Origin of the sequence: Gilliamella sp. B14448G11 (genome assembly GCF_016101765.1) — a bacterium.
Taxonomy (GTDB): Bacteria; Pseudomonadota; Gammaproteobacteria; order Enterobacterales; family Orbaceae; genus Gilliamella; species Gilliamella apicola_N.
In genome coordinates this window covers 57,672-115,342 of sequence record NZ_JACFPX010000006.1, presented here as the reverse complement: position 1 = coordinate 115,342, position 57,671 = coordinate 57,672, and the positions used below count along the sequence as shown (strand labels likewise).

Genomic DNA, 57,671 nt, shown 5'->3' with positions numbered 1-57,671 from the left:
AATCAAATAGATAATAATACCCAGCATCGACATTCCCACACGCAATCACGCCCGAAAAATCATCAAGCTAGAAATGGGTTTGAATATTTTTTTAAAGGTTGGTCGTTAGCTTTTAGTCCAGGTATTAAGAAATTTGTTTTTTTACCTCTACTTGCCAATATTGTATTAATGTCGGCGCTGTTTTATTGGTTTTTTACCGTTCTTAGTGGCATGGTCGATTGGGGATTGTCTTATGTACCAAGCTGGTTACAGTGGTTAGGATACATCATTGTATTTATTGTAATCCTAACGCTTGTGATTTTATTTTGTTATTTTTTCAGTACGGTGACTAACTTTATTGCTGCTCCTTTTAATGGAATATTAGCAGAACAAGTTGAAGCGCAATTAACAGGTATGCCTGCACCCGATACAACATGGATGAGCTTAATTAAAGATTTACCGCGAATATTAAATCGTGAGCTGCAAAAATTAGGCCATTATCTATTATGGGCTATTCCTATTTTACTTACCTATTTTATCCCCGTCATTGGACAAACGGTTACGCCAGTGGTATGGTTTTTATTTACCGCTTGGCAAATCAGCATTCAATATGCGGACTATCCATTTGATAACCACAAAATTAAGTTCCACCGTATGCGTGAACTTTTAAAGCAAAACAAAGTCGACAATCTGATGTTTGGTGGTTTAGTTAGCTTTTTTACTATGGTACCGCTGCTGAATTTGATTGTGATGCCTATTGCTGTCTGTGGCGCAACGGCAATGTGGGTAGATCGTTACCGTCATCAAGCTGTATTTGAAAGTACCAACCAAGATTTTCGGTAACGCTTAGTTTATTTGTTTGATTGATTTGATGATGGCCAATCGTCGTCATCATCATCGCTGTAAGGTATGGGTTTTATACCGTTCTTTTTTTCCAGATAATTTTTATAACTTAGCCGATTCAGTGCTTTAATGCCGTTGATAAAAATTCCAATTAAGATAATTAAAATAATCCACCAATAATCTTTAAGCCATGCCATATTATCTCCTTTTAGATAAGTGAAACGGGCTTAATTATGCCAGTAATAAAGTCTCTAAAATACGTCTATAGATTGCGGTTAAATTAATAATATCTTGGCAGTGGGCATTTTCGTTGACTTTATGGATAGTTTTGTTAACCACACCAAGCTCAATGACTTGGCAACCCATTTTAGCAATAAAACGCCCATCTGATGTCCCGCCACTGGTCGAGAGGCGGGTATCTGTTCCCGTAATATCCTTAATGGCATTGGCAGCAGCATTGGTTAGCTCGCCTTGTGGGGTTAAAAAAGGATGACCTGAAAGACGCCAATTCAAGGTATATTTTAGATTATGCTTTTGAAGAATTTGTTCAACACGTTCTTTAATTTGTGTGTCGGTAAGTTCACTGCTATAGCGAAAATTGAATTGAACACTCAGATCACCAGGTATTACATTTTCTGCCCCTGTTCCGCCGTTGATATTTGCGACTTGCATGGTGGTTTGTGGAAAATAGTCATTGCCATTATCCCAAATTGTGCTGACCAATTCATTTAAAGCAGGAGCAAAGCGATGCACTGGGTTATCTGCTAGATGAGGATAAGCAACATGACCTTGCACACCATGCACGACTAAATTTGCAGTTAATGATCCACGGCGTCCATTTTTAATTTGATCACCAAGTAAGGTATCGCTTGAAGGTTCGCCAACAATACAATAATCAGTGCGTTCATGGCGTTTGATTAATAAATCGACTACTTTAACGGTGCCATCGCTTGCGTCAGCTTCTTCATCAGACGTTAATAAAAAAGCCACACAGCCATGATGATCAGGATTGCTTTTAATAAAATCTTCTGCTGCACATACCATAGCCGCGACGCCACTTTTCATGTCCGCTGCACCTCGACCGTACAGTACACCATTTTCATCAATGGTAGGCGTAAAAGGCGGATAAAGCCATTTAGTTTCATCACCTGCGGGCACTACGTCGGTATGACCTGCAAACATCAGTGTTTTACTTTTACGATCACCATGAAAAGCCCACAAATTTTTGGTTTGTCCAATATTGATTTCTTCAATGGTAAATCCAATTTTTTTTAAACGTTCGATAATTATGTTTTGACAGTTTTTATCGTCAGGACTTATCGATTTTTCAGCAATAAGCGCAGTAGTCAGCGCAATAACAGGTTCATTCATCATAGTTTTGTTCTTATTTTGATTGCGATATAAATTGTGAATAACTTTCGTCAGAAAATCCTAACAAAGCACGCTTACCATCGATCAGTAAAGGACGTTTTAAAATGGATGGATTGTCTAACATAATTTTTTTGGCGGATTGTGCATTATTGATTTGGGCACGAACCTGCTCATCTAATTTGCGCCATGTTGTACCGCGCGTATTAAGTAAACTTTGCCAATCTACTAATTGTAAAAAAGTGTCGAGCAGGTCAGCCGATAATCCATCGGTTTTATAATTATGAAACTGATATTGAACTTGATGATCATCAAGCCAAGTAAACGCTTTTTTCATTGTGTTGCAGTTTTTAATACCATAGATGATATACATAATTGGGGGGATCCATTTCTTTAATATATTAAAAGATTATAACAGCTATAAGTTATTATCAGCAATTAGGATGATTAATGAGAGTATCCGTTCTGATTTTGTTTTATTATACTTAATAAGATTAACGGGTGATAATTTCACCAACCTTAAAAAAGAGGTTAAAATAGTTTTTTCTGAAGATAGTCTGCATTTTTGTTCAAAAATAATTGAAAATTTTCTAATTACCCCCATTATTTGACCATTCTTTCCATTTTTTACATGAAAATTTGTTTTTTTCTACATTAATGTGTATTAATATTGCGAATCGTTCGCATTTTAATTTGTGCGATAAAAAATAAATAAGCTAAATAAACGTAGGAAGTATGATGTCATCTTTAACTCTTAACCACTTGCCGATAGGGCGTGAGGCGGTTATTTCTAGATTTTTACCTAAATCGTTACCTTATCGTCGTAAATTACTGGCTATGGGCATTACACCGGGTTGTAAAGTCGAGGTAGTACGGACTGCGCCACTTGGTGACCCCATTGAGATTAATATGCGTGGATTTTTATTATGCTTACGCCGCCAAGAAGCTTCTTTTATCGAAGTGTTAGAGGTCGGAGCATGAAGATCGCACTAATTGGTAATCCAAATTGTGGCAAAACAACATTATTCAATTTGTTGACCGGTGCCAAACAAAGAGTGGGAAATTGGCCTGGCGTTACTGTCGAGCGTAAAACAGGTCTGTTTGCCTATAATCAGAAACAATACGATATTGTCGATTTACCGGGAACCTATTCAATTGAATCCGATCCATTATGCGTTTCGCAAGATGAGTTAATTGCAAGGCAGTTTGTTTTGAGTGAAGATGATTGCATGATAGTCAATATTATTGATGCGACAAATTTGCAACGCAGTTTATATTTGACCTGTCAATTAGTTGATTTGCAATTGCCTATGATCGTTGTGCTTAATATGATGGATGCGGTTAAAGCAATGGGTGAACAGATTAATGTTGCAAAGTTATCGAAATTGCTGGGTTGTCCAGTGGTGGCGATATCATCAAGTAAAAAAATAGGATTGCAAGCACTGTATCAGCAAATTGAAGCGATGACAGTATCTTCCCAAGTAGCTAATCCTTCAATCAATTTGTTGGGGGATGAACAGCAAGCTATTATTGATAGGTATATTAATGAATTACCTGAAGATAGTGAACTACGTCGATTTAATTCATGGCAGTTGCAAGATGTGTTATTAGATGATTCACACTACAATTTGACCCAACTTGAGAGTGAAAAGCTAACAGCTTGTCGTCTGTCACTTTCCGCATGGTGCGATAACGAAATTGACGTAGCGCTAGCATCTGCGCGCTATGATACAATTGATGCGATTTGTAAAACGGTCATTGACAAGCCTCGTGAATTAAATGTTCGCTTTTCAGATATGCTTGACAAAATTACTTTAGGACGCATTACAGGTATTCCATTGTTTTTGTTAACAATGTATATCATGTTCATGTTGTCGATTAATTTTGGAACAGTATTTGTTGATTTTTTTGATGGATTATGTGGCACGTTGTTTGTGGATGGTACAGCACATGTACTGCAAACCATACAGGCTCCTAACTGGCTTATCGCCATTTTGGCCAATGGTATCGGACGCGGTATTCAAACTGTTTCAACTTTTATACCTGTAATTGGGGCAATGTTTTTCTGTATGTCATTTTTAGAAGATTCGGGTTATTTGGCAAGGGCAGCAGTTGTTGTCGATCGTGGTATGCGCTGTATCGGTTTGCCGGGTAAGGCATTTGTACCTATGTTAGTCGGTTTTGGTTGTGGCGTACCAGCTATTATGGGAACGCGTACATTAGAAAGCACGCGCGATCGCATTATGTCAATCTGTATGATTCCATTTATGTCATGCGGAGCAAGATTGCCAGTATATGCGTTGTTTGCGGTTATCTTCGCACCTAGACATGCTTCATTTATCGTTTTTAGTTTGTATATGTTAGGTGTCGCAGTGGCAATTATCACAGGATTTGTGCTTAAATTTACTTTATTAAAAGGTTCGATTACGCCGTTTATTATGGAAATGCCCGTATATCGAATTCCTACTTTAAGCAGTTTGCTCAGTTTAACTTGGCAACGTTTGAAAAATTTCATTTTCAAAGCAGGAAAAGCCATTATAATCATGGTGACTGTTTTGAGTTTGCTTAACTCATGGGGACGGGATGGAACGTTTGGACATGAAGATTCACAAGATTCCATGCTATCTGCAGTTAGCCAAAAGATTACACCAGCATTTGCCCCAATGGGTATTAATCAACAGAATTGGCCTGCTACCGTTGGTATTTTTACGGGTATTTTCGCCAAAGAATCGGTTATTGCCACCTTAAATTCGCTTTATTCTATGGATGAAATGGATACCACACAACAGGCTGAATCATTTAATTTGTCGCAAGGGATTTTTGATGCACTTAAAACGATTCCTAAAAATCTAGTTGATTTGTCTGATGCTGTTTTAGATCCTTTAGGGTTATCTACTGTTAATGATGATATTGACTCATTACAATCCGAGTTAGCTGTGGATTCGTCAGCAGTATCTCAAATAAAAAATTCCTTTATGACGCCATCGGTCGCCATAGCTTATTTGATTTTTATATTACTTTATACTCCTTGTGCTGCGGCTTTAGGGGCGGTATATCGTGAAGCGGGTATAAGATGGATGATATTTGTTGGCATTTGGACTTTTATCATTGGTTGGTTATCTGCAACAATTTACTATCAAACAACTTTGATTGGACATTCACAATCGGCAGTTTGGTGGCTTTTGGGATGTGGGGCATTTATGCTAATTATGATTATCACTTTGCGGATATTAGGGCGATATTCCATTTTTAATCAAACAGCTGTCAGTTCATCTAACTCTAAAAATTCATCCTGCTGTTATTAAATAGCAGATCCTTAAAACATCTTATTTATTAACCATTCAATCATAAATTAAGGAGAAGATGCAGGACATAACCCTGCATCTTTTATTATTATGCTAGTAACTTCAATTCGAGATTATGTGCAATTAAAAAATCGTGCCGAGTTGCAAGACATTGCCCGACATTTTCGTATACCTAACAGTGCCACAGCACAAATGTTGGATTTTTGGATTAAAAAAGGAAGCATTCAGCGAATTATCATGGGGGATAATCAAACCGCATGCACACCTAATCAATGCAAAACGTGTGCAGGTTGTAATGTCACTCAGCAAATAGTTTATGTTTGGTTAAATAAATAAATCATATCTTTTTAAAATGATTCTGTTCAAATGTCTTTACAATCAACCTTTGATTAAATAATGTAAAAATTTTTACTATAGATACTGTGTTTAGGTAGTGATTTTTGTAATTAATAGTATAAGTTATTGCTATATTTTCTTAAAAAATATTTTATTTTCGAGACTTTCATCACATAATTGAATTAATTTATATTTAAAAATCATCAAATGATATTAATATGAACCTATGTTCATTTTTTGAATTAAATTGAGGTAAAATAATATGAAACCAATAGCCATTGGTGTTGATGATGCCGCTTTTGAATTTAGAAATAACATAGTTGATTATTTGACTAAATAAAGGATTGAAATTGTTGATTATAGTAGTGACAAATAAATAAAAAACGCTTTTTTGTTCTGATATTGTAAACGACGTAGTCTGTTCTATCAAAGCAAGTATGCAGAACAAGGTATCTTGATTTGTGGGACAGGTATCGGTGTTGCCATTGCTGCCAATAAAATAAGTTACCTAGTATTCGTGCAGCTTAATGTCATGATATATTTTCGGCTGATCGTGCCAGAAAGAGTAATAATGCTCAAATTATGACAATGGGTGCTAGAGTAATTGGCGTTGAGCTAAAAAATTTGTGCAATCATGGTCAAATTCTGAATTTGAAGGTGGTGGATTGACGACTAAAGTTGAGCGTATCAACCATTATGATCAGCTCTATAGTAAATAATCATTATTTGTTAGAATTTTTGGGTTAAGCAGATTAAATTTGCGAACAATGAGAACTTTTCAAACTTTAATTTTACCTCATATTTGTTTGTTTTTTAATCTATTATATATGCGAAATAGCAATAGGGTACTGTCGTTTTATTTTTGAATAAATGCTATTATATTTTTATTAAACTAAAAGCTGTAGAGGATAAAGAAGTATGAGTCAATTAGATGAATTTAAAAAATTAACTGTCGTTGTTGCCGATACTGGAGACATCGATTCAATTAAACAATTTTCTCCTGAAGATGCTACAACTAACCCATCCCTTGTACTAAAAGCTGCTCAACTTCCTCAATATCGATATCTAATTGATTCTGCTGTAGAAACCGCTAAAAAATTGGGTGGTAGTAAAGAACAACAATTAGTTAATGCATGTGATCAAGTTGCTGTTAATATTGGTGCTGAAATTTTAAAATTTGTTCCTGGTCGTATCTCGACAGAAGTGGATGCCCGTTTATCATTTGATACACAAGGTTGTATAGACAAAGCACGTCGTATCATTGAACTTTACCATGCAAAAGGTATTGATAAATCACGTATCTTAATTAAAATCGCTTCTACGTGGGAAGGGATTAAAGCAGCAGAAATTCTTGAAAAAGAGGGGATTAACTGTAATTTGACATTACTTTTCTCATTTGCACAAGCAAGAGCATGTGCTGAAGTAAATGCCTTTTTAATTTCTCCGTTTGTTGGCCGTATCTATGATTGGTATCAAGCTAAAAAACCAATCGATCCTTATGTTGCAGACGAAGATCCTGGTGTAGTTTCGGTTCGTAATATCTTCAATTATTACAAACAACATGGTTATAAAACGATTGTGATGGGCGCAAGTTTCCGTAAAGTTGACCAAATTTTAGCACTAGCGGGTTGTGACCGTCTAACCATTGCACCGAGTTTGCTTGCTGAAATGCAACAATCAACAGCCCCTGTAACACAAAAAATTAATCCAAATCAACAGGTAGTCGATCGCCCAGCACCGATGACTGAGGCTGAATTTAGATGGCAACACAATAGTGATGCCATGGCAGTTGAAAAACTTGCTGAAGGTATCCGTGCTTTTGCTGTTGACCAAGGCAAATTAGAAGATATGATTAGTGCATTACTTTAAGCATATAGAATACAAAGGGGGAGCTAGCTCCCCATTTTTACATTATTTAATTCGATTTGATTAACAAATTTGGCAGGCGACAGCATTTGTTGCTAAGAATAGTAACTTGCTAGATTAGGAATTTTTAATTAAAAATATTTTGGAGATTACAACATGAATGCAACGACTTTATCTCACCGCGAACTAGCGAATGCGATAAGAGCATTAAGTATGGACGGTGTGCAAAAAGCTAAATCTGGTCATCCAGGTGCACCTATGGGTATGGCCGATATGGCGGAAGTGCTTTGGCGTGGATTTTTAAAACATAATCCTACTAACCCTAATTGGGCGGATCGCGATCGTTTTGTATTATCAAATGGCCATGCATCTATGTTGATTTATAGCTTGCTGCATTTAACTGGCTACAATGTCACGATTGATGATCTTAAAAACTTTCGTCAATTGCATTCAAAAACCGCAGGTCACCCTGAATATGGTTATGTTCCGGGGGTTGAAACAACAACAGGCCCATTAGGACAAGGTATTGCTAATGCGGTAGGTATGGCTATTGCTGAAAGAACATTAGCTGCGCAATTTAATAAATCAGGCCATACCATTGTTGACCATCATACTTATGTATTTATGGGTGATGGTTGTATGATGGAAGGTATTTCACACGAAGTATGTTCATTAGCAGGTACTCTTAAATTAGGCAAACTTATTGCATTTTATGATGAAAATGGTATTTCAATTGATGGTGAAATTGATGGTTGGTTTACTGATGATACGGCAAAACGCTTTGAAGCTTATGGTTGGCATGTAATTCGTGGCATTGATGGTCATGATGCTAAAGCTTTAAAAGAAGCCATTGAACAAGCACAAGCAGTAACCGATAAACCGTCATTGTTAATGTGTAAAACAATTATTGGTTTTGGTTCACCAAATAAAGCGGGTAGCCACGAAAGTCATGGTGCACCTTTAGGTGATGCTGAAATCGAAGCAACACGTAAAGAACTTGGTTGGAATTATCCTGCTTTTGAAATTCCAAAAGAATATTACGATGCTTGGGATGCAAAAGCCAAAGGTAAACAAGTTGAAGATGAGTGGAATGCACGTTTTGACGCATATGCTAAAGCTTATCCTGATTTAGCTCAGGAGTTCAAACGTCGAGTTAGTGGCGATCTACCTGCTAATTGGCAACAAGTAGCAAAAGATTTTGTGAATAAACTGCAAGCAAATCCAGCAACAATTGCAACACGTAAAGCATCACAAAATGCGATTGAAGCGTTTGCTCCTACTTTAACTGAATTTTTGGGTGGCTCTGCCGACTTAGCACCAAGTAATTTAACCATGTGGTCAGGTTCAAAAGAGATTTTAGCCAACCCAAATGGAAATTATATCCACTATGGTGTACGTGAATTTGGTATGTCAGCGATCATGAATGGTATTGCATTACATGGTGGCTTTATTCCTTATGGCGCAACTTTCCTAATGTTCATGGAATACGCACGTAATGCTATCCGTATGGCTGCGTTAATGAAAATTCGTTCATTATTCGTTTATACTCATGATTCTATTGGTTTAGGTGAAGATGGACCAACACACCAACCTGTTGAACAAATGGCAAGTTTACGTGTTACTCCAAATGTCAGTACTTGGCGCCCATGTGACCAAGTTGAATCAGCTATCGCTTGGCAATATGCGATAGAACGCAAAGATGGTCCAACAGCGCTAATCTTCTCAAGACAAAATCTTAAACAACAAGAACGTAGTGCTGAGCAATTAGCTAATGTTTATCGTGGTGGTTATATTCTTAATGATTGTACTGGCACACCAGAACTAATTATCATTGCTACTGGATCGGAAGTTGAACTTGCTGTTGAGGCATATCATAAACTTACCGAAGCTGGTAAAAAAGTAAGAGTTGTCTCAATGCCATCGACAGATGCATTTGATAAACAAGATGCAACTTATAAAGAATCTGTATTACCATCTTCAGTGACGGCTCGCTTAGCGATCGAAGCAGGTATCAGCGATTATTGGTATAAATATGTTGGTCTTAACGGTAAAGTTGTTGGTATGACAACATTCGGTGAATCAGGCCCAGCCGATCAACTATTTAAAGAATTTGGTTTTACTATTGATAATGTCTTAAATCAGGCGAAAAGTTTATTGAAATAAATTATAGTCTGATTAACAGAATAAAACTTCGCTAATAACTTTAGCGAAGTTTTTTTATGCTTATTTTATGTTCTTTAGAAAATTCAATCCTATTCCTGAAAATCCATTTATATATTAACTAGAAGTTGAACCAGATGTTTTTCCAAAATTAAATATTAGAGATAACATTTGTTTTGATTTAGATTGATTGGTTATTTATTGTTTTTTCATGATTTTGTTATTTTCAATTAAATTTAAAAACCATAACTAGTAATTTAGTGATGGTATGATGTTCTTAGTCAAAAAATTAAATCTTTTAATATGGATTAGGATCTTTTTTCAAATCATTAAATGGAACTAACTTATTATTCGAAGCTTTAATTTGAATATCTTTTTGTTCAGATATATCAATTAAATCCATTTTAATGCAATTAATTGATAAAATGCATGATTATATTAATAATTTGATTTTAATCAACTTATATTTATTTTAAATGAACATAAATATATTTGATTATTTGTTATGCTATGCATTAGAATTATTGCACTAAGCAGTTAAAAATCATCAATGTGCAAAAAGAGGTTAAGCTGTAAGTAATACCGTTTAAATAACAAACAAACCATATAGCTAGAAACAATGTACCTTAATAATTTATAGTACCAATAAAATGCCTTAAATATTTTTAGGTATGAATTTTGTAACATATATAAAGAATAACTCATATGGACCAACTGTCGTATGGGATTGTGAGCGTGTTAAATAACAGATATTCATGAAGAAAAACAATGAAATTCCAGTTTCGTGTAATTTACTATCATGGGTTAATGTTCCCACTTTTGATGGAATAGTAGGGCGTCCATAATGATTAAAGGATTAACATATTTTGTATAATTGAAACAAAAACTATATTAATCCTTTTCATGTTATATATTATCTTGAAGATTTATTTAAAATTACTTCTTTGGGTTGTTTTTGAATGTAGATCATTCTAGCAATAAGTAAAAATGCAGCAACCGCCAATCCTAATATAATTCCAATCCAAAAACCTGCAGCACCTATTGGCTGCATAATTAAATCAGTTAATCCTAAAATGTATCCAACTGGTAGACCAACGCCCCAATAAGAGATAAGCGTGATGTAAAAAATACTTTTCGTATCTTTGTAACCACGTAATACGTTACTTGCTACAACTTGAAGATAATCAGAGGCTTGATAGATAGCGAGTAAAATGATCAGTTGCAAGCAAATAGTAATAACATCTACTTCTTCTGTGAATATATGAATAATTGGCGTTCTAAAAATAACCAGAACTAATGCCACTATCACGGCAATCATTAACGATATCGCCAAACTAATATAAGCTGTTTGTTTTGCTAATGATGTTTTTTTATTACCGAGTAAAAAACCTACACGGATACTTGATGCTACACCTAACGATAATGGTATTGCAAACGTTAAACTACTGATAGTAAAGATAATTTGATGTGCAGCAACAGTGACTTGACCAAGTGGAGCAATCAGTAAAGCTATCACAGCAAACAAGCTCATTTCGAAAAAATAGGCTAGTGCCAGAGGCATACCTAGGACAACGATATTTTTGATTACACTAAAATCAACCCATTTGGTCAATTGTGTTTCACGAATATCACGTTGACTTGCAGTAGTTAAGGTATAAAAGCGGATTAATCCAAACATTAGCCAAAAAATGATGGCAGCAGTAATACCACAACCAACACCACCAAATGCAGGTAATCCTAACTTGCCATAAATTAAAACATAGTTAATTGGAATATTAGCAAGTAACGCTATAAATATGATTACCATAGCTGGTTTAGTATTGGATAACCCCTCACATTGATTGCGATAAACTAAAAACAGCAAGAATGCAGGTACTCCCCACATGATTGCTCGTAAAAATTTTACGGCCACGTCCATCATTTCGGGATCAATAGGGTGATCTACGGAACTTCTTAGACCGATTATTTGGTCTGAATGATATAAAATCAACATTATCAACACAGATAAAAATAGGGCGATCACTACACCTTGACGTGTGTGATTCGCAACTTGGTCTCGTTTAGCTGCACCATTTAAGTTGGCAATGATGGGGGTTAAAACGGTTAATAGTCCTTGACCAAACAAAACTGTTGGTAACCAAATTGATACGGCGATTGCAACACCAGATAATGCCGTTTTACTGTAGTGTCCTGCCATAATGGTGTCAACAAAAGTGATGGCTGTTTGTGATACTTGTGCAATAAGTACTGGTACAGCCAATTTACCAAGATTTTTTATTTCATGTTTATAATGTTGTTTCATGATTTATTACCGTTTAACCGTTCCCCATAAGTCATATTCATCAGAATGCTCAATAATGACTTGAACAATATCCCCGACGTTGACATCTTTTTCTTCATTTAAATATACAACACCATCAATTTCAGGCGCATCAGCCATACTACGACCTATTGCACCATCTTCATCAACTTCATCAATAATAACCGCTAAGGTTTTCCCTATTTTAGCTTGTAATTTTTGCATTGATATCTTTTGCTGCAACTGCATAAACCTATCAAATCGTTGTTGTTTGATTTCGTCTGGAACTTGGTTAGCTAATTCATTCGCTGCTGCACCTTCAACAGGGCTATAAGGAAAGCAACCAACGCGATCTAATTGCGCTTTTTCTAAAAAGTCGAGTAATAATTCAAAATCTTGTTCAGTTTCGCCGGGATAACCAACAATAAACGTTGAACGCAGAGTGATTTCCGGGCAAATTTCACGCCAATGATGAATTCGTTCAAGTGTTTTTTCAATTGTCCCAGGACGTTTCATTGATTTTAAAACCGTTGGGCTGGCATGCTGTAATGGGACATCTAAATAAGGTAAGATTTTTCCTTCCGCCATCAATGGAATTAAATCATCAACACTCGGATATGGGTACATATAATGTAATCTCACCCAAATACCAAGACTAGATAATTGTTCACAGAGTGTTTGGATATTGGTTTTTAAAGGCATACCATTCCAAAAGTTGGTGCGGTTTTTGATGTCAATACCATAAGCTGAAGTATCTTGAGCAATGACTAAAAGTTCTTTTACTCCACTGTCAACTAATCGTTTTGCTTCATCAAGTACATTACCAATAGGACGACTGACCATCTCACCACGTAAAGAAGGGATGATGCAAAATGTACAGCTATGATTACAACCTTCTGAAATCTTTAAGTATGCATAATGTTTAGGTGTTAACTTTACCCCTTGCTCGGGTACTAAGCTGGTAAATGGGTTATATGCAGGTTTTGGAGCATATTTATTTACATGACTTAGCACCGCTTCGTAACTATGGGGGCCAGAAATTTCAAGTACTTTTGGGTGTACACTTCGGATCTGATCTTCTTTAGCGCCAAGACAACCGGTAACAATCACTTTACCATTTTCATCAAGTGCTTCACCAATGGCTTCAAGCGATTCTTGTACCGCACTGTCAATAAATCCACAAGTGTTAACAATTACCAAATCAGCATTTTCATAAGTAGGTACCACTTGATAACCTTGGGTACGCAGTTCAGTTAATATTCGCTCTGAGTCAACCAAATTTTTAGGACAACCGAGGCTCACAAATCCAATTGTTGGGGATGATATATTCATAGTATTTTTAATAATTTTAAAATTTATAGAGGTATTTATCGAGAATTTAAAAGTTTGTCAATTTAGATTTAGACAATAGGCGAGCATTCTAACATATTTAAATTGATGCTAATAAAAATTTTTAGGTTGTTATGATTTATATAAAATAAAATTATAAAAGCCCTATATCTAACATGACTGTTGATTATAGAAGGTAAATTATAATTTATCTTTAATAGGAACTGATGGATCAGTCTCGTTAATTGTTGTTTAGGTATATAATCTACGTCAAATAAATTCGATACACTATTTTATAACGGTTTATAATATTGTAATTAGAGAGCACTATAAACTTGTTCTTTTTGAACTACATTTATTAAATGTGTCATCTTAAAAATTTAAAAGTAGCATATTGGAATCGTATTTTTAAGATTTTAAAAAAGAACTACTTAAAAGTTGAAGTATTGATAAGAGCAAAAGGATTATTCCTAAATAATAAATTTATTCATGTTAAATAGATAGATTATTTTCATACATTAATTATTGGTTCAATAATAAAATCTAAATTTTTGGCATGCCATCATTTAAGTATCAAATAATCCATCATTATACAGCAATTTTTGGTACTGTTTTCAGTAAACCCAAAGTTGAGCAGCATGGATAGCTTTACAATGTATTTTAAAACTCTAGAATACTAAGAACAGTGATAAAAACAATTAAGATACCTATATAATAAAAAAACCCTTACTAACAGCATAAGGGCAAATAGGAAGTTAAACAATTAACAATAACAATATTATTTTAGACCATTAATTACTTCATCAATTTGACGATCTAAACTTTCTGCACCACCACCAGATAAGTACCAAAGATCTGGTGTTAGATAAACCACTTGAGTATTGCTTGCAGCTAATATTTTTGCATCAAAAAAGTCTTCTTTCATAGCCGTTTGACCAATTGCTTTACTACGATCAACGACATAAATAATGTCAGGTTTAACATCACTGACGTAATTATTGTCAATAAAAGTTGGTTTTGGTCTTTCACCATTATTTATTGGTTGAATAAAAAATGGAACGGCACGTTTTACTTTTAAAACATCATGGATTAACGCTGCACTTGAACTTGCATTAATTAAAATCATTTTACCATCATTATGGATTGCAACAATTGCTTTTTTAGGACTCGATTGAGCAACAGATTGGGCATTATTTATTTTTACATCAAGGGTTTGAATTAATGTACTTGCGGTTTTTTCAGTGCCAGTGATATCTGCTAATAGATTGATATGCTTCTTAGTTGATTCAAGGTAGTTTTTTGCATCAACGCTTAAATTAATTACAGGTGCAATTTTAGATAGCTCTTGAGTTCTACTGGCTTGACGACCATCAATAATAATCAGTTGTGGTTTAGCTTGTTTGATTGCATCTATACTCGGTTCTTTCATATTACCGGTGTCAGCAATGTTTGCATTTTTATACTGCTCAAGATAAGAAGGTAGAACAGAAAGAGGCGCCCCTATAACAATTGAACCTTTACCTAAAGCATCTAAAGTATCTAGTGCACCATAGTTCATCACGACAACTTTACTTGGTGATTTAGGTACTACAACTGATTGATTATTGTCTGTAGTTACCGTCATTGAAGATTGACAACCTGCTAATCCTAAGACAAGTGCAGCTAATGTGCTTAATAGTAATTTTTTTTTGATTTTCATATAGGTTCCTTTGTTTACAACGCAAATGATAACTATTATTGTTTAAAGTGTATAAATTGTCTAGTAATAAATAATTTTTAGAAAAGATATTGATAACTATTCTCATATGGTATATTGTACGTCCGGATTGAGGTTGAAAATATCAATATAAATAATAGGGTTATACAAATGAATACTAAGTTTAAATTGGCAACACATGTCATTAACACTAGTCTTTTATTATCATTGTCTAGCATAGCTATGGCTGCAAGCGATAAAGACACTGATACCATGGTGGTGACAGCATCAGGATTTTCACAACAAATTAAAGAAGCTCCGGCAACAATTTCAGTGATCACACCAGAAGAAATTAGCAAAAAATCTTATCGTGATGTAACTGACGCACTCAAAGATATACCTGGTGTTACTATAACTGGTGGTGGAGATTCGACCGATATTAGTATTCGTGGTATGGATGCCAAATACACTTTATTATTAATTGATGGTAAAAAAGTCAGCACCCGTGAAACCAGACCTAATAGTGATAATTCAGGTTTTGAGCAAGGGTGGTTACCACCGTTAACGGTTATCGAACGAATTGAGGTTGTCCGTGGACCTATGTCTTCTTTATATGGTTCAGATGCCATGGGTGGGGTCGTTAATATTATCACTAAAAAAGTGTCTAACGAATGGCACGGAGGTTTACGTATTGAGTCAGTTATTCCTTACCGTTCGGATGAAAAAAATACCTATATTGGTAGTTTTTCCACAATGGGACCCATTATTGATGATATTTTAGGAATTCAATTATATGGTCAATATACCAAACGTCATGAAGATGAATTCTTAAATGGTCATTCCGCACAAAAATTACGTAGCCTAAATGGTAAAATATCGCTTAATGCAACTGAAACCCAAACATTTGATCTCGACTTTGGGCGATCTTTACAAAATAGTAATGCTACAGGAGGAAAAACAAGACCAGTTAATCGTGGCGATTTCAACCGAGATAACCGTCGCAATTCTTTTGCCTTGACTCATAATGGTTTGTTTGGTGATGTATCGACGACATCTTTTATTGCTCATGAAAGCAATAATAATCCAGAAAGAAAAATGAAAATTCGCAATACTAATGTTGACTCTCGTGTGACCATTCCTTTCTCAATTAATATGTTAACCGCTGGTGGAGAATATACTTATCAAGAACTTCATGATGGTGGTAATCAGTTAAATACAAACTTAACAAAAATTGATCGTTGGAGTTATGCGTTGTTTGCAGATAACGAGATGAGAATCGTTGATAATTGGAGTATTACTGCTGGCGTACGTTATAATAGAGATGAAAATTATGGACATAACTGGAATCCAAAAATTTATAGTGTTTGGAATATTGATGATAACTTTACTTTAAAAGGTGGCTATTCAACTGGATTTGCAACACCACAACTACGCCAAGTTGTCTCTGACTGGGGACAAGTTACAGGTGGATCAGGAACAGGTAATAGAGGGATGATAATGGGAAATCCAAATTTAAAACCTGAAAAAACGAATTCATTTGAAATTGGTGTTGGTTATACCAATGAATATGGTGTTGATGCATCTGTAACAGCTTTTTATACCAAATATAAAGATAAAATCCAATCTTATTATATTTGCCGAGGTGAAGCTGGATCTAGAAATTGCCAGATCAATGGATATCGTGAAAAATTTGATTTTGTTCAGGGGCGTGAGAATGTGGATAAAGCAGATCTTAAAGGCTTAGAGCTATCATTCAAAACGCCATTATTTACTGACTTCTTGTTAAGTTCTAACTACTCTTGGAATAAATCAGAACAAAAAACAGGAAATAATAAGGGGAGACCTTTAAACCGTACACCAAAGCAAAAATTCAATACTCAACTTGATTGGTATGTTGCTCAAGACTGGGATTTATGGACTAAAGTTGCTTATTATGGTGTTGAAAGTACAACAGATCGTAGTGGTAAGAAAATTGAATATCCAGGCTATACTTTCTGGGATGTGGGGGCATCTTTCCAAATAAATAAAAATGCTAAGATTTATGGTGGGGTTTATAACTTATTTGACAAAGATGTTTCAAACGCTGACTTTGGTAAAACTTTAGAAGGTCGACGTTACTTTGTGGGTACCGAGATTAACTTCTAAATAAATTGAACTAATAAATATTTTTCTGTGAAAAAAGATGGCTGTTTTAACAGCCATCTTTTATTTATAGTAATCTAACTATTTACACCCTAAATATAAAAGTCACTTGTTGAACCTGCCATAACGTAACCTAGTGCAATATCACATAGCATTTTTTTGCTATTTCAAAAATCACAATTCTATATTTCATTGCTTACAATTTTTTTAATCATATGAAAAATATAAACTTATCGGTAGAATCCCGTAGAATCTAATTTTAATTTCCATCAATTTTAATTAATCAAATAAAAACATAGTGTTATAGATTGTGATTTTAATGAAAAATAACCTAAAAAATCGGTAGAAATTTGACGGTCAATATTTTAAATATAAAACAGTATGTTATAATTGGGGCGTTCCCTGTATACACAGGGATAAACCGTGCATTAGGATCTCGCTCAGTTGCTTTTTGAACGCGTTCCCTGTATACACAGGGATAAACCGCAGCCGTAAAAATCCACAACTGGGTAAAATCAGCGTTCCCTGTATACACAGGGATAAACCGTGACGCGGAGATTAATTTTTGCACTTGCCAAAGCGTTCCCTGTATACACAGGGATAAACCGTTCGAGTCGATCGCCTTTCCAAAATTTATTCAGCGTTCCCTGTATACACAGGGATAAACCGTTTGCAGCGGTAAAAACTACCTGATCGAATCAGAGTTCCCTGTATGCACAGGGATAAAATACAAAACTACTACAAACCGCTCGCATGGAGGTTTCTCATTGCCAAAGTCTATTAAATAACATACCATTGCAAAAAAACATAAAGAATAAGGAAATGGTATGGAAAAGATTATTTATTGTTTGTTGTTATTCCCATTTTTTGTATTTGCTGATGATTTCTATAATTGTAAATATGCAATGGGTATTGAAACAGAAGAAAATCTAAACTATTTGGCGAATGGAACTGTTCGGGTAACCAATGATAGATTTGTTGCTCAAGATTTAACACACAAGGAGCATAAATCGCCTAAATTTACAGAGTTTACAGAATTTGCAGATAATTTATCTATTGCAGAGGACTCAGAGAAAGTATATGTTCTTGCAAATGATAGAACAAAGTATGTGATTACGACTAAAATAAGTAATCTTGTTTTTAAATGGGGTAATTGTACTCTTGATTTATCTATTGACTTCGAGAATGAAAAATTTGGTAACAAACCAGTAAATTTTTTTCCTAAGATAAAATCGTATTTTCGGGACGTATTGAAAGATCCTGATTCTGCAAAATATTCTAACATTTCTAAACCTCAGAAAGATTTCATAATTGAATATGGGGAGGTTGTCACCGGATATTCGGTCTGCCTCTATGTCAATGCTAAAAATTCATTTGGCAGTTACACAGGAAAAAAATTATATTGGGCTTTCTTAAAAGACAATAAATTATTAAGAGTAAATGATGCGCAAGATTCAATAGTAATAACCCGATGGCATAATATTAGTTGTAGCTATTAAAAATATTGTTTTTTAGCATAAAGTATCAAATCAATTCAACCCTTTAATGAGGGTTTTTTATTGCCAAAATCTATTAAATAAAATAATATTGTAAATAAATGTAAAGATTAAGAAAATGGTGTGAAGAAAATTTTGTTTTGCTTGTTGTTTGTCCCCTTTTTTGTTTTTTGCGGCTCAGTAAAAACCGGTAACTGGATAGTTGATATCAATGAAGACCCTATTACTGATGAAAAAATAGTCAGAATCTTCACGATTGATAAAACAAAATAGAATAATGAAACTGCTACGTTTTTATTTACTTGTAATTCAGTTAGCCTCTTATCATTTGATATAAATGATTTACCAAAAATAAACGAGAGAGGAAATTCAACAAAAGTCGTATTAAGAGTGGACAAAAAAACTCCATTTGAAATGGATTGGACTAAAAAAGAGATAGGATATGAATTTTCTGATATTAATGAAATTAATAATTTGATAAAAAAAGGGAAAAAGTTAGTGGTTAGAGCCGAATATTCAAAAACTAAAGATTTTGAGTTCTCTCTAGCTGGCTTTGCAAAAGCATTTAAAAAATTGCAAAAAAATTGTTCTACTAACTAATCAATGTTCCCTGTTCGCGCAGGGATAAACTGAATTTGACGTAATACGTAGTGGTTTATCTCCTATGTTTCCTATACACAGGGATAAACCGCGCAAGTTTCAATGGGCATTCCGCCCACTACGATGTTCCCTGTGCACACAGGGATAAATCAGCAGGGCGTCAATATTACATAGCATTTTTTGCTATTCAAAAAAATCACAATTCTACATTTTATTGTTTTCTATTTTTTTAATTGTATGAAAAATATAAATTTATCGGTAGAATCCCGTAGAATCTAATTTTAACTTACATTAATTTTAATTAATCAAATAAAAACATAGTGTTATAGAATGTGATTTTAATGAAAAATATCCAAAAAAATCGGTAGAAATTTGACGGTCAATATTTTAATTATAAAACAGTATGTTATAATTGGAGTGTTCCCTGTATACACAGGGATAAACCGATCACCCCCTATTTTTGACCAACAACGTCGATGTGTTCCCTGTATACACAGGGATAAACCGTTGAATTACGGAAATACGGCGAGATAAAAATTGTGTTCCCTGTATACACAGGGATAAACCGACAGCGCAGGAATAACACGCGGTCTAGCAAGCGTGTTCCCTGTATACACAGGGATAAACCTGATAACGGATTGACAATTTCGGCTGGGTGGGTGTGTTCCCTGTATACACAGGGATAAACCGTAATGAAAATTTAACGACATTCAAATAATGGAAAATGAAGCGTTAAGAATTAGGCATAAATCAAAGTGATCAATTAATTATATTGTGTATAATTTAATTACTTTATTTATTTCAGTTGTAACTATTTGGAACTTCAGTGTTAAAAGATGAAAAGAGATTGGGAATTAATTAGAAAAATAATGCTAGCTATAGAAGACTCTCCATGTGATATGAAAATATCGTCATTTTCGATTAAAGGCTATGATCCTGAGATTGTTGGTTATCATATAAAACTACTTAATGATGCACGTTTAGTTGAAGCCATTAATTCAAGTAGTGATCGAATGATGTATGAATATTATGCTCAAGACTTAACGTTAGCAGGACATGAATTTTTAGATAATATTAGAAGTGATACAAATTGGAACAAAATAAAGAATCTTATTAAAGGTAAAGGTGGTGAGTTAACCTTTGAAACCATAAAAGCGGCAGCTTCTTATATGATTGTAAATTTGTTTTCGTAAATGTTCCCTGTACACAGGGATAAACCGTATACTAAATTATTTATAATAGGATTTTATAAAGCTCTCATTTGAGGGCTTTTTGTTTTAGGATACTTATCCGATTTATTATAAGTTTCGTTGAATTTGCTCTCCTGTTATTCATCCTTTTTGTTGCTAATTCAGTTTAAAATTTTAACAACGCTAATACCCAGTTGGTCCATATTTACTCATCAGACCTTGAACTAACCACGTTTTATTACGGTTATGAATTCCTATTTGATGGTAAAAAGGGTAATGTAGATTTTATTAGGTGCGGTTATATACTCAGAAAAATCAGGTACGGACATCTTGTATAGAATGGGAGTATGTCATGTTTGCTGAAAATTTTTGGATGTCATTTGCAGTGTTAGCGCAATGGCGGACGTAAAGAGTGCAAAAAGTATGTGAAGTTTGATGGGAGAGAGCGATTTGCATAATCTATGGCCGTCTATCGGTGAGTTTAATGGCGGCCATTCTAATTTCCGTTACTCTCAATTTACTAAAACAACGAACCAATATGGTTAATACCATTGATTTTTGCTTAACAGATCGACAATGCCTTTTCATATTGTATTTCAACTTGTCACAATATTGCTTAATTGGCTAAAAATGATTTAACAATGATAATTATTTAGTAACTAAAAAGCAGTAATAGAAGTTGCCAGTTAAAATCAAAACACTTTCCAAAAATAATAGAACATGAATATGTAAGGAGATAAATCATGTCAGTCATTAAGCAACAAACCGGTGAAAGTATACAGCGGATATTAGATGCTTTACCCGAAGACTACAATAAGCTACATCTAATAATGGCAAAAATGGCGGCCGGGGAAGATGTTAAAATTGCATGTTATGGTGATTCGACCACCGATGGTATCAATACAACAAACCATATAAAAAATATTACAGGAACAAATCATAACCTCAATGCCCCTAATGCGTGGCCAGCTCAGCTACAATTGTTGCTTAGAGAAATGTATCATAATAATAATATAAACGTTTTTAATGCAGGATTTAGCGGGAAACGAATAGAAAACGGTTGGGCAACAGATAATTATGAGGCCAATATCACAAAAAATCCGTACTACGGAGTATGTGATATGGTTATCATCAACTTTGGACTAAATGACGCCGCTAGAACTAATCGGCTATATCGATATATTAATCAAACAGAGCTATTAATTAAAAAAGTTATAAAAGATGGTTCAACCCCTGTGTTGCTATCATGTAATCTAACATACCTATCAAAAAAGGACGGAAGCGAAAGGGATAAAATAGATGTTACTCAACAATATAATCAAACTAAAGAATATTTAGCCCAAAAATATAATATCCCATTTTTTGATTTATCCAATGCAATGATTAGTTGGTTACAAAATAACAATCAATATAAATGGGGTGAATTGCAACCCGACGGATTACATTTTGGTGATTTGGGGCATAAATATCAAGCAATGTGGCTAGCGAGTCGTTTATATTCAAATACCGTTATTATTAATGATTCCACACCGTATCAATCAATTAATTTTATGGATAGTAAATCTAATTCTCCATTTGGCTATGCCAGCCAATACACTGGCACAGGTACAAAATATTTATCAATTGTACTCGCGAAAGATGTTAAGAAATTCATTAACCAGCCAACCATGGAAGTTTATATTTGGTGTGAAACTAACAACGTTGCGTGCGTTTATCGCCAAGCTTCATATGAAAATGCTACGGGCAGCTATGTTATGCACAAAGACATTATGAGTGATGTAGTTAACTCGTATAGGATCTTACCTAGATTTGATATGACAAACGGAAAAACCAGTTATGGAGGGGTTGATGTTCCCCGGTATCTGTGCGATTTAAAATATGGGTTAAATAAATTGTCATATATTTATGGTAAAGATAAACAAATTGACACAACTGATTTTTATTTTGGTTTTTTTGATTTCGTTAAAAATTACGAATCTAATTTCAATCCCCGTAATTTATTATATAAATCCGGCCCTATTCGGTGTATCGCAACGGTCCCGGCGCGCAAGAATATAGTCAATTATATTAGAAGAGATCTGTATGATCAGATTGGACAGGATTCACTGCAATTATTTGTTGATGGCAAAAAAACATATTTATATTTAGAATTTGAAGGACCAGAGCTAAATGGAATTGTGCTAACACAAACCAGAGGTATGCGTAAAATGTATAACGATGGCTTTATGCTGTTTAAATTGGATGACTCTAAATTATCGGCGCATATCATTAGGTCATCGGTTAAGACAAATGAAACAACATATTCAACCGCTGCAGAGGGTATTACCCCAATTTTTATGGATAAAACAAATTGTAAATTATTATTAGAATTCTATATTGATAAATCTAACAATATTATTATGAATTCATTAAATGAACAGTATGGCTTATTAAGTCATCATGTTATTTCGCCACTGTTTGCATTTCCATTTTCAAGTATTTTTGGAAATATTTTTAGTAAAAATGTATCGCGAGATGAGGATATTTCAACACAATTTAATATAACAAGGGCGGAGGTATGGTATAAAGATAATATAAATTAATTAACGGTATTTTTTACCGTATTGAATTTATTATTTAATGCTTAATTAATTGTTATGATGAAATCCTAAAGAAAACATCTTAAGAAAGGATAAATGTGAATGTGCAGCCTGCAATGAAGTTATATATGTTTGCCCGAATCTTGCCAAAGGGAGTGAGATTTATGATGATGAGCTTAGTCCTAAGTGTGCATAAGGAATTAAACACACAATAGGTGGTTTGGGGGAAACATATTGAATGCTGCGGGTTTGGTCTGAGAGGTAATTATAATCAAAGACACATTAAAAAAATAATAAAGCGTTATCATTAATCTTGATAAGCAAAATTTCACTTTTTACTTCAAAAGTTTCATTTTTTCTAAACCATTTAATGTGGTTTTTTATTGTCTAAACTAAAATAACCAAATTTCTAGCCAAATGCCATTCTAATTTTGTCTTCAATTTCGAGAGAATCATCATTATTCATGTTCTCATATAATTATTTTATTAATGATTCTATTCACTCTTTTTTTCGTCCTGTTCCTCTATTTGGATTATCATATTTTGGATAGCTTATTCAATGTCTGAATCCAAAAACTTGATTTAACTGTCATAACCATTCCTTATACCTAATTCAAATTCAAGCTCACTGATTACTCACTGAATGGGCTTTGATTTGAATGCTGTATAAACAGCAATTAGCAATCTTTACTTCAGAACTTGATGGCTAGTCGGTCTCTCTCGAGGCTAGGAGTGATTGCGTTGTTCACCCGATGCGTACTCTTGTGATTGCTACTTTCCAAAGCCGCAGTATGTTCATATTCCCCTGCTAGCTACTTAAATCTTGATACCTAATTAGTAACTCGTGGTATTGCTAATTGCTCGGTAGGTTGATTTGTTTTGATGTGATTAGTTTAGTAAGAAGTTAACTAAAGTAAATAATTTAACAAAAACTAAACTGTATAAGCATAAAAAAGCAAATTGTTTAGTTAACAATGAGTTAAGTAATTAAAATAATTATTTGATTGGTTGTTTTTTAAACAAAGATATGTGTATAAGTAGGATTTAATGAATTTTAGGCATAAAAAAACCGCCGAATGGCGGATTAAATAGAGGTTTAGAGAATTATTTCGTTTCATTAATTTTATCTAAAATATCATCATTCAATTCCTGTATTAAAAGAAAATTATGAATATAATAAATAATAGAATGTAATAAGGTTATTGCCACAAAAACTCTGAAATTAAAGAATAAAAAAGAAAACCTTAAATCATCCAGACACTGGATAATTACAAATAAAATGGTCAAACAGATAAAATAACAAATAAAAGCATCTCTTACTCTCTTGATATTTTTCCTTATTTTACTTAAATAAATCGGATTTTTAACTTCAGTTAGATTAAACGAAACAATAAGACCCAGCCCAATCGAAAACATGATCCCTGAGACAGTGTATAATGTCATCATAACAGCTTCATTAACAGTAATTTTTAGACCAGATAATGAAATCAAGACCGAAATTATTGCTATAACTATTATATTAATAACCCATTTATACATTTTTCTCACTGAGTTCCTTTAGATATTTACCCATCTCAATACTTAAATCGGGCTCTGATATTCTACCTAATCCGATATCTTCAACATCAACAATTTTTGTTTCAATAATATCTTTACCTTTAATAAACTTATCTCCTGTTTTTGTCTTATATACGACACTATCTAAATCAGCTATTGGTTTAATATTTGCGCTCAATTTTTGTTTATAATCATAATCGGACATTCCTTTGGGCTGTTTAAATTTAAGTTTTAGTTCTATAGATACAAGTTGTTCCAACTCTGTATCATTGAGTTTAACACTTTCACTTTGAAGATTGCTGATGAAATCTTTAAGCCCAATATATAGATGTTATATTTTTGATTCGCTTTTAGATTCTAAATTAGTTGTCGATATGTTATTAATTGCCGTAATTGGGTCTTTGTATTCTACTATATCAATTTCATTTAATTTTATACTATCTGGTTTTTTTATTACAGGATTAAGCTCAATTATTGTATCAGATATATAATAATTTAAATATGTTTGTATTGGCTTTATTATGCGATTAGAATGAAGATTAGTTATTAAATATTTATTATTCATTGCACAATAAAAATGATTTTTGTATAACGCCTTTAATGCTTCTGTGTCATTACCAATAGTTGAACTTAATTCGCTGAGAGAGAATTGTGCTTTTTCTAGTAGTTCTTTAGGTATACCCGCATCTGTATTATCGGATATTCTCATTATTGTAAAGAATAAGTACTCAGGATATTTATCAGAATAATTTGAAATAAAATCTCGCTCCTTGAAAGGATCATCTTCATTTAAAATCATTTCTCGGTCTTCGCATGATTTAGAACCTTTTAAACGCTCTTTTAATTTATCACAAGCATCGATTGTTTTTTTATCTATATCATTATTTTTTATTTCAAAAGCTCTTAATTTTATGCTTTTTAATATTTTTTCTTGGGTATTACTCATCATATTCCTCACTGAAATTACTTCTTACTCTAACGATTACTGAATATTTTATTCGTGCTATCTTAACATCATCAATTTACCTGTACCCAAAATATACGCTATTCCAGTTATCGGTTTGAATTTATTAAAAAACTCGAAAACATTTATTTATGCTTAATCTTACCTATCCATGTTTTCTTAAAAGCATAGACTGACTCAACATTACTTTGCCATGTATATAAAGCTGATCAATTCCTTCTTCACTAATATCCCAATCTTGGTATTTCTTATTATCAGATATAACAATCAGCTTATTTTTGATTAATTGTAAACGTTTTACATACAATCCACGACCAAAGGTAAAAACATAGATACCATCACTTTGGAATTGATTAACCGTAATATCTATGTATATAGCATCACCGCTTTCAAACGTTCCTTGCATTGAATCGCCAGAAACATTAATTATTTTCAAGTTTTCGGACGGTATCCCATTAAATAATGTTGTTGCGTGTTCATTGTCAAACTCAATACATTTTATAACTTCTACAATATCGTTATTCAAAAATCCGTTTCCTGCGCTGGCGTTTATATTTAAAACCTCAATTACATAGTTATTATTATCAAGTTGATATTGATTATTACAGTTCAATTCTTCTAATTGGATATTATTTTTATCTAAATAGAATTGAGGCATACCATAATCGTACTCTAAACGACGAGCCGATTTTTCCCCAAAAGAAGCCTTACCATTAATCAATTGAGAAATATAGCTCTTTTCTTTTGGGGGAACTGTTTTATTTGTAAACCATTGTTTTAAATTTTTAGCTCTAAGTTCTTTTAATTCAGTTTTATTCATAGAAGCTCCTATTTTTTATATTTTATTTAGTATTTACTAAATAAGCAAAAAGTAAACTTTACTTTGTTTTCGGTCTGGTTTTAAATAAACTATATTAAACTTTTAACTAAACCTAAGGCGAAGATAAAATTATCAGAGTATCTGTTTCATCTTTCAAGAGGCGGTAAAAGCCAATTTGCTAAAAATGTTCCCTGTACACACAGGGATAAACCGCTAGTTCGTATTGAATCGAATTCAACCGAATATAATGGTGACTATAAAATAATATCAATAGAGCATAACGGGGATTTATATGGTTTTAATTGGCATAGTAAATTAGTTTGTATTGGTGGAAAATTTGGAATGGTTTGATATAATGAGCACTTTCAAAACATTAAGGAATTTGAGATGGCCGTAAAGTATTGCACCCTTTGTCAACGAAATGTTACTCCAAAACGAAAAATCGGGGTGGGCACACTAATTGGCGTTTTTTTTACAGGATTTATTTGGGTTTTATTTATTCCTTTTTATAAAAAACGATGTCCTTTATGCTTGGGCGACAAATTAACAATAATCCCAGCAGTGTCACCAAATAAAAAAGATAATAATATTAAATTAAATCATAATTCTAATTTATCTGTTTCTGATGAACTAAAAAAATTACATGATCTAAAAGAAAGTGGTGTTTTAACACAAGAAGAATTTGATTTTCAAAAAAGTAAACTATTAAATCACTAATTATAAGATAAATGTGTTCCCTGTATGTACAGGGATCAATCCAATTCCAATGCCTCGTCGAATGCAGCTAATTTAATGCTCCCTGTGTATATTGCCATTACAGAATTACAGGGTGCACAAATGTGGTTAGTCAAATCTCTTACTTTTCAGATAACCGCTCATAGCCAAATATCTATTTACACTTATTAACACGAAATATCAGACTAACACAGCTATATTGTATAAACTATATACATGTTCACAGTGGATATAAAGACAATGTGAGGATGTAGTATGAACAAGCACGTAGCTGTTTTGGGTGATGAAGTGACCCCATAAAGTTGGACACTTTTATTAAGCGGTTTTTTATGTCTGAAAACCATATACATTTAAATTAAACTTAAGGTGAATTTAATTTCACCAGAAGAGTAAATTATGATAATCATGACCATACAATTACTAAAAAAGTTGATATTTGTATTGGTTGCCGAGAAAGTCAGGTATTTCCTCTATATAGGGGTAAAATGTGTCAAAAAGTTTCAGGTTAACCATACGTTTCAGTATAAATATCAATAAACAATTTAGCTTAACCTTATGTTCCCTGTACACACAAGGATAAATCGGCGGGCATCAATATTACATAGCATTTTTTGCTATTCAAAAATCGCAATTATATATTTCATTGTTTACCATTTTTTTAATTATATGAAAAATATAAATTTATCGGTAGAATCCCGTAGAATGTAATTTTAATTTCTATTAATTTTAATTAATTAAATAAAAACATAGTGTTATAAAATGTGATTTTAATGAAAAATATCCCAAAAAATCGGTAGAAATTTGACAGTCAATATTTTAATTATAAAACAGTATGTTATAATTAGAGTGTTCCCTGTATACACAGGGATAAACCGATTAATGCGCGACAGTGCTTTCGCTCACCCTAGTGTTCCCTGTATACACAGGGATAAACCGTGGCTAAAATTGTTAGCCAATGTTACCGCTTTGTGTTCCCTGTATACACAGGGATAAACCGGGGCGTCTGTATTTGACCGAGCATTCATTTCTGTGTTCCCTGTATACACAGGGATAAACCAATATATTCTATAGATAAAACTCGTTATTATTAATAAGAACAATATTGTTAATTTAGGGATAATTTTTCAGGTAAGCGTTTGAGAATGATAACTTAAAAAAATTATAAAAAATCTTTTAAAAAAGGGATTTAATTATCATAAACCAAATGATATGGTTGATTTCTTGAATTTTCGGACTTTTCCCAAATCTTATTGGTCTCACGATAATTTTTTGTGTATCAAACAATTTATTTTGTTAGAAATGGTACTCAAATATGATTTATTGCCAATTTCGAAATTAACCAAGAAAAAAATTATAATGATAAAACATTTATAAGTTACATCAAATTATTTGCTAAATCTAAAACGTCGAAATTGAGATAATGATTTTTAGTTGAATTAGTTAATGAAGTAAACAATTTAATTAGTTCTGTTAACCAAATAATTACTGCAATAATAATTCATGATGATAATAAATTACTTTTAGCAGAGAAAATAAGAGATTTGCTTAATAAAATTAAGGCAAATGGAGTTTATCTTGACAAAGATAATAACTCGGGTTCAATCATAGCCAGTGCTAAATGGTTAAAAAAGATTGGTAATATTCGACCTACAGATCTATTTTGATATCTTTGGGAAGATCTTAATGTGATAAGGTAGTGGTGATTTACCATGATTATTGATAACAAATGTTGATATTGCCCATATTTAACAATTAGTTTTGGTTTGATTTTTCTTGTTTTTATTAAAATAATTTAAACATGATTATATTAATTTTTTATTTATGACGATGCTTTCCTTTCGTTTTTTGGTACATAGTGTTACCAGTCTTTATAACAGGAATATTGTCGATGTAGTTTAATAGAAATCAACGAGAAAAGCCGAATAATAGAACTTACTATCTATAAATTAGGATAGTTTACTGTTATTTTAATTGATTTTATTATATCACTGCTTGCTATTTTAGCTGTATTCGATTAGTGAAAATTTTATAGGAAACAGACTTAAGATCAAAATAGCTATAAATTCTTAAGAAGAATGGTACGCCCGGGTGGACTCGAACCACTGACCCCCACCATGTCAAGGTGATGCTCTAACCAACTGAGCTACGGGCGTATATCGGAAACACGCAAATATTAACGGGCAATTCGATTTGTATCAAGTAAAAAATTTAAAAATAGCCGTTTTTTTAATCTGTCGAAACATAACGTTGATAAAATAATCAATAAATGGTATTTAATTGTTAAGTTAAAAATGATTGTTAGATGAATGTTTTCTCATTGTTTCTGTTAACCGAAAAATTTTATGCATTATATAAACAGCAAATAAATGTAAGTCGGTAGTGGTTTGTTGAAATTATTTTAGCTATACTCCCTAAATTGATAAAGGGGGTTATTTGTTTTGGTTAATATGTCGATAAAAGATCAGATTGAAGATGTTTTACACAATGTATTTGGTTATAAATCATTTAGAAATCAACAAAAAGAAATTATTGAATCAATTATCGATGGACGAGATACATTAACAATTATTCCAACTGGTGGGGGAAAATCGTTATGCTATCAAATTCCAGCGGTATTATTGCCAAGCACTGCGTTAATCATTTCCCCATTAATTTCATTAATGAAAGATCAGGTTGATCAATTGCTTGCTAACGGTATTCCGGCGGCGCTTCTCAATGCTACCCAGTCTTTGGCAGAACAGCAAGAGGTAGTTGAAAAATATTTAAATCACTCGATAAAATTATTATATATCTCTCCTGAAAGGCTTGCCGTAGGTTCATTTATATCAATGATTCAAAGCCACCCTCCTTCACTCATTGCGATTGATGAAGCTCACTGCATATCACAATGGGGGCATGATTTCAGACCTGATTATCGACAATTAGGGCAGTTGTCCTCTCGATTTCCGAACGTTCCGATTGTTGCGTTAACCGCCACCGCCGATAAAATGACACAAACGGATATCATTCATCAACTTCAATTGGTCGATCCTTTGGTTGTTGTTCGTAGTTTTGATCGCCCCAACATCCGATATACCGTTGTTGAAAAATTTAACTTAACAGAACAAGTGGTTTCTTTTATTGAAACGCAAAAAGGAAATAGTGGGATAATTTATTGTTCTAGTCGTTCCAAAGTTGAAGATATGACGACTCGACTTGCCAGTCGGGGATTTTCTGTTATGGCTTATCATGCAGGGCTTTCTTACAGTGAGCGTCAAATAGCTCAGGAAGCTTTTTTAAAAGATAATGTGCAAATCATTGTCGCTACCGTTGCTTTTGGAATGGGAATTAATAAACCTAATGTTAGATTTGTCGTGCATGCTGATTGCCCTAGAACTATCGAAGCCTATTATCAAGAAACGGGCAGAGCAGGGCGAGATGGCGTCCCAGCAGAAGCAATTTTATTGTTTAATAAAAATGATTTGAATTGGTATTATCAACAAATCGCCGAAAAAGCAGATGGGGTACATAAAGAGATTGAACAACATAAAATTGAGGCTATGGAGTCATTTGCACAAAGTTTAACTTGTCGACGAATTGTATTGCTTAACTATTTTGGCGAAAAACGAACGGAGTCTTGTAATAATTGTGATATCTGTCTTTATCCACCTGAACAATACGATGGCTTAGTTGATGCACAAAAAGTTTTATCTTGCATTTATCGAGTAGAACAACGTTATGGTGCACAATACATTGTTAATGTTTTACGAGGTTCTGCTCGTTCTCAAATTAAAGAAAATGGTCATGATAAATTGTCCGTTTATGGTATTGGTAAAAATCAATCTAGTAATTATTGGCTAAGTGTGATTCGACAGCTAGTTCACTTAGGTTATTTGATTCAAAATATTTCAACGTCTTCAAGTTTACCAACCTTACAATTAACTCAAGAAGCTAGAAAAATACTTAGAGGTGAAATTCCATTATCGTTAGCCAAACCTCGCCTTGAAATTGTTAAGAAAAGCCGCCTAAATCGTTATGCTCGATCAATAAATATGACAGCGATGTTATCCTTTGAAGAGCGTATGTTATTCAATAATCTTAAACGATTACGCAAAGATATTGCTGATAGTGAAGATGTGCCACCTTATATTATTTTCAGCGATGCAACATTATTAGAAATGGTACAAACAACGCCAGCAAGTAAAAAAGAGCTAATTAATGTTACGGGAGTTGGAAAAATCAAATTGGAAAAATATGGCAATCTATTTTTAGAGGAAATTAAAGATTTTATAGTAAAAAATATATAACTTGATGAATAATTCCGTCATAATAACGATTATCGAAAAAATATAGTATTTCAAAATAGTAAATAAAAATAGTAAAAATGGAGTTTTTATGTCACCAATGAATGACATGCCACAAATGTTGGCATTAGTGCTGTTACTGGTTATTCTTTATCTTGGCGATATCGTTTCGATCCGCACCAAAGCATGGGTTCCGTCTGTATTTATCTGCGCTGTTCTTTTTTTATTAGGATATTGGACATTCTTTCCGGCCGATATTGTGGCACGTGCTGGAGTACCAACCGTCGTTGCTGTTATGTTTATGTATTTACTCATTGTTAACATGGGTACTCTTTTATCAGTTAAAGAATTATTATTGCAATGGAAAACCATCTTAATTTCTCTTGCAGGAATTGTTGGTATTATTATTATTGCTATCATAGTTGGGTATCTGTTCTTCGATTTTAATACGGTAGTGGTTGCTATACCTCCTTTAGTGGGTGGTATTGTTTCGGCAATTATTATGGCTAATGGGGCAAAAGATGCAGGATTGCCTGATTTGGCTGTTTTTGCCATCATTATTTATGTGATGCAAGGATTTGTTGGTTATCCACTTACTTCTATTATGCTAAAGCGCGAAGGACGAAAAGTTTTAAAGCAATATCATGCAGGCACTTGGCATGTAAATGATAACTCTAAATCCTCCATTGATAAACAACAAGCAATATCGTCTGATGAAAATCCAATGCCAAGTTTGTTTGCAAAAATTCCCTCAAGCTATAATTCATCGTATTTCATTTTTTTACGTATTGCGGTCATCGGTTTTTTAGCTTACTTTGTTTCAGAAGTTTTAAAACCGATAGTTAGTGTAAGTCCATTTGTATTATGTTTGTTATTTGGTGTAATAGCTGCGTCATTTGGTTTTTTAGAACGCCATCCATTAAAAAAAGCAGGTGGATTTGGAATAACTGTGATGGGGTTAATGTTATTTATTTTTGATACATTAAGTCGAGCAACACCCGAAATGCTTATGCGTTTGCTAACGCCCCTAGTCATCTTTATTTTATCTGCAGTTGTCGGTATGTTTATTTTTTCAGTTATTGTAGGCAAAATATTAAAAGTGAGTAAAGAACTGGCTTTTTCAATTGCGCTTACAGCGTTGTATGGTTTTCCTGCCGATTACATAATCACTAATGAAGTCATTAATAATTTAACTAAAGATCCAAAAGAGAAAGAAATACTAACTAGTCATATGTTAGCACCAATGTTGATTGGAGGATTTATATCGGTGACTATCGTTTCAGTTGTATTAGCAGGAATAATGGTGAATATGATAGTAGGCCCGGCATCAGCAGTGCAATAATTAATTATAAAATCCAAAAAAATGTGATAATCACATTTATTAGCATTATCAATAGCAATTAATGGAAATTAACAGTATTTATTTAATGATAGCTCAACAATGGCTAGTGTTATAAAAGTAGAACAAATTGAAATATTAAAGGTAGTAAAATGACGAATCCAAACATAAAAAAATTAATACAACAAAATATTGATGAGATGGTCGCTTTTCGTCGCGATCTTCATCGTCATCCTGAATTACCGTGGGAAGAGTTTAGAACCACAGATAGAATTGCTCAGGAGCTTGATAAAATAGGAATTGCCTATCGACGTACGGAACCTACAGGGATTATAGCTGAAATTCAAGGAGGTAAACCAGGTAAAAGAATTTTATTAAGAGCAGATATTGATGCGTTACCAGTACAAGAACTGAGTGAAAACATTGATTATAAATCAGCGATTGATGGTAAAATGCACGCTTGCGGCCACGATACCCATGCTTCTATGTTACTGACAGCGGCAAAAGCGCTTTATGAGATTCGCGATCAACTAAAAGGTAATGTAAGACTTGTTTTTCAACCCGCTGAAGAGGTTGCTCAAGGTGCCAAAGGCATGATTAAACAAGGTGTGCTTGATGGAGTAGATAGTGCATTTGGTATGCATATTTGGTCACAAATGCCAGTTGGAAAAATATCTTGTGTAGTTGGATCGAGTTTTGCTTCTGCTGATTTATTGACTGTGCGTTTTAAAGGAAGAGGTGGGCATGGTTCTATGCCACATGATACCGTTGATGCAGTAATGGTTGCTTCTGCATTTGTTATGAATGTCCAATCCATTGTGTCGCGCGAAGTGTCGCCACTTGATCCCGCTGTTGTGACAATTGGTCGTATGGATGTTGGTACACGCTTTAATGTTATTGCCGAAAATGCGGTATTAGATGGAACAGTACGTTGTTTTAACGTTGCCGTGCGTGACAAAATTGAATCAGCAATTCGGCGTTATGCTAATCAAGTTGCTGCAATGTACCGCGCAACAGCCGAAGTTGAGTACATCTATGGCACTTTGCCAGTAATCAATGATAAAGAAAGCGCATTACTAGCACAAAAAGTAATTGTCGAATCATTTGGTGAAGAAGCACTATACTTTGAAGCACCGACAACAGGTGGTGAGGATTTTAGTTACTATACAGAAAATATACCGGGTGCTTTTGCTTTAGTTGGTTCGGGTAATCCTGATAAAGATACCCAATGGCCACATCATCATGGTTGTTTTAATGTGGATGAAGATGGTATGGCATTAGGCGCTGAATTCTATGCGCAATATGCTTGGGCTTATTTAAATCAAAATTAAATTTTGTAAAAAAGTTTCAGGGTAGCTATACATTTATGTAAAAATTCTGTTTTTAGTATAGCTTTCCTTGGGCTATTTGGTGTTGTGAGTTATTGCTTTTTTTAGATTATAGCTAAATTTGAAAATTCAATATATCATCATTCTGTACCTACGACTTCTATTATCAACAACACATATTTTTGGGTCATCTTTTTTGTTTAAATACGTTGCCTAGAACCTACAGATTAGTCATTGTTGTTACTTAACTTCCTCATTAAATTTAATTAATAATAAAGTATTTATTAATTAAATAAAGGTTCATCAATACTTGGAAAAAAAGGTTTAATTGTGTTATATAAGTGATCAGCTTGTTCTGTATTTCCTGCACATTTAGCTGCAAGTCGAGCGTAACAACCACATGGCCAGTTTTTTCTTTTACTTTTTTCAAAGCAATCGTATAACGTATCATATATTTCAATAAGTGTTATGTCTATATCACCAATTTTTACCACATCAACATTTTGTTGCTTAAAATACTCAAGTAAAATAGCTCTGGCTAAGTAGTAAATAATATAATAATCTGATCCAGTAATCTCTTTTCTCTTGCTCCAAAGTAGCATGCCAATTGATATCACTTCATCATGTTTAAATTGCATAGCAAGTGAACAAAACTTACTGAGGGGAAAATCAGGATGAATAAGTTCAGGAGGTGTTTCGTAAGCGTTGCGTGTCCACATTATTCCTGTTTTTATTGTTTTGGCTGGAGAGCCAGCAATCATTGAAAAATCTGAAAATGATCTATTAACAATAGTTCTTGCACCAACAACGCAGCCTTTATTGATTTTTGCACCTTTTAATACAATCGTATCGCGGGCTAACCAGACTTTATCTTCAATGATAACATCTTTAGGAGGATTTATTCTTTTGCGTGTTTGCATATCATAAACACCATGCATGTCTGAGTTATAAATCCTACAGTTGGCAAATAAACAATCATCACCGATATGAATTGCTCCATTTTCAGCCACATGTATAAAAATCATATCATTACAAATTAATCCATTGCCTATAAATAATTTGCAATTTGGTTCAATGATAATTCGACCTCTTAATTCGCATAGATCGCCGATTTCTAACTCTCCACCTTTTCGAACGGTTATCGATGCGGAATTGAGTTTAGTTCCATAACCTATTTTTATTTTTGGGTTGGTATCTAAAAATTCAATATATGATGAATTCATCTCAATTCCTTTTGAAATTTCAAACGGTATATCTGTTTTATTATTTAGAGTTTTTAATATATTCAAAATTTTTCTCCATTAATAAGAAAATGTTTTAAAAATATCATATCATAAAGAGACTGTACATGATTGGATACTCGCTCTTAATTATTAGTTAATATTGATTGCTTATTTTTTATTAAATAAGGATTTTTTAACGAAAGGAATATACTTTTTCAATTTTATTAAGTCTAATATTAAATTAATTAGTTTATCACTACTTTGTAAAAAAGTTTCAGGTTAAGTATACGTTTATGTAAAAAGATGCTGTCTAATATTAGGTCGGTTATTGTCTTGTTGCAGACTAACTTAGCACTTTATGCTATGATAAAAACCAATTTCATTAGTAATAAGCAATGGTGATTATGAGTTATCAAGTTCTAGCACGTAAATGGCGGCCTAAATCATTTTCTGAAGTGGTTGGTCAACAGCATGTTTTAAAAATTTTATCTAACGCGCTATCTTTAGGACGAGTTCATCATGCTTATCTATTTTCAGGTACTCGAGGCGTTGGAAAAACATCTATCGCTCGTCTATTAGCAAAAGGCTTAAACTGCGAAACAGGTATAACCGCCACACCTTGCGGTGAATGTGATAATTGTCGTGATATTGAGTTAGGGCGCTTTGTTGATCTGCTTGAAATTGATGCTGCTTCTAGAACTAAAGTAGAGGATACTAGGGAGATCTTGGATAACATTCAATATCTTCCTACTAAGGGGCGTTTTAAAGTCTATCTAATTGACGAAGTGCATATGCTATCACGCAGTAGTTTTAACGCACTACTTAAAACATTAGAAGAGCCACCAGAACACGTCAAATTTTTGTTAGCTACGACTGATCCTCAAAAATTACCTATTACTATATTGTCGCGCTGCTTGCATTTACACTTAAATGTTCTTGATACGTCGCTCATTGGTGAGCAACTTACTCATATTTTAAAATTGGAGCAGATTAAAAACGATCCCAAAGCGATATCGTTATTGGCTAAAGCGGCTAATGGCAGTATGCGTGATGCATTAAGTTTAACTGACCAAGCCATCGCACTTGGTAATGGCGAAGTTGATACAGCATCAGTGACGTTGATGTTAGGTACTCTTGATAAATCCATCCCTTTTTCACTGATCGAAGCACTGTACCATAATGAGGGTAATGCCTTAATGCAGCAAATTGATATGGCAGCAGCACAAGGTGCAGATTGGGATAATTTATTAGCAGAAAGTATTGCACTTTTACATCAAATTGCTTTGTTGCAAGTTGTACCAACCGCATTAGGCGATTATACCGATCAAGAAGAACGAATTCGTTTTCTAGCAAAATATATGGCGCCAAATGACGTGCAGTTATATTATCAAATCCTATTGATGGGTAGAAAAGATTTGGCGTATGCTCCAGATAAAAAAATAGGTACTGAAATGAGTTTTTTACGTGCTTTAGCTTTCATGCCTAAAAATAATGATACAACTATAGCACCTAAACCAAGTATTAAACCACAGGTTGAGCCATCAATTGTTGCTGAACCTAAGTCACACATACAATCAACACAGTTTTTATCAAAAAAAAAGAGCAATCCAGAATCGGAATCTAACTTAACTTCAAATCAAAATAGCAACATACCTGTTGACTCTCAACCTGTACCGATTGCTCAATCAAATGTTCAAGATCTATCTATTCCTGATGATGCATCCTCTGTTACAAAAAACATATTAGAAATGCGCATGCAGTTAATCAAAGGAGAACAAAAAGCAAAAAAGTCTGAACCCAAAGTCGAGCCTTTGCAGCCAAAATCAGAGGTAATTCATTCATCATTAACTCATGCTAAAAATATCACTCAACTCGCTGATAATAAACAAGTCGATATTAAAGATAATGATGAAGATGAGCATGACAACGAGACAGAAGAAGTCATTACGGCTGAAAATTATCAGTGGCAAGCTTGTGGTTATGTTGAGACTAAAGATGATTTAATTATTGACACTAAAACTTTTCGGGAATCGCTCAACGGTGATAAAACACCTGAAATGACAAAAAAATTAATTGAGGAAATGGCAGAGAAAGATGCGTGGTGTTTTGAAATAGAACAGTTAGATTTATCGCCACTTATCAAACAAATTGTCAGTAATTCGTTCATTGAACAGATGGATGAAAATAATATCATTTTACATATGCGATCTGCGGTAAAACATCTGATCAACTCATCAAGTAATGTGGCTAAAGTTCAAAAAGCGATAGCTAATCATCGTCAACGAGCATTAAATGTTAAGATCATTCTTGATGATAATAAGGATAATAAAACGCCTTTAGAAATGCGTGAAGATCTTTATCAACAAAAGCTTGCACAAGCTAAGGTAACCATAAATGAAGATCCAAAAGTATCGATGATCTGTCAATATTTTGAAGCGAAGATTGATGAGGCGAGCATTCGTCCTGTATAATTATGGACTAAATTTTTTAATGAGGAATAAATATGTTTTCAGGTGGAAAAGGTGGTTTGGGCAATTTAATGAAGCAAGCTCAACAAATGCAAGCAAAAATGCAACAAGCACAAGAAGAGATTGCCAAATTAGAGGTGACAGGTGAATCAGGCGCTGGCTTAGTTAAAGTAACAATAAATGGTTCACATAACTGTAAACGTGTTGAAATTGATCCCTCTTTAGTTACGGAAGATGATAAAGAGATGTTGGAAGATCTGATTGCTGCTGCCTACAATGATGCGACTCGTCGTTTAGATGATGCACAAAAAGAGCGAATGGCACAAGTAACTGGCGGTATGCAGTTACCACCAGGCTTTAAAATGCCGTTTTAATTGATTTTATTATATTAATTTAATCTAACTTTTTTGCCGATTATTAAACAGTAATCGGCAAATTCTTTTCAGCCATTGCCTGTCTATTTATACAGTTTTTCTTTATTAATCTTTTTCTATCAGGTAAACTAACAACCGCTTACTTATAAATTAATTGCTACTCTTGTTCGTCAAATAAAAATTAATGATTAAATAATGAATATGTTATTTTCAAGAGCCGTCAATTATTTCAACCAACAGTAAATTACTAAGGATAAATTGTGATAGGCCGTCTACGTGGAACCATTATTGAAAAGCAACCACCTAAAGTTCTGATTGAAGTGGGTGGCGTCGGCTATGAGGTTTTTATGCCGATGACCTGTTTTTATGAACTTCCTGACAATGGGCAAGAAGTGATTGTATTAACCCATTTTGCGGTGCGGGAAGATGCACAAATATTATATGGTTTTAATCAAGAACAAGAACGAGAGTTGTTTCGTGAACTGATTAAAGTCAATGGTGTAGGCCCTAAATTAGCGTTGGCAATTTTGTCTGGAATGTCTGCACAACAATTTATTAGTGCCGTTGAGCAGGGTGAAATTAAAACTTTAGTTAAATTACCAGGTGTTGGCACTAAAACAGCAGAACGTTTGATTGTGGAAATGAAAGATCGCCTTAAACGTTTTGCTGAGCAGCTTTCACCGATAAGTACAGTTATAGAAGCCAGCAGCGTTAAAAAATCATCTAACCAAATAGAAAGTGAAGCTGTATCAGCACTCATCGCATTAGGTTATAAACCACAAGAAGCCAGTCGAATTATCAATAAAGTTATATTACCTGATATGGATTGTGAAACGCTTATTCGCGAAGCATTAAAATCAGCATTATAAATAGGGATTTACTATGATTGAAGCGGATCGCTTGATTGCACCTCAAGCCAAAAAGGAAGAAGAATCACTGGATCGTGCTATTCGTCCTAAAAGCTTGGACGAATATATTGGGCAAGCACAAGTACGTGAACAGATGAAAATTTTTATTCAAGCTGCCAAGCAACGTAGCGATGCACTTGATCACGTGTTAATTTTTGGTCCGCCAGGACTAGGTAAAACAACTTTAGCTAATATTGTTGCTAACGAAATGAACGTTAATTTACGTACTACTTCTGGCCCTGTATTAGAAAAAGCAGGTGATTTAGCTGCAATGTTAACCAATTTAGAGCCCAACGATGTGTTATTTATTGATGAAATCCATCGCCTTTCACCTGTAGTAGAAGAGATTTTATATCCAGCTATGGAAGACTATCAGCTTGATATTATGATAGGGGAAGGTCCCGCAGCACGTTCAATTAAAATCGATTTACCTCCTTTTACACTTATTGGTGCAACAACGCGAGCGGGTTCGTTAACCTCGCCTTTACGTGATCGTTTTGGTATTGTGCAACGTCTTGAGTTTTATCGGGTTGAGGATTTGGAATATATTGTTAGTCGTAGTGCTAAATTTTTAGGTATGGACTTATCTGATGAAGGTGCACATTTAATTGCCAAACGTTCACGTGGAACGCCTCGAATTGCTAATCGTTTATTGCGTCGCGTGCGTGATTATGCTGATGTAAAATCAAAAGGTGTGATTGATCAAAAAATTGCGTCCCAAGCACTTGATATGTTAGATGTGGATAACGAAGGTTTTGATTATATGGACCGTAAATTATTACTCACCATTATTGAAAAGTTTATGGGTGGGCCTGTAGGTCTTGATAACATTGCAGCTGCCATAGGTGAGGAGCGTGAAACCATCGAAGATGTGCTCGAACCGTTTTTGATTCAACAAGGTTATATTCAAAGAACGCCAAGGGGTCGAATTGCAACACCACATGCTTATCGACATTTTGGTATTATTCAAGATGAGTGATTACTTTTTTAAAAAAGTAAAAAAGATATACAAAAGCGCGACTCAAACTTGGTCGCGCTTTTCGTTTCGAGGTTTGGTTTAACCAAGTTCTTTTTCAGTAAAAATACCACTAAATAAATCCGTACTAAGATAACGCTCACCAGATGACGGTAAAATTACCACAATGGTTTTATTGGCATTTTCAGGTAATTTTGCTAAACGATCAGCTGCATAAACGGCTGCACCGGATGATATACCTGCTAAGATACCTTCTTTTTCCATTAATTCTCTCGCAGTTTCAATGGATTGTTCATTTGTGACCTTTTCAACTATATCAATCAAGCTTAAGTCTAAATTTTCTGGAATAAACCCAGCGCCAATACCTTGAATTTTGTGTGGTCCTGGTTTAATTGGCTCACCCGCTAGGGCTTGGCTAATAACTGGAGATGTAGCCGGTTCAACAGCTACGGCTGTTATGTTTTTGCCTTGAGTCTTTTTAATATACCGAACTGTACCTGTAAAAGTGCCTCCAGTACCTACACCAGCAATAAAAATATCTACTTGGCCATCCGTATCGTTCCAAATTTCTGGTCCAGTGGTTTTTTCGTGAATTTCTGGGTTGGCTGGATTACTAAATTGTTGCAGCATGATGTTTTTTTGAGGATTACTTGCAACAATCTCTTCGGCTTTTTCAATTGCGCCTTTCATGCCTTTTGCAGCTTCAGTCAAAATTAGATTAGCACCTAAAGCTTTAAGTAATTTTCGACGTTCTATACTCATGCTTTCTGGCATGGTTAAGGTTAGTTTATAACCTCGTGCTGCAGCGACTGCTGCAAGAGCAATACCTGTATTACCACTAGTAGGTTCGATTAATTCAACATCCGATGTTAATAACCCGCGTTTTTCTGCATCCCAAATCATATTTGATGCAATACGACATTTAACACTAAAACTAGGATTGCGAGATTCCACTTTGGCTAAAATATTACCATTACCAAAATGTTTTAAACGAACTAGAGGCGTGTGACCGATGGTTTGTGAATTATCATCAAATATTTTACTCATTAAATAATCCTTATAAATAACTTTAAAGGGAATAGCGTTTAAATAAACGCTGACGATAACAATATTATAAAGGTAACTTAAAAAGATGATACTAAATAATAATTATAACAATATTCGTTTTTGATATAAGAAAGATGTAATTTTATTGATAACTAATAATGTGTTCATAAAATAGTACACAATTGAAGTTAATATAATTTGATATCATCCCAGTATAAAAATTCAGAATTATTTGATAAATTAATGACTTTTAATGAAGCAAAACGATAAAACAAGTACTGTTAGGTTGGTAGTAAATAAGTTTTTATTTATGGATGTTATTTAAGGAAATCGAATGTTTGAATCAAAATATTCTGTGCCAAGAAATATTGATAAGCTTATTTCTAAATTAAAAATTACAACAGATTCTCATAATTCTTATATTAAATTTTTAAAGAAATATAATGTCATTGCTTTTGATGAGGATGTGTTTGATTATTCCATTGACTGTCAAGGTGAATCACTTCCGCTTGAAGTAATGTTCGGATTCTCTAAGAAACGAGATCGGGAAGATGTAATTGCTAATAACTGGATGTATTTAAATAGAATCCCTAAACGGTCCATTGCTATAGCATCTTTAAATTTCGGAGATTTACTTTGTTTGTATCCAAATGGCAAAGTTTATCATTGGGATCATGAAATTAATGATTTATATTTTGATATGACAGTCAGAAATGGTTATTTAGAGCAGAATCTAGATTTAAAGCTTGTCGCTAATTCCTTTGATGAATTTCTAACAAAAATTATTAAAACCGAAATCGAAGATTATGATCCTAATGTTCCTTATTCTGATGATTATATAGATTTTTTGATGAACGATTCTAAATACTTTTTTATGTCTTCGAAAAAAATAATTCAGGTGCGTTTAAAAAAATTAGAACTTTCTGAAAAAGGACGTGAGTTGATAGCGAAATTTAAAAGAGAAGGGCTTATAAGATAAAAAAGGATAATTTCATTAAAAAGGATCATCCAAATGATAGATTTTAATGAAGATATAATAAGCTATAAAACTTTGGGTAATATTGAGATTGGTCGTGATGTGGAATTTTATGCAGACGAATTATATGAAAATTTTGATGTTGAAGAAAGCACGTGGGAAAAACCATGTTCTTCAAATGAAGTTGGATACGAACTAAAATATTTGTATTTCTTGAATAATAGAACGATAACTATTTCTACAAATTGTAATGGTCGAATTGAAGAGTTATGGTGTAATCAAAATTATAAAGGAAAATATAGAAATAAATATAAAAATGAATTATATGCTGGCATTACAATGGGAGAACTGCTTAATTTAACAAAAAAACAGCTTATTTTTTTGGGTGAACTTATTCTTGATGACGACTATGGAATGTCTATTACGCCTCCCTCTCCATGGGATGAACTAGATGACTATTTTAAAGATATTCCATCAGATTTAACGCTAAATGAGATTTATTTTGGTAATCGTGATTGTTATCGGACAGTATATAAAAAAAAGAGAAGAAAAAAATCAAAAATGTGGAAAGCAAGACGAGGTAGATAATAAAGCCGATATAATAAGCCCTAAATTTATATGAAATATTTATGTTTTATATAAATTTAAGTTTTATTAAATTTATATAAATATTATTGTAATCAAATAAACTCGTTAAGTACCCAGATTTCCATCAAGACAGATGTTGAAAGCTGTATTATAAAGAGCAGATATAAGCAAATAACTTAATTCAATCTAGGCTATCGTTTTCCATTTCTAATTCAATTTTTTTTATTGCTTGTTCACAGCGATAGATTCGATTATCTAATGTCGCAACTTTAATATGATCAATTGAATCAGATGAAAGTTCAAATTCATATTTCATATCTTGTAATCGCCTTAGATAATCCAAATGTCTTGAGTGTTTTTCTGCAAGTGTTTCCAGAATAACATAGTCTGTTGGCTGCTTACGTAAATGTCCAGTAGCAAGCTCGCGGGTAAGGGCGGAGATTTGATCAATAAGCTTTTCTGAAAAAAATTCAATTTGCATCAATTTTTGAGAGAGTACCGCATCGCAAAGGGCTTGATAAGTCTGCTTTATTTTATCAAGATAGAATTGGTTATTGGATTCGATTTTGCTAGTGTTAAACAAATGTTCATCGAAATAATGTTCTTGAAAAGATTGTTGATCTGTTAAATTGATCTCTTGTTCAAGTACATTTATTTGATTTTTTAATTTTTCCAAAAAATTTTGCATGAGTTAATCTTCATTATTGGTTAGATGCATCATCATCTTGTCCAAAATAATTACCTAAATGAATTTTAGATAAGTTTATAAGTTGCATTAATGATTCAAACGTTAATTTTTCATTTGGGTTTGCGTTAACATTTAATACTTTTTTCTCGATGAGTTGTAATTTGATTCGGTTATAGCAATCCACTAAATTAAGGGGTAAAGGTGATTGTGAACGTCGACCCAACCAATATATACCTTGTAATGGTAAGCTTAAAGCAAACAAAATAGTTAAGATTGTTACTGCAAGCTGGGCTGGCATATAATATTGCCAAACAATTAGCCCTACAATGCAGGGTGGCAAATATTTTGTTATGGTTTTTATGTGGTTAATGATTTTTAATTCAGGAAACGAATGCATCAATTGCTGATCAGTCGGACAAAGCTTCATATACCTTTGTCCTGCCTTAAATGTATTAACTAAATTCATCTTGTTGGGATACCTCGACATTCACTTATTATTGTCTTAAAATAATGTCATTCAAATTGGAGACTCTCTCTATTTTATCTCAAAAAGCAAGATATCAGAAGTCACCTTAACAGTCACATCGATTTTTAAATCATGTGTTGAGTTACCAATTTTGATTGGTATATATCTTTTTATTCAATTTATAGGAATTACTATGTCATCAAGTAATAACGCTCTTGTTCTTAATTGCGGAAGTTCTTCATTAAAATTTGCCATTATTAACCCTGAAAATGGTGATGAGTTTTTATCGGGGTTAGCTGAATGTTTTAATCTTCCTGATGCACGTATTAAGTGGAAACTTGATGGTGTTAAGAACGAAGCTTCTTTAGGTGCTGGCGCTGCTCATAGTGAAGCAATCAGATTTATTGTTAATAGCATCTTCCCTCAAAAACCAGAATTATTAGATAGTATTAAATCTATTGGACACCGTATCGTTCACGGTGGTGAAAAGTATACTCAATCTGTCGTAATCGATGATTCAGTATTAAAAGGTATTGAAGAAGCTGCAGCATTTGCACCTTTACACAATCCTGCGCATTTAATCGGTATTCGTGAAGCTTTTGCAGAATTCCCTCATCTAAAAACTAAAAATGTTGCCGTATTTGATACTGCATTCCATACAACTATGCCGAAAGAAGCTTATTTGTATGCTATTCCAAACGAACTTTATACAAAACACGGTATTCGTCGTTATGGTGCACACGGTACTAGTCACTATTATGTTAGCCGTGAAGCTGCAAGATTATTAAATAAACCAGTTGAAGAAACAAACGTAATCACTTGTCATTTAGGTAATGGTGCATCAATTACTGCTGTTAAAAACGGTAAATGCGTTGAGACTTCAATGGGCTTAACTCCACTTGAAGGTTTAGTAATGGGTACACGTAGTGGAGATATCGATCCTGCTATCATGTTCTTCTTACACGATAATTTAAATATGTCAGTCGCTGATATTAATAATCTTTTAAATAAAAAATCTGGTTTATTAGGTTTAACAGGTGTAAGTAGCGATTGCCGTTATGTAACTGACAACTATGGCAAAGATGAAAATGCAACAAATGCTTTAGATGTCTTTGTTCACCGTTTAGTTAAATACATTGGTGGTTATGCAATGCTTTTAGACGGTCGTTTAGATGCAATCGTATTTACTGGTGGTATTGGTGAAAATTCTGAAGAAGTTCGTCGTATGGCATTACAAAAATTAAGTATTCTTGGTTTTGAACTTGATCAAGAACGTAACCTTGCTGCACGTTTTGGTAAAGGTGGTACAATCACTAAAGACGGCTCTGCGGTTGCAATGGTGATTCCAACTAATGAGGAACTTGTTATTGCTCAGGATGCTGCGCGTCTAACTGCTTAATAAACGATTAAAACCGCCGAAATGGCGGTTTGTTTTTACATAAAAGAATTAAGAGGAAAATAATTATGTCTCGTACTATTATGCTAATTCCAACCGGAACCAATGTAGGGTTAACAGGTGTGAGTCTTGGTGTTATTCGAGCTATGGAGCGTCAAGGTATTAACTTAAACGTTTTTAAACCAGTTGCGCAGCCAAGAGCAGGTGGTGATGCCCCTGACAACACCACTACATTAATTAGTAATAACACATCAATTCCTGCTTTAAAACCACTTAAAATGAGTCATGTTGAAAACCTATTAGGTTTAAATCAACAAGATGTGTTAATGGAAGAAATCGTTGCCCTTTATGCTGAAAATACTAAAGGTGCTGATGTCGTATTAGTTGAAGGTATTGTTCCAACTGCTGATTATCCTTTTGCCAATGAATTAAATAATAACATCGCTAAAACGCTTGGTGCTGAAATAATCTTTGTTGTTAATATGGGTAAAGATACACCGGAACAATTAAAAGATCGTATTGAAATTGCCCGTTCTAATTTTGGTGGCGTTAAAAATGAAAAAATCGTGGGTGTCATTGTTAATAAAGTAAATGCACCTGTAGAAGAGCAATCTCTTGCTCGTCCAGATGTTGCAGAAATTTACCATACTCATAAATTTGATGGTGAAAAAATCACAATTGAAGATTTAAATCGTCATAGCCCAATTCCTGTGCTTGGTTGTATTCCTTGGAATATTGATTTAAGTGCTTGCCGTGCAATTGATATCGCTAAACATTTTGATGCCAAAATCATTAATGAAGGTTCAATTCAAAGCCGTCGTATTAAACATATCTCATTCTGCTCACGCAGTGTGCAAAACATCATCAGCCATTTGCAACCAAATGCATTACTTGTGACTTCAGCTGACCGTTCTGATGTATTAGTAACAATCAGTTTAGCTGCTATGAATGGTGTGGCAATTGGTGGTGTATTGTTAACTGGCGGTTATGAAATTGATGAAAAAATCTATAAATTATGCCAACCAGCTTTTGATACAGGCTTACCTGTATTTACTGTTAAAACAAATACATTCCAAACTTCAATTAATTTACAACAATTCAATTTAGAAATTCCGGTTGATGACAAAGAACGTATGGATAATACACAAAACTTTGTTGCTGACCATATTGATGCAAATTGGATCAAATCATTAAATGAAGTGGTAAGTTCAACTCGTCGTTTATCTCCTCCTGCTTTCCGTTATCAGCTAACTGAACTTGCACGTAATGCGAAAAAAGTGGTAGTTTTACCAGAAGGTGATGAACCAAGAACAATTAAAGCTGCAGCAATTTGTGCAGAGCGTAATATTGCAAAATGTGTACTTATTGGTAATCCTGATGAAGTTCGCAAAGTAGCAGCGTCTCAAGGCGTTACATTAGGTGCTGGCGTTGAAATTGTTGATCCAGAAAATATCCGTGAAAAATATGTGCCGCGCTTAGTTGAATTACGTAAAAATAAAGGTATGACAGAAGTTATTGCGCGTGAGCAATTAGCTGACAATGTTGTGCTTGGTACAATGATGCTTGAAGCTAACGAGGTTGATGGTCTAGTATCAGGTGCGGTTCATACCACTGCGAATACCATTCGCCCACCGTTACAATTAATTAAAACTGCCCCAGGTAGTTCACTTGTATCATCTGTCTTCTTTATGTTAATGCCAGACCAAGTTTATATCTATGGTGACTGTGCAATCAATCCAGATCCGAACGCACAAGAACTTGCTGAAATTGCTATTCAATCAGCAGATACCGCAATTGCCTTTGGTATTGAACCACGTGTTGCGATGATCTCCTATTCAACAGGTAGTTCTGGTCAAGGTGCTGATGTTGAAAAAGTGAAAGAAGCGACTCGTATTGCTCAAGAAAAACGCCCAGATCTAATGATTGATGGCCCATTACAATATGATGCAGCAGTTATGCCTGATGTGGCTAAATCTAAAGCACCAAATTCACAAGTAGCGGGTAAAGCAACAGTGTTTATCTTCCCTGATTTAAATACTGGTAATACCACATATAAAGCTGTACAACGTTCTGCTGATCTTGTATCAATTGGTCCAATGTTACAAGGTATGCGTAAACCTGTTAATGACTTGTCTCGTGGTGCATTAGTTGACGATATCGTTTATACTATTGCATTAACAGCTATTCAATCGGCGCAAGAGCAAAATGCTGGTAAATAGTTTATATTGATGTTTCAATTTGTGAGAGGTTATTCAATAACCTCTCATTTCAACCAATCTATAACGTTTTGTCCTTTATAAAAACAAAAATGGTTAAAAATAATGTTTGTTATATATTGTTTATAGCTGTTATTGCGTTCAAATTCATTACATTTAAGAATAATTTATTTAGTTTAATTTATTTTTAATTCTAAGCTAATCCTATTTTTAGTGATCTAATTAAATAGTTATTTTTTGTATTTGCTCATTTCATTCATTTTTAAATGACTAAACAAGTAATGTTTATGTCAGTAATTCTAATTTACTACATAAAAATAACTCTTATCTTTTAATAAATTGGTTTTAAATTAATGTTATTAGAGGTAAAACGAAATGAACCGTTCTAATCAAAACTTAATTCAAGTCATTGCACCAAATATATATCAAGATACTGCGTGGAATGAATCCGAAGTATTAGGCTATACCATGTGGTTATGGAATAGAAACCCTAGTTATCGAAATGCGGCGATAAGTTCAGCATTAGAAGCATTACTTCCTATCATCCAGTCTAAAAACTTTATTTTATTGATTAAAAATAATAGACCATTAGGGTACCTCAATTGGGCTTATTTGAATAAGGAAGAAGAATGGCAATATTTAAATAAAATGAAAAGTTATCTCAATTTTGTCCAATGCAACGAAAAGGATGAAACAAAACGACTATGGCTTTTATCTTTTTTTTGCCCATTTGGATTGAATGAAGTTTTACTCATGAAATCAATATGTAAAAAAGTATTAAAAAATAATCTTTGCTTTTTTGGTTATCACAAGTCAAAAGCAAAACCTGTTATTAAAACAGTTCAATGTTAGGGTATATTCACCAAGAATTTTGAATCAAATATCTAAAAAAATTAATATTATTATTGGTGCTAGCTTTGTTTGTCCTGAATTAGTAAGAGGTATTACTCAATAAATCATAACAGTTTTAATTTTGTCGATTTAACCTTTTACTTATATTGCACAAAAGTGTTTATGGATTCTGTTGAGTATGACAAAATAGAATGGTAATAACAATACTGCTTGCTACAGTAACTCAAAGTCTCATGCAAGTTTTTATATCTTAACTCAAAGCAAATTGCATGAGTAATTTATCATAATTAGGATAAATCATGACAAAGGGCTATGATTTATACCATCGCCAATGTTTGGATTAATTTTATAAAATCTAGTCACGTAGATATAAGTAAATACCAATTTGAAAAATATAATAATACTGGGGGGATTGGTAGGTGCAAACAGCCATAATTAAAGATACTTATTTGTAGATTGATGCACGTTTTGAACATGATCTTGGCAATACTATCCCCGAAAATATCGAAATAATATTGGTGTTGAAAAAATGGTAATTGTTGTTCAAATAAAAAGCAAACAATAAACTAACATCCTAATTAATATATACCTAGTGAAATTATATTTACTGTGTATATTTTTCTATTATTCAGATATTTTCCTTTAAATATTGATCAGTGAGTAAGCCTGCAAATCCCTCAGCCATGCTTCACCTTAATTGCAAATTTTATTTCCCTAATATGCTAAATATCTTTTTTATGAATATTTATTACATAAAAAATGCTGATACGCTATTTAAGCATAATGATTAGATGATACAATACCAAGCAATTTTTATATTGGCTTATATTTTAGGAATTAAAATTGATGAATAAAGACATCCACCAACAGCGTATATTGATTTTGGATTTTGGTTCACAAGTAACGCAATTAATTGCTCGAAGAGTTCGTGAAATCGGTGTGTATTGTGAACTTTGGCCATGGGATGTTTCGGAAGAAAAAATTAAACAATTTAATCCTAAAGGCATCATTTTATCAGGTGGCCCTGAAAGTACGACCGAACAAAATAGCCCAAGAGCGCCTGAATATGTATTTAACGCTGGTGTGCCTGTGTTAGGTATCTGCTACGGTATGCAAACTATGGCAATCCAAGTCGGTCAGGGCGGACAAGTTACAGCATCTAATCAACGTGAGTTTGGTTATGCTAAAGTTGATATTGTTGCAAAATCCAAATTAACCGAAGGTATTTTAGATAGCACAAGTGATGCGGGACTTGAGCAACTCGATGTTTGGATGAGTCATGGCGATAAAGTCACTTCATTACCCGACACGTTTACTTTAATCGGGCAAACAGAAACATGCCCATTTGCCATTATGGCTAACGATGAAAAACAGTTTTATGGCGTGCAGTTCCATCCGGAGGTAACGCATACTGTTAAAGGATTAGAGTTACTGCAACGTTTTGTTATTGATATCTGCCAATGTGAAAAATTATGGACACCTTCTTCTATTATCACTGATGCAGTTGCTCGTATTAAAGAAAAAGTTGGCAAAGATAAAGTATTATTAGGTCTTTCTGGTGGCGTTGATTCATCAGTTACCGCATTATTATTACATCAAGCTATTGGGGATCAGTTAACTTGTGTCTTTGTTGATCATGGTTTGCTGCGTTTAAATGAAGCAAAGCAAGTAATGGAGATGTTTGGTGATAAATTTGGTTTAAATATTATTGCTGTTAATGCAGAAGACCGTTTTATGGCTGCATTAAAAGGCGAAACCGATCCAGAAGCTAAACGTAAAATTATTGGTCGTGAATTTATTGCCGTTTTTGATGAAGAAGCAGCAAAATTAAAAGATGTCAAATGGCTTGCTCAAGGAACTATTTATCCTGATGTTATTGAATCCGCTGCTGCTGACACAGGTAAAGCTCATGTCATCAAATCTCACCATAATGTGGGTGGTTTACCTGAAGATATGAAAATGGGCTTAGTTGAACCATTACGTGAATTATTCAAAGACGAGGTACGTAAAGTCGGTCTGGAACTTGGTTTACCTTACGATATGCTTTATCGCCATCCATTCCCGGGACCGGGTTTAGGTGTTCGGGTATTGGGTGAGGTAAAAAAAGAGTATTGTGATTTATTAAGACAAGCCGATGCGATTTTTATCGAAGAACTTTACAAAGCCGATTTATATCATAAAGTTAGCCAAGCATTTACCGTATTTTTACCAGTACGCTCGGTTGGCGTCATGGGCGATGGACGCCGATATGATTGGGTTGTCTCACTGCGTGCCGTTGAAACCATCGACTTCATGACCGCCCATTGGGCTCATCTTCCATACGACTTCTTAGGAAGAGTATCGAATCGCATTATCAATGAAGTAAATGGCATATCACGAGTTGTATACGACATAAGCGGAAAACCACCTGCTACTATAGAGTGGGAGTAAAGATTTTACAGTTATTAATTTCTGTTAATCTATATAAAAGCCATTCATTTCAGAATGGCTTTTTACTTAGAATAAAATTATTAGAATTTAAAATGATAACAACGAATTATAGCAAAGCATGTGCATTTAAATAATCGTTCGTTCCGTTGCGTACCAGATTAACGATTGTGAATGATCGACAAACTGGTTTTCATCATCCAATAATAGTTGTATAGCTTTTTTTGCTTCAGGCGAAGTTCTGATATTTAGCATCTTTTCTTTACTTTGCCACCAAATTTCTGCCATTCCATCATAATCAAAGAAAGGAGCACCTCTGCTGTTACGCATAGCATTTCCTGGTTTTTTATCTTGTAATGGTACGCTTTGTACATAGCGATAAATTCCTAAAGCTTCTTTTTGTGAATTAACTAAAGTTGCATGATGTTCATGCCAATAATCATCAAATTCTTGATAACTTAATGTCTTTTTGCGTTTAACTAGCGTTATTAATTTAATCATTTAATACCTCCGTTTAAAAATAATCTAATCATATGATAAAGTATGACATTGCTGTAAGAGTCAATAGGAAGTGATATGAAAATTGGTGAATTATCAAAATTAAGTCAGATCAGTGTTAGAATGCTTAGATATTTGAAGAAGAAGGACTTCTTTCACCAAAACGCACAGTTTCAGGTTATCGTCAGTTTGAAATAGAGGACATTGAAAGAGTTAAACTAATTCATAAGTTAAATAATGCAGGATTAACATTAAAAGTGATTCGTAAGATCCTCCCTTGTTGGCAAAATCAGAGAAAAAAATTTTCTCCCTGTGAAGAATTCAAAATGGGGTTGAATGAAACTTTGTTAAAACTAGATGCACAAATTCAACTTTTACAGCAAAGCCGCAATCTTTTATTAACCTTGTTAGATGAAAATTAAGATTTATTTTTTACCGTCTGAATAGGTTCTTAATAGCAAAATGCTAAAATAAAGTAGATAATTACATTATTGATATTTTTAACAAAAGAAAATATTACATCTACAAAAAATCTAACTAATTTTTTAGTTTCAAATGAGATTATATGGATCAATGATCATTCTCAACATCAATATTAAAAGGTAAGTAGTATTTTTTTGAAAAGTCTTATTCAATAAGGTTTTTGGATGTAATTGGTTCATACATTTGAAGACTTAAAAGTAAAATTATTTAGCTTTTAGATCTATCTTTGATATCATTAAATTTAATAACTAGTTAATTATGAAGGCAATATAATGTTTAATCTCAAAAAATATTTAATCGGTTTATTGGTGCTGTTTAGTGCTTCTTGTTTTTCGCTTGATCGTGTTGTCATGTTTGTTTGCACCGGTAATACTGGACGTAGCCCCATGGCAGAAGCTTTAGCTAAAGATTATGTGAAAAAACATAATTTAAATATCTCAGTTCAATCACGTGGTGTGAATGTTGATCCTAATGAAATCAATCCCGAAGAAGGCACGGTTAAAGTATTAAAAGATAGAAACATTGATATCTCTTCGCACAAAGCGACTCAATTAGTCAAAGAAGATATTGATTCATCAGATTATTTATTAACAATGACACAAAACCATAAAGATCGTATTTTAAGCAAATACCCAGAAGCTGAAGGAAAAGTATATACATTGGCTGAATTTGCAACAGGTAAAAATGAAGATCTTTCTGATCCTTATAAAATGCCAATATCTGCTTATATCAAAGTTGAAAATCAATTAGATAAATTTTTACCATTAGCGCTTGATAAAATTGCAAAAGAGGAATAATTCATAAATTTAGTTTAGTCAGTTTATAAATAACCAGAGATTTTTTACTTAATAATTATGGAAATTAAATCTTTGGGTGTTATTAAAACAACTTAATAGAACTAAGAAAAATTAGTTTACGTGACTTTGTTAATTTAAAAAATTATAGACCAATAATACAAAAAATTTGTTTTAATCTAATTTTTGCTATTTATCAAAAAAAAGTAAAAAATATGGTTAATTAAAATAACTAACATGGTAATTATTATACATGACCTTTTAGGATAGATTAAAGTTTCATCAAAGTCACCAATATTTGTCTATCAAATAATTATTGTAAAGAAATTTTAAGATTTGTAAATTTTAATAATGTTTTGCAAACTTTTAATTTTTTTAAAAATATTTTATTTTGTCAAAAATACTCCATTTTTGGAGCCTACTAAAAAAATCCCTCTACATATAACTAAATGAATAAAATGTGATTAATATCATAAAGTTAATTTAAATTTTACTTAAACAGTTTACATGAACAAATAATCTATATAATATTGTCAATTGTAAAGAATGAATAAATTAAAAGCATTATTTACTAAGCTTTTATAAAAAACATGAAAGCTTGTTTTATAGAATAAAAAAAGTAGAAATACATAATGATTATAAATTAATAAAGTTAATACAATTTTACAGGCAAAAAAATGAAAGAAATAAAACTTACTCCTTATCAATCAATATTTTATTATGAATGGCTAGCAAACCCATCAAGGAGCGATTACAACATTGTTTCTGATAATATAATCTCAGGAGTGCTTAATAGAGAAAAACTTTTTGAAAGTTTCAAGAATATTATTAGTGAGCATTTTGTTTTTCGCAGTTTCATTGTAAATCAGGATGATGGTATTTTTTGGAAAAAAAGAGAATCAATTACCGAAGATGATTTAAAAACTCTCTTAGTTTATCATGATCAACCCTTAAGTAACGAAGATATCAGTAAAATAGTTTCGGAGCCTTTTGATTTAGAGAAAGATATTCCTGCACGATTCCATATTATAAAAGTCGGTCATGAACAATATCGAAGTATTTTAGTATTCCATCATATTTTAGTTGATGGAGTAAGTACTCAGGAGTTTTGGGATAAACTAAGTCAATACTATAACGATATACCTTATGAGCTACCATCTTATGAAGTACAAGCTCAAATGCATGAAAAACTTAATGATTCGTATCATGAAATTCTAACAACGCAAAAACAGCAGATGGAAGATTTCTGGAAAGAAGAGTTACAAGATGTTAAAAATATCGATTTTACTTTCTTAAAGTTATCAACCGAAAAACCAAAGCAATTAAACCAATTTAAGCCTTATATTAGTGAATTTACTTTTAGCTATGACGAAAATATTTATAATCAAGTTAAAGCAATACGACGTAAACATAAGATAACACCTTATTTATTCGGTCAATTGGTAATGGCTTTGTTATTAAACAAAATGACATCTCAAAGCGCCATTCCTCTTGTTTATCCCATTGCTTTTAATGAAGGTAAAGAATTAATCTACGGCGCTCATATTAATACATTACCTGTTGTTTACCATTTTGAAGAAAATTCAACCTTAGAATCTGTTATTCAAAATATTCTGGCTCATTATAAAAAGGTTAAACAAACGGGTGCTAAATACTTACCAGTTTACGATATTATGCAATTTGCTGAAAATCCTAATATTCTGGATGTAGCGTTTGTGCAAACCTTTGTTCGAGACCATAAAATGAATCTCAATGGGATGATTGATGAAGCAGTTAATCATGAATTTCAAATAGATTTATCTAATAAATTGGTGTTTGAACAAGAAGAACATAATAACCGTATTAACTATCGTGTTAAATTTAGTGAACAGCAATTAGATAAACAACTAGTTGAACAACTTGTGATGTTCTATCAAAAACTGTTTATAAAATTACTTAACTATTTAAGCAATGATCAAGCCGATATTTTAGTAAATGATATTGAGTTACTGAATCAAGATGATTTAAAATTTTTAATTCATGATATAAATCAGACTCAACAACCTTATAAGAGTAATAAAATAATTGCTCAGTTATTTGAAGAACAATGTCAAAAAACACCAAACAATACCGCTGTGCTTTTTGAACAAATTGAGATGTCTTACTCTGAATTGAACAACAAAGCTAACCAATTTGCTCATTATCTTCAAGATCATTTTTCTATCAAGCCAAATGATTTAGTTGGTCTTTATTTAGATCGTACCGAGCAAATTATTGTTGCTATTTTAGCTGTACTTAAATCTGGAGCCGCTTATGTTCCGATCGATCCTACAGCACCTGACGAGCGCAATAAATATATTTTAGAGGATGCCAATATTCGTGCAGTTATTACACATTCTCATTATGTCGATAAATTGAATGTGCTAATGCCAGCCGTTGAAAGTATTCCGGTTGATGATCCATCTTTTACTGCAACCTTACAAAATTATTCAACCGATAATACGATTATCGAAACTAAACCTAATGATTTAGCTTATGTTATTTATACTAGTGGAACAACAGGCAATCCGAAAGGAACATTAATTGAACAACACAGTGTTAATCGCTTAATTATTGATGCTAATTATGTCGAGGTTGATGAGTCAGATCGCATAGTATGTATTGCAGGGTATCATTTTGATGCATCGATTTATGAAATATTCAGTGCTTTACTCAATGGTGCTGGAGTTGTTATTACTGCTAAAGAAAATCTTTTAGATTTGGATAAATTTAATCAGTTGATTGAGCAATATCATATTACCAACTTCCTTGCTATATCAACATTTTTCAATACGTTAGTTGATGCTCAGTTGCCTAATTTAGCAAAATTGCGCTATATTCTAGCTGGAGGGGAAGCCTTATCAGCCGTTCACGTAAATAAATTCCTTAAATTATACCCGAATGTTAACCTCGTAAATGCTTATGGTCCGACAGAAACAACAACGCTTGCTACGACTTATTTAACAAATCAAAGTCAAACCTCTTTTGGTAACAATGTTCCTATTGGTGTACCATTACCTAATACATCGGTATATGTATTGAATCCACAACGACGCCCATTGCCTATTGGCTGTATTGGTGAGCTTTATATCGGTGGTGCTGGGGTAGCTCGTGGTTATCTGAATAATGTTGAGATGACCGATAAAGTATTCATTAAAAATCCATTTCAAACAGAAGATGAACGAAAGCAAAATTACAATGATCGTATTTATAAAACAGGTGATTTAGTCCGTTTGTTGCCTGATGGTAATGTTGAATATATCGGTCGTAATGATTTCCAAGTAAAAATCCGTGGTTTCCGTATAGAGCTTGGTGAGATCGAAGCACAATTAATGATGCACCCACAGATTAAACAAGCTACAGTATTAGCACTCAATAATCAAAGTGGTTATAAATATTTAGCTGCATATTATGTCGCGGATAATGAACTTGATTCAGCAGAATTGGCTGCGTATTTAATCAATCTGTTACCAGATTATATGGTTCCTTCAACATTTGTTCATTTATTCGTTATGCCTGTGACGATTAATGGTAAAATTGATCAAAGAGCACTACCAAAACCAGTCTTACTGACCCAAACTAGCTATGTGGCACCTAGCTCAACTTCTGAGCATAAAATCGTAGAGGCAATAGCCACTTTATTAGGATTTGAAGCGAATGCTATCAGTGTTACTGATGATTTCTTCCGTTTAGGTGGTAATAGTATTTTAGCTATCAAATTATCAAGTAAGCTGACTCGAGAATTTGACCGTTCTATTCGAGTGGCTGATATTTTCACTTTCCGTACTGCACAAAAAATAGCTCAATTTATTGATAAGAATCAGGAAAAAAGACAGTCAATTAGTGTAATGCCTGTTGATCATATTGAACAACAATTATTGTCCTTTGCACAAGAGCGTCTATGGTTTATCGATTCTTATGAAGGTGGTAGTAATGCTTATAATGTTCCATTGGTATTTAAACTAACAAGCACTACAGATATTAATCTACTTGAAAAAGCAATATACGCAATTATTGAACGACATGAAGTTTTACGTTCATTAATTAAAACCAATGCACAAGGAATTGGTTATCAACAAGTTATTGATTTACAACAATTCCCATGGAAGGTTAATAAACAAAAATGTTCAAGCAAAGCAGAACTTGAAGCTGCAATTTATGAGGATCTGCATAGAACATTTATTTTATCCGAAGAATTACCGATTTATGTTTGCTGTTATCAATTTGCTGGTGACAGTTACTTAAGCATTGTCATTCATCATATTGCATTTGATGGTTGGTCAACAGATATCTTTTTGGACGAGTTAGTCAATCTTTATCATTATGTTACAGCTCTATCTCAAGGAGATAACCAATATGCTGAAACATTACGTTTACCAGCAGTCGAAGTTCAATATAAAGATTTTGCTTTATGGCAACGTAATCTTTTAAAAGGTGATTTTTTAAATAATCAATTAAATTTCTGGAAAGGGCAGTTAGAAGATTTTGAACAACTTAATTTGCCTACAGATTATCCGCGTCCAAGGGAAATTGATTATACAGGTCATGATATTCCTTTTGAAATTAATGAACAAATAAGTCAACAAATCCGTTCATTAGCTAATGAACTCAATGTGAGTGTCTATTCAGTATTATTGAGTGGTTTCTATTTATTATTAGGTACTTTTAGCAATCAAAAAGATGTGGTTGTTGGTTCTCCAATTGCGGGTAGAAATTATTCAGGTATTGAAAATACTATAGGATTTTTTGTTAATACTATCGCATTACGTAAATGTATTGATCCGAAAGATAGTTTAAAATCATTCATTTTACAAACCAGTGAATTAGTTACTCAAGCTCAACAATATCAAGATTTGCCATTTGAGCGATTAGTTGATGCATTAGCGATTGAGAAAGATTCTTCACGGCACCCAATATTCCAAGTAATGTTTGGCGTACAATCATTTGGGTCAGCAATACATAATGGTAAAACTGAAGAGCTATTATCTTTATATCAAAGTGAAACTGTCAATTATCAATCTGCTAAGTTTGATATGACGGTAATGCTTGATGACTCTAA

At 33.3% G+C, this 57,671-nt stretch carries 45 protein-coding genes, 1 tRNA gene, 1 pseudogene and 3 CRISPR repeat arrays (2 of these 50 cut by a window edge); of the genes and pseudogenes, 31 read left to right on the top strand and 16 right to left on the bottom strand.

Features of this window, described 5'->3' with window-relative positions:
* Nucleotides 1–822, top strand: the 3' portion of a protein-coding gene (gene cysZ / locus H3S88_RS06320; protein ID WP_307785758.1) for a sulfate transporter CysZ. 9 nt of this gene lie to the left of the window's left edge; 822 of the gene's 831 nt are visible here — the last part of the coding sequence; the start codon falls outside the window, past its left edge; the stop codon is at nt 820–822.
* Nucleotides 823–830: 8 nt separating this feature from the next.
* Here cysZ and H3S88_RS06315 read toward each other — a convergent pair whose 3' ends face one another.
* Genes H3S88_RS06315 through H3S88_RS06305 form a run of 3 tightly spaced genes read right to left on the bottom strand, consistent with a single transcriptional unit; the run spans nt 831 to nt 2,563 of the window.
* On the bottom strand, nt 831–1,019 hold the full coding sequence (locus H3S88_RS06315; protein WP_198228181.1) for a YpfN family protein: 189 nt from the start codon (nt 1,017–1,019) through the stop codon (nt 831–833).
* Between the two features lie 34 nt (nt 1,020–1,053).
* Complete coding sequence (dapE, locus tag H3S88_RS06310) at nt 1,054–2,193, bottom strand: succinyl-diaminopimelate desuccinylase (RefSeq protein WP_198228303.1); 1,140 nt, start codon at nt 2,191–2,193, stop codon at nt 1,054–1,056.
* A gap of 13 nt (nt 2,194–2,206) precedes the next feature.
* Complete coding sequence (locus H3S88_RS06305; protein WP_198228184.1) at nt 2,207–2,563, bottom strand: ArsC family reductase; 357 nt, start codon at nt 2,561–2,563, stop codon at nt 2,207–2,209.
* A gap of 365 nt (nt 2,564–2,928) precedes the next feature.
* Here H3S88_RS06305 and H3S88_RS06300 point away from each other — a divergent pair, with 365 nt between their 5' ends.
* From H3S88_RS06300 to tkt, 6 genes and pseudogenes are all read left to right on the top strand, one after another.
* Nucleotides 2,929–3,171: a FeoA family protein gene (locus tag H3S88_RS06300; protein ID WP_065738977.1), complete on the top strand. Its 243-nt coding sequence runs from the start codon at nt 2,929–2,931 to the stop codon at nt 3,169–3,171.
* Entirely contained in the window at nt 3,168–5,495 is a 2,328-nt protein-coding gene (gene feoB / locus H3S88_RS06295) for a Fe(2+) transporter permease subunit FeoB (protein ID WP_198228186.1), read from the top strand. The genes H3S88_RS06300 and feoB overlap by 4 nt, the downstream gene beginning before the upstream one ends.
* A 90-nt stretch (nt 5,496–5,585) precedes the next feature.
* On the top strand, nt 5,586–5,831 hold the full coding sequence (locus H3S88_RS06290) for a FeoC-like transcriptional regulator (protein ID WP_198228188.1): 246 nt from the start codon (nt 5,586–5,588) through the stop codon (nt 5,829–5,831).
* A 262-nt stretch (nt 5,832–6,093) separates the two neighbouring features.
* Nucleotides 6,094–6,550, top strand: a pseudogene (locus tag H3S88_RS13525) (RpiB/LacA/LacB family sugar-phosphate isomerase).
* 199 nt (nt 6,551–6,749) lie between these two features.
* Entirely contained in the window at nt 6,750–7,700 is a 951-nt protein-coding gene (gene tal / locus H3S88_RS06275; protein WP_198228192.1) for a transaldolase, read from the top strand.
* Between the two features lie 153 nt (nt 7,701–7,853).
* Entirely contained in the window at nt 7,854–9,860 is a 2,007-nt protein-coding gene (gene tkt / locus H3S88_RS06270; protein WP_198228194.1) for a transketolase, read from the top strand.
* A gap of 910 nt (nt 9,861–10,770) precedes the next feature.
* On the opposite strand, the gene H3S88_RS06265 is transcribed toward tkt, so the two are convergent.
* The 3 genes from H3S88_RS06265 to H3S88_RS06255 all read right to left on the bottom strand — a co-directional run bounded on the left by H3S88_RS06265 (nt 10,771) and on the right by H3S88_RS06255 (nt 15,184).
* The gene (locus tag H3S88_RS06265; RefSeq protein WP_198228196.1) at nt 10,771–12,159 is read right to left on the bottom strand and encodes an MATE family efflux transporter; all 1,389 of its coding nucleotides are present in this window, start codon (nt 12,157–12,159) and stop codon (nt 10,771–10,773) included.
* Nucleotides 12,160–12,165: 6 nt separating this feature from the next.
* Nucleotides 12,166–13,488, bottom strand: a complete 1,323-nt coding sequence (rimO, locus tag H3S88_RS06260; protein ID WP_198228198.1) for a 30S ribosomal protein S12 methylthiotransferase RimO — start codon at nt 13,486–13,488, stop codon at nt 12,166–12,168.
* A gap of 775 nt (nt 13,489–14,263) precedes the next feature.
* Nucleotides 14,264–15,184: a siderophore ABC transporter substrate-binding protein gene (locus H3S88_RS06255; RefSeq protein WP_198228200.1), complete on the bottom strand. Its 921-nt coding sequence runs from the start codon at nt 15,182–15,184 to the stop codon at nt 14,264–14,266.
* A gap of 168 nt (nt 15,185–15,352) precedes the next feature.
* Between H3S88_RS06255 and H3S88_RS06250 the strand changes: the two genes are divergently transcribed.
* The 6 genes from H3S88_RS06250 to H3S88_RS06225 all read left to right on the top strand — a co-directional run bounded on the left by H3S88_RS06250 (nt 15,353) and on the right by H3S88_RS06225 (nt 23,191).
* On the top strand, nt 15,353–17,326 hold the full coding sequence (locus tag H3S88_RS06250; protein WP_198228202.1) for a TonB-dependent receptor domain-containing protein: 1,974 nt from the start codon (nt 15,353–15,355) through the stop codon (nt 17,324–17,326).
* Nucleotides 17,327–17,718: 392 nt separating this feature from the next.
* Nucleotides 17,719–18,053: direct repeats of the CRISPR family, unit length 29 nt; unit sequence GCGTTCCCTGTATACACAGGGATAAACCG.
* A gap of 97 nt (nt 18,054–18,150) precedes the next feature.
* Nucleotides 18,151–18,822 (top strand): hypothetical protein, encoded by a 672-nt coding sequence (locus H3S88_RS06245; protein ID WP_144091170.1) that lies wholly within the window; start codon nt 18,151–18,153, stop codon nt 18,820–18,822.
* Nucleotides 18,823–19,209: 387 nt separating this feature from the next.
* Nucleotides 19,210–19,419, top strand: coding sequence for a hypothetical protein (locus H3S88_RS06240; protein WP_198228203.1), 210 nt, complete (start codon nt 19,210–19,212; stop codon nt 19,417–19,419).
* A gap of 417 nt (nt 19,420–19,836) precedes the next feature.
* Nucleotides 19,837–20,109: a CRISPR direct-repeat array (repeat unit 29 nt; unit sequence GTGTTCCCTGTATACACAGGGATAAACCG).
* Nucleotides 20,110–20,255: 146 nt separating this feature from the next.
* Nucleotides 20,256–20,612, top strand: a complete 357-nt coding sequence (locus H3S88_RS06235; RefSeq protein WP_198228205.1) for a DUF2513 domain-containing protein — start codon at nt 20,256–20,258, stop codon at nt 20,610–20,612.
* A 432-nt stretch (nt 20,613–21,044) separates the two neighbouring features.
* Nucleotides 21,045–21,155: an endonuclease gene (locus tag H3S88_RS13520; protein ID WP_198231952.1), complete on the top strand. Its 111-nt coding sequence runs from the start codon at nt 21,045–21,047 to the stop codon at nt 21,153–21,155.
* Between the two features lie 197 nt (nt 21,156–21,352).
* The gene (locus H3S88_RS06225) at nt 21,353–23,191 is read left to right on the top strand and encodes an SGNH/GDSL hydrolase family protein (RefSeq protein WP_198228209.1); all 1,839 of its coding nucleotides are present in this window, start codon (nt 21,353–21,355) and stop codon (nt 23,189–23,191) included.
* A 1,101-nt stretch (nt 23,192–24,292) separates the two neighbouring features.
* On the opposite strand, the gene H3S88_RS06220 is transcribed toward H3S88_RS06225, so the two are convergent.
* The 4 genes from H3S88_RS06220 to H3S88_RS06205 all read right to left on the bottom strand — a co-directional run bounded on the left by H3S88_RS06220 (nt 24,293) and on the right by H3S88_RS06205 (nt 26,529).
* A complete protein-coding gene (locus tag H3S88_RS06220) occupies nt 24,293–24,736 on the bottom strand; it encodes a hypothetical protein (RefSeq protein ID WP_198237260.1) in 444 nt (147 codons plus the stop codon).
* Nucleotides 24,720–25,004 (bottom strand): hypothetical protein, encoded by a 285-nt coding sequence (locus tag H3S88_RS06215; protein WP_198228212.1) that lies wholly within the window; start codon nt 25,002–25,004, stop codon nt 24,720–24,722. The genes H3S88_RS06220 and H3S88_RS06215 overlap by 17 nt, the downstream gene beginning before the upstream one ends.
* A gap of 72 nt (nt 25,005–25,076) precedes the next feature.
* A complete protein-coding gene (locus H3S88_RS06210) occupies nt 25,077–25,691 on the bottom strand; it encodes a hypothetical protein (protein WP_198228214.1) in 615 nt (204 codons plus the stop codon).
* Between the two features lie 163 nt (nt 25,692–25,854).
* Complete coding sequence (locus tag H3S88_RS06205) at nt 25,855–26,529, bottom strand: helix-turn-helix transcriptional regulator (RefSeq protein WP_198228216.1); 675 nt, start codon at nt 26,527–26,529, stop codon at nt 25,855–25,857.
* A gap of 387 nt (nt 26,530–26,916) precedes the next feature.
* Between H3S88_RS06205 and H3S88_RS06200 the strand changes: the two genes are divergently transcribed.
* Both H3S88_RS06200 and H3S88_RS06195 read left to right on the top strand, forming a co-directional pair.
* On the top strand, nt 26,917–27,246 hold the full coding sequence (locus tag H3S88_RS06200; protein WP_039128880.1) for an SHOCT domain-containing protein: 330 nt from the start codon (nt 26,917–26,919) through the stop codon (nt 27,244–27,246).
* A gap of 24 nt (nt 27,247–27,270) precedes the next feature.
* Nucleotides 27,271–27,435 carry a hypothetical protein gene (locus H3S88_RS06195; RefSeq protein ID WP_198228218.1) on the top strand — a complete coding sequence of 55 codons (165 nt, stop codon included), beginning with the start codon at nt 27,271–27,273 and terminating at the stop codon, nt 27,433–27,435.
* 675 nt (nt 27,436–28,110) lie between these two features.
* A CRISPR array of direct repeats spans nt 28,111–28,322; the repeat unit is 29 nt; unit sequence GTGTTCCCTGTATACACAGGGATAAACCG.
* A gap of 1,018 nt (nt 28,323–29,340) precedes the next feature.
* On the opposite strand, the gene H3S88_RS06190 is transcribed toward H3S88_RS06195, so the two are convergent.
* Nucleotides 29,341–29,417 (bottom strand) — tRNA-Val (locus H3S88_RS06190).
* 294 nt (nt 29,418–29,711) lie between these two features.
* On the opposite strand from H3S88_RS06190, the gene recQ reads away from it, so the two are divergent.
* From recQ to H3S88_RS06175, 3 genes are all read left to right on the top strand, one after another.
* A complete protein-coding gene (gene recQ, locus H3S88_RS06185) occupies nt 29,712–31,550 on the top strand; it encodes a DNA helicase RecQ (RefSeq protein ID WP_198228220.1) in 1,839 nt (612 codons plus the stop codon).
* Nucleotides 31,551–31,656: 106 nt separating this feature from the next.
* Nucleotides 31,657–32,889 carry a hypothetical protein gene (locus tag H3S88_RS06180; RefSeq protein ID WP_370528588.1) on the top strand — a complete coding sequence of 411 codons (1,233 nt, stop codon included), beginning with the start codon at nt 31,657–31,659 and terminating at the stop codon, nt 32,887–32,889.
* A gap of 149 nt (nt 32,890–33,038) precedes the next feature.
* Nucleotides 33,039–34,217 carry a M20 family metallopeptidase gene (locus H3S88_RS06175; RefSeq protein WP_198228224.1) on the top strand — a complete coding sequence of 393 codons (1,179 nt, stop codon included), beginning with the start codon at nt 33,039–33,041 and terminating at the stop codon, nt 34,215–34,217.
* A 281-nt stretch (nt 34,218–34,498) separates the two neighbouring features.
* On the opposite strand, the gene H3S88_RS06170 is transcribed toward H3S88_RS06175, so the two are convergent.
* Entirely contained in the window at nt 34,499–35,437 is a 939-nt protein-coding gene (locus tag H3S88_RS06170) for an acyltransferase (RefSeq protein ID WP_198228225.1), read from the bottom strand.
* Nucleotides 35,438–35,841: 404 nt separating this feature from the next.
* Between H3S88_RS06170 and dnaX the strand changes: the two genes are divergently transcribed.
* The 4 genes from dnaX to ruvB all read left to right on the top strand — a co-directional run bounded on the left by dnaX (nt 35,842) and on the right by ruvB (nt 40,166).
* Nucleotides 35,842–37,908: a DNA polymerase III subunit gamma/tau gene (gene dnaX / locus H3S88_RS06165; RefSeq protein ID WP_198228226.1), complete on the top strand. Its 2,067-nt coding sequence runs from the start codon at nt 35,842–35,844 to the stop codon at nt 37,906–37,908.
* A gap of 32 nt (nt 37,909–37,940) precedes the next feature.
* Nucleotides 37,941–38,279 carry a YbaB/EbfC family nucleoid-associated protein gene (locus tag H3S88_RS06160; protein WP_025315741.1) on the top strand — a complete coding sequence of 113 codons (339 nt, stop codon included), beginning with the start codon at nt 37,941–37,943 and terminating at the stop codon, nt 38,277–38,279.
* A gap of 260 nt (nt 38,280–38,539) precedes the next feature.
* Nucleotides 38,540–39,148 (top strand): Holliday junction branch migration protein RuvA, encoded by a 609-nt coding sequence (gene ruvA / locus H3S88_RS06155; protein WP_025315740.1) that lies wholly within the window; start codon nt 38,540–38,542, stop codon nt 39,146–39,148.
* Nucleotides 39,149–39,161: 13 nt separating this feature from the next.
* On the top strand, nt 39,162–40,166 hold the full coding sequence (gene ruvB / locus H3S88_RS06150; RefSeq protein ID WP_025315739.1) for a Holliday junction branch migration DNA helicase RuvB: 1,005 nt from the start codon (nt 39,162–39,164) through the stop codon (nt 40,164–40,166).
* Between the two features lie 78 nt (nt 40,167–40,244).
* Here ruvB and cysK read toward each other — a convergent pair whose 3' ends face one another.
* Entirely contained in the window at nt 40,245–41,210 is a 966-nt protein-coding gene (gene cysK / locus H3S88_RS06145; protein WP_025315738.1) for a cysteine synthase A, read from the bottom strand.
* Nucleotides 41,211–41,544: 334 nt separating this feature from the next.
* On the opposite strand from cysK, the gene H3S88_RS06140 reads away from it, so the two are divergent.
* Together H3S88_RS06140 and H3S88_RS06135 are read left to right on the top strand one after the other, a co-directional pair.
* Entirely contained in the window at nt 41,545–42,189 is a 645-nt protein-coding gene (locus H3S88_RS06140) for an SMI1/KNR4 family protein (RefSeq protein ID WP_198228227.1), read from the top strand.
* Between the two features lie 33 nt (nt 42,190–42,222).
* On the top strand, nt 42,223–42,774 hold the full coding sequence (locus H3S88_RS06135) for a hypothetical protein (protein WP_198228228.1): 552 nt from the start codon (nt 42,223–42,225) through the stop codon (nt 42,772–42,774).
* Nucleotides 42,775–42,955: 181 nt separating this feature from the next.
* Here the strand turns inward: H3S88_RS06135 and priC are convergent, their stop codons facing one another.
* Complete coding sequence (gene priC, locus H3S88_RS06130; protein ID WP_144091194.1) at nt 42,956–43,462, bottom strand: primosomal replication protein PriC; 507 nt, start codon at nt 43,460–43,462, stop codon at nt 42,956–42,958.
* Nucleotides 43,463–43,475: 13 nt separating this feature from the next.
* A complete protein-coding gene (gene yfbV / locus H3S88_RS06125; RefSeq protein ID WP_198228229.1) occupies nt 43,476–43,928 on the bottom strand; it encodes a terminus macrodomain insulation protein YfbV in 453 nt (150 codons plus the stop codon).
* A gap of 193 nt (nt 43,929–44,121) precedes the next feature.
* Between yfbV and H3S88_RS06120 the strand changes: the two genes are divergently transcribed.
* From H3S88_RS06120 to guaA, 4 genes are all read left to right on the top strand, one after another.
* The gene (locus H3S88_RS06120; protein ID WP_065739007.1) at nt 44,122–45,327 is read left to right on the top strand and encodes an acetate kinase; all 1,206 of its coding nucleotides are present in this window, start codon (nt 44,122–44,124) and stop codon (nt 45,325–45,327) included.
* Between the two features lie 65 nt (nt 45,328–45,392).
* Nucleotides 45,393–47,543 carry a phosphate acetyltransferase gene (gene pta / locus H3S88_RS06115; protein ID WP_198228230.1) on the top strand — a complete coding sequence of 717 codons (2,151 nt, stop codon included), beginning with the start codon at nt 45,393–45,395 and terminating at the stop codon, nt 47,541–47,543.
* 372 nt (nt 47,544–47,915) lie between these two features.
* Nucleotides 47,916–48,392, top strand: coding sequence for a toxin-activating lysine-acyltransferase (locus H3S88_RS06110; protein WP_198228231.1), 477 nt, complete (start codon nt 47,916–47,918; stop codon nt 48,390–48,392).
* A gap of 846 nt (nt 48,393–49,238) precedes the next feature.
* Nucleotides 49,239–50,822, top strand: a complete 1,584-nt coding sequence (gene guaA / locus H3S88_RS06105; RefSeq protein WP_198228233.1) for a glutamine-hydrolyzing GMP synthase — start codon at nt 49,239–49,241, stop codon at nt 50,820–50,822.
* 126 nt (nt 50,823–50,948) lie between these two features.
* Here guaA and H3S88_RS06100 read toward each other — a convergent pair whose 3' ends face one another.
* Entirely contained in the window at nt 50,949–51,320 is a 372-nt protein-coding gene (locus H3S88_RS06100; RefSeq protein ID WP_198228235.1) for an EthD domain-containing protein, read from the bottom strand.
* Between the two features lie 128 nt (nt 51,321–51,448).
* Between H3S88_RS06100 and H3S88_RS13345 the strand changes: the two genes are divergently transcribed.
* The 3 genes from H3S88_RS13345 to H3S88_RS06085 form a co-directional block, all read left to right on the top strand.
* Entirely contained in the window at nt 51,449–51,739 is a 291-nt protein-coding gene (locus H3S88_RS13345; protein WP_198228305.1) for a MerR family transcriptional regulator, read from the top strand.
* 333 nt (nt 51,740–52,072) lie between these two features.
* Nucleotides 52,073–52,597 (top strand): low molecular weight protein arginine phosphatase, encoded by a 525-nt coding sequence (locus H3S88_RS06090; protein WP_086308272.1) that lies wholly within the window; start codon nt 52,073–52,075, stop codon nt 52,595–52,597.
* Between the two features lie 674 nt (nt 52,598–53,271).
* Nucleotides 53,272–57,671, top strand: the 5' end (the start) of a protein-coding gene (locus H3S88_RS06085) for a non-ribosomal peptide synthetase (protein WP_198228237.1). It continues 10,483 nt past the right edge of the window; the window shows 4,400 of its 14,883 coding nt (coding positions 1–4,400); the start codon lies at nt 53,272–53,274; its stop codon lies beyond the right edge, outside the window.

Excerpts from the sequence above, each read along its gene's own strand:
- H3S88_RS06205 (WP_198228216.1), bottom strand. The coding sequence starts at position 26,529 with ATGAATAAAACTGAATTAAAAGAACTTAGAGCTAAAAATTTAAAACAA.
- H3S88_RS06265 (WP_198228196.1), bottom strand. The coding sequence starts at position 12,159 with ATGAAACAACATTATAAACATGAAATAAAAAATCTTGGTAAATTGGCT.
- H3S88_RS06160 (WP_025315741.1), top strand. The coding sequence starts at position 37,941 with ATGTTTTCAGGTGGAAAAGGTGGTTTGGGCAATTTAATGAAGCAAGCT.
- recQ (WP_198228220.1), top strand. The coding sequence starts at position 29,712 with ATGTCGATAAAAGATCAGATTGAAGATGTTTTACACAATGTATTTGGT.
- H3S88_RS06315 (WP_198228181.1), bottom strand. The coding sequence starts at position 1,019 with ATGGCATGGCTTAAAGATTATTGGTGGATTATTTTAATTATCTTAATT.
- H3S88_RS06200 (WP_039128880.1), top strand. The coding sequence starts at position 26,917 with ATGGCCGTAAAGTATTGCACCCTTTGTCAACGAAATGTTACTCCAAAA.
- H3S88_RS06170 (WP_198228225.1), bottom strand. The coding sequence starts at position 35,437 with ATGAATTCATCATATATTGAATTTTTAGATACCAACCCAAAAATAAAA.
- dnaX (WP_198228226.1), top strand. The coding sequence starts at position 35,842 with ATGAGTTATCAAGTTCTAGCACGTAAATGGCGGCCTAAATCATTTTCT.
- feoB (WP_198228186.1), top strand. The coding sequence starts at position 3,168 with ATGAAGATCGCACTAATTGGTAATCCAAATTGTGGCAAAACAACATTA.
- rimO (WP_198228198.1), bottom strand. The coding sequence starts at position 13,488 with ATGAATATATCATCCCCAACAATTGGATTTGTGAGCCTCGGTTGTCCT.
- H3S88_RS06195 (WP_198228218.1), top strand. The coding sequence starts at position 27,271 with ATGTACAGGGATCAATCCAATTCCAATGCCTCGTCGAATGCAGCTAAT.
- H3S88_RS13520 (WP_198231952.1), top strand. The coding sequence starts at position 21,045 with ATGGGAGAGAGCGATTTGCATAATCTATGGCCGTCTATCGGTGAGTTT.
- H3S88_RS06090 (WP_086308272.1), top strand. The coding sequence starts at position 52,073 with ATGTTTAATCTCAAAAAATATTTAATCGGTTTATTGGTGCTGTTTAGT.
- H3S88_RS06300 (WP_065738977.1), top strand. The coding sequence starts at position 2,929 with ATGTCATCTTTAACTCTTAACCACTTGCCGATAGGGCGTGAGGCGGTT.
- H3S88_RS06135 (WP_198228228.1), top strand. The coding sequence starts at position 42,223 with ATGATAGATTTTAATGAAGATATAATAAGCTATAAAACTTTGGGTAAT.
- dapE (WP_198228303.1), bottom strand. The coding sequence starts at position 2,193 with ATGAATGAACCTGTTATTGCGCTGACTACTGCGCTTATTGCTGAAAAA.
- H3S88_RS06140 (WP_198228227.1), top strand. The coding sequence starts at position 41,545 with ATGTTTGAATCAAAATATTCTGTGCCAAGAAATATTGATAAGCTTATT.
- tkt (WP_198228194.1), top strand. The coding sequence starts at position 7,854 with ATGAATGCAACGACTTTATCTCACCGCGAACTAGCGAATGCGATAAGA.
- tal (WP_198228192.1), top strand. The coding sequence starts at position 6,750 with ATGAGTCAATTAGATGAATTTAAAAAATTAACTGTCGTTGTTGCCGAT.
- H3S88_RS06290 (WP_198228188.1), top strand. The coding sequence starts at position 5,586 with ATGCTAGTAACTTCAATTCGAGATTATGTGCAATTAAAAAATCGTGCC.
- H3S88_RS06245 (WP_144091170.1), top strand. The coding sequence starts at position 18,151 with ATGGAAAAGATTATTTATTGTTTGTTGTTATTCCCATTTTTTGTATTT.
- yfbV (WP_198228229.1), bottom strand. The coding sequence starts at position 43,928 with ATGAATTTAGTTAATACATTTAAGGCAGGACAAAGGTATATGAAGCTT.
- H3S88_RS06110 (WP_198228231.1), top strand. The coding sequence starts at position 47,916 with ATGAACCGTTCTAATCAAAACTTAATTCAAGTCATTGCACCAAATATA.
- H3S88_RS06120 (WP_065739007.1), top strand. The coding sequence starts at position 44,122 with ATGTCATCAAGTAATAACGCTCTTGTTCTTAATTGCGGAAGTTCTTCA.
- H3S88_RS06100 (WP_198228235.1), bottom strand. The coding sequence starts at position 51,320 with ATGATTAAATTAATAACGCTAGTTAAACGCAAAAAGACATTAAGTTAT.
- H3S88_RS06255 (WP_198228200.1), bottom strand. The coding sequence starts at position 15,184 with ATGAAAATCAAAAAAAAATTACTATTAAGCACATTAGCTGCACTTGTC.
- priC (WP_144091194.1), bottom strand. The coding sequence starts at position 43,462 with ATGCAAAATTTTTTGGAAAAATTAAAAAATCAAATAAATGTACTTGAA.
- H3S88_RS06175 (WP_198228224.1), top strand. The coding sequence starts at position 33,039 with ATGACGAATCCAAACATAAAAAAATTAATACAACAAAATATTGATGAG.
- cysK (WP_025315738.1), bottom strand. The coding sequence starts at position 41,210 with ATGAGTAAAATATTTGATGATAATTCACAAACCATCGGTCACACGCCT.
- H3S88_RS06235 (WP_198228205.1), top strand. The coding sequence starts at position 20,256 with ATGAAAAGAGATTGGGAATTAATTAGAAAAATAATGCTAGCTATAGAA.
- H3S88_RS06210 (WP_198228214.1), bottom strand. The coding sequence starts at position 25,691 with ATGAGTAATACCCAAGAAAAAATATTAAAAAGCATAAAATTAAGAGCT.
- H3S88_RS06180 (WP_370528588.1), top strand. The coding sequence starts at position 31,657 with ATGCCACAAATGTTGGCATTAGTGCTGTTACTGGTTATTCTTTATCTT.
- ruvB (WP_025315739.1), top strand. The coding sequence starts at position 39,162 with ATGATTGAAGCGGATCGCTTGATTGCACCTCAAGCCAAAAAGGAAGAA.
- H3S88_RS06225 (WP_198228209.1), top strand. The coding sequence starts at position 21,353 with ATGTCAGTCATTAAGCAACAAACCGGTGAAAGTATACAGCGGATATTA.
- pta (WP_198228230.1), top strand. The coding sequence starts at position 45,393 with ATGTCTCGTACTATTATGCTAATTCCAACCGGAACCAATGTAGGGTTA.
- guaA (WP_198228233.1), top strand. The coding sequence starts at position 49,239 with ATGAATAAAGACATCCACCAACAGCGTATATTGATTTTGGATTTTGGT.
- H3S88_RS06305 (WP_198228184.1), bottom strand. The coding sequence starts at position 2,563 with ATGTATATCATCTATGGTATTAAAAACTGCAACACAATGAAAAAAGCG.
- H3S88_RS06250 (WP_198228202.1), top strand. The coding sequence starts at position 15,353 with ATGAATACTAAGTTTAAATTGGCAACACATGTCATTAACACTAGTCTT.